The following is a 57,671-nucleotide window of genomic DNA, read 5'->3' on the forward strand; positions in this document are numbered from 1 at the left end:
CACCCCGGTGCCGATCAGCCAGCGCCCGTCGCGCCGGGCTCGCGGTGTCGGATCCCGGTCGGCCCAGCCCAACCGCTGGGCGCCCTCGCGCAGGCAGGCGACCAGGTTGCGGCTGGTGAACGGCCGTCCCAGCTCGGGGTCGACCTCCGGGTCGTTGCGGATCCGCAGCTCCACCGGGTCGATGCCGACGGCAATGGCCAGCTCGTCCATCGCCGATTCCAGCGCGTACGCGCCGGGGCACTCTCCCGGGGCGCGCATCCAGAACGGCGTGGGCACGTCGAGGCGCACCAGCCGGTGCGTGGTGCGTCGGTGCGGTGCGGCGTACATGCTGCGGGTGTAGACGGCGGTCTGTTCGGCGAACTCGCGGAGGGTCGAGGTCTGGCTGATCGCGTCGTGGCAGATCGCGGTGAGCCGTCCGTCGGTGTCGGCGGCGAGCCGGACCCGCTGGATGGTGGGGGTGCGGTAGCCGATCGGGCCGAACAGCTGCTGCCGGGTCAGCGCCAGCCGGACCGGCCGGTCCACGTGCCGGGCCGCCAGCGCGGCCAGCACCACCGCCGCCTTGGCGTACCCCTTGCTGCCGAAGCCGCCGCCGACGTGCTCGGTGATCACCCGGATCGCCTCCCGGGGCATCTCGAACAGCTCGGCCAGGGCGGCCTGCACCGGCGCGGCGCCCTGGTTGGAATCGTGTACGAGCAACCGTTCCCCAAGCCACTGCGCGGTGGTGGCGTGCGGCTCCATCGGGTTGTTGTGGTAGGCCGGCGTCCGGTACGTGGCGTCCACCCGGACCGGAGCGGCCGCGTACCCGGCGTCGAAGTCACCCTCGGCGGTGTCCGTCGGGTAGCTGGGGTTGACGTGGTCCGGCCGGTACAGGCCGGGATGGTCGGCGGTGAGCACGGTGCTGTGCGGCCCGGCGTCGTAGTCGATCCGGACCAGCCGGGCGCCCTCCCGGGCCGCCTCCAGGCTGGTGGCCACCACCACCGCGATCAGTTGCCCCCGGTAGCTCACCACCGGCTCCTGCAACAGCCAGAGGTCCGGCTCGGGCCCGGGCGCGAGCCGTGGCGCGTTGCCGTGATGCAGCACGGCCAGCACGCCGGGCAGCGCGAGCGCCGGCTCGGCGTCGACCCGGGTGATCCGACCCCGGACCACCGCCGCCGGTACCGCCCAGCCGTAGGTGACTCCGTCCACCGGGTACTCCACCGCGTACCGCGCCGTGCCGGTGACCTTCTCCGGACCCTCCATCCGGGGGTACGCCCGACCGACCGCGCCGGCGCTCACGGCGGCGTCCCCTCGGCCAGTTCAGTGAGCGCCCGTACCGTGATCGCCCGGGTCAACGGCAGCTTGAAGCCGTTGTGCCGCAACGGGCGCGCCTCGGCCAGCTCGGCGTCGGCGGCCCGCGCCGCCAGCTCCGGGCTGAACGGCTGACCCCGCAGCTCCTCCTCGGCCCGGTAGGCCCGCCACGGCCGGTGCGCCACCGCCCCGTACGCCAGTCGGACGTCGCGGACCACGTCGCCGTCGAGGTCCAGCGCCGCGGCCACCGAGCCAGCGGCGAAGGCGAACGAGGCCCGGTCCCGCACCTTGAGGTACGTCGAGCGGCGGGCCATCGGCAGCGCCGGCAGCCGGACGGCGGTGATCAACGCACCCCTGGCCAGCGTGGTCTCCCGCTCCGGATGCTCCCCGGGCAGGCGGTGCAGCGCGGCGAGCGGAATGTCGCGGGCGCCGCCGGCCTCGTGCACCTCCACCACCGCGTCCAGCGCGGCCAGCGCGACCGCCAGGTCCGACGGGTGGGTGGCCACGCACTCATCGGACCAGCCCAGCACGGCCAGGTCGCGATTCTGGCCGTGCCGGGCGGCACAACCGCTTCCCGGTTCGCGCTTGTTGCACGCCTTGCCGGTGTCCTGGAAGTAGACGCAGCGGGTGTGCTGCAACAGGTTGCCGCCGGTGGTGGCGAGGTTGCGCAACTGCCCGGAGGCCGCGGCGAGCAGGGCGCGGGCCAGCACCGGGTAGTCCCGACGGACCACCGGGTGGGCGGCCAGGTCGCTGTTGCGCACCGTCGCGCCGATCCGGAGCCCGCCGTCGGGCAGCTCCTCGACCGCGTCCAGCGGCAGCCGGTTCACGTCCACCAGCAGGTCGGGCCGCTGCACACCGAGCTTCATCAGGTCCACCAGGTTGGTCCCGCCGGCCAGGTACGCCGCCTGCGGCTCGGCGGCCAGCACGGCGACCGCCTCGGCCACGTCGGCCGGCCGGTGGTAGCGGAACGGCCTCACGTCGTCACCGCCGTCTCACGGACGGCCGCGACGATGTGCGGGTACGCGGCGCAGCGGCACAGGTTGCCGGCCATCCGCTCGCGGATCTCCGTGTCGGTCAGCTCGGCCGGTGCGGTGAGGTCGTCGGTGACCGCACTGGGCCAGCCCTGGGCGACCTCGTCGAGCATGCCGCGGGCGGAGCAGAGTTGGCCGGGGGTGCAGTAGCCGCACTGGAACGCGTCGTGCGCGACGAAGGCAGCCTGGAGTGGGGACAGCTCGTCCGGCCCGGCCAGTCCCTCCACGGTGAGCACGGACCGGCCGTCCAGGGTGACCGCGAGGACCAGGCAGCTCTTCACCCGGCGGCCGTCCAGCAGCACGGTGCAGGAGCCGCACTGGCCGTGGTCGCAGCCCTTCTTCGCCCCGGTCAGGCCGAGCCGCTCGCGCAGGGTGTCCAGCAGCGTGGTGCGGTTGTCCAGGGTCAGCTCCCGTGGCGCGTCGTTGACCTCGAACGTGACCCGGGACGAGTGCCGCTCGTCGGTGGTTGTCTCGCTGTCCGGTCTGCCCTGCACCGGCCCAGACTAGCTTTACTGGTACATATGCGGGCGAATAACCCATGGAGCTGCGTGCGGGAGGTGATCGGAGTGCCGGACCCGCCGATCACCGCCGGGCTGTTGCTGGCCGCCGGTGCAGCCCCTCGCTGGTGAACGCGTGATACATGACCATGACGATGACGCCGATCAGGCCCAGCAGGGGGTTGACGAACCAGCCGAGCAGGCCGCTGAGCCCGTAGAGGACCAGGCCGGTGACCGGTCGCAGCCGCTGCGTCCGCACGTACTCCGGACTGACCTCGCGCTGGAGCAGCGCCGGGTGGCGGCGCAGGTAGCCGAAGAACACCAGCCAGGGGGCCGACATCAGGGCAGCGGCCAGCGCGTACAGGGCGACGGCGGCGCGGCGGTCGGCGGTGTCACCGTGGGTGAACGCGGACGCCAGCACGGCGGTGGGGAACGGGATGATCACCGCGCCGAAGAGAATGCCGAGGTTGATCCAGCTCAGCGCGAGGGTGGTGCCGCGGATCAGCCGGACCAGCGCGTGGTGGTTGAGCCAGAGCACCCCGATATAGATGAAGGACACCACGAAGGCCAGGTAGGACGCTCCCTCGTCGAGCAGCCCCGTCAGCAACTCACCCTCGTGGTATTCCGGCACCCGCAGCTCGATGACCAGCAGCGTGATGACGATGGCGAAGACGCCGTCGCTGAACGCGGTCAGCCGGTCCGTCTCGGACATCCGTAGCCCGGCGTCGGGTTGCCCGACCTCGTCGGCTGCTGCGGCCATTCGGGAAGGCTAACCGTCGGCGCGATCCGCCGACGGCGGTTTGTCCGAACGGGAGGACGACTGTGGACGGTGGTCGGACGGGGGGGTGCCGAGTCGATAATACTGTGTATTATACCGAGTATGCTAACTGAAGGTGATGGTTCGTGAGCATCCGTCATGCCATGCTGGCGCTGCTCACCGAGGCGCCGAAGTACGGTCTCCAGCTCCGTCAGGAGTTCGAGGCGCGCACCGGCGAGGTCTGGCCACTCAACGTCGGGCAGGTCTACACCACGCTGCAACGCCTGGAGCGCGAGGGCCACGTCGAGACCGACGACGCCGGCCGCGACGGCGCACAGAAGCGCTACCGGCTCACCGCCGACGGCGAACGGGAGCTGCACAGCTGGCTGCGTACGCCACCCCAGGCCGGGCCGCCACCCCGCGACGAGCTCGTGATGAAGGTGCAGGTGGCGATGCGCCTGACCCAGGTGGACGTCACCGAGATCCTGCAGGCCCACCGGCGGCGGATCGTCGAGGAGATGCAGCGCTACACCCACCTCAAGGCCGACGCGGCACCGGAGGACATCGGCCTCGGCCTCGTCGTCGACGCCGAGCTGTTCCGACTGGAAGCGGTCGTCCGCTGGCTAGACGCGGCGGACGCCCGCCTTCGCAGCCACCCGACGCAGCCCGCCGCCAGCGCACCGCCCACGGAGCCGTCGCTGGCCGCGGACGACCAGGAGAGTCGCCCGACGCGGCCAGCCCGGGACGACGCGGCAGGAGCCCGGCGATGAGCGTCGTGCTGAGCCTGCGACAGGTGTCCAAGGTGTACGGGGCCGGCGCCGCCGCCGTACACGCCCTGCGCGCGGTCGACCTGGACGTGGTCGCCGGTGAACTGGTCGCGGTCATGGGTCCCAGTGGCTCGGGCAAGAGCACCCTGCTGACCATCGCGGGCACCCTGGAGGAGCCGACGGCCGGTCAGGTGACGGTGTGCGGGTCCGACCTCTCCGCGCTCTCCGCCGACGCCACCGCCCGGCTGCGTCGCCGGTCGCTCGGCTTCGTCTTCCAGGACCTGAACCTGCTCGCCGGCCTCTCCGCCGTCGAGAACGTGGCCCTGCCCCTGGAGCTGGACGGCATGGCCGTACGTCCGGCGCGCGCCGCCGCCCTGCACGTGCTCGACGAGCTGGGGCTGACCGACCGCGCCGGCCATTTCCCCGACGACCTCTCCGGCGGTGAGCGCCAACGGGTCGCCATCGCCCGGGCCGTGGTGGGGGACCGGCGGCTGCTGCTGGCCGACGAGCCGACCGGCGCCCTCGACGCCGCCAACGGCGAAGCCGTCCTGCGGATGCTCCGCTCGGCCTGCAAACGCGGCATCGCCGGAGTGATGGTCACCCACGACGCCCAGCTCGCGTCCTGGGCCGATCGAGTGATCTTCATTCGGGACGGCCGGGTGGTCGACCAGACCGCACCTTCGGCCGGCCCGGATGCCCTGCTCACCCCGGACCCGACGTCGTGACCGCCGACCCGGGCCGCAGCCGGAGGACCGCCCGGCCCGCTGGCGGCGGACTCCCGGCTCGCCGCGCGGTGATCCGCTGGGCGGTACGGCTGTTCCGCCGCGAGTGGCGGCAGCAACTGCTGGCCATCGCGCTGCTCACCGTCGCGGTCACCGGCACCACCTTCGGCCTGGCGGCGACCTGGAACCTGGCCGCGTCGAGCGACGCCACGTTCGGTCGCGCCGACCAGCTCATCCGGATCCCCGGCGACGATCCGGCCGCGCTGGATGCCCGGGTCACCGCCGCTCGGGCGTGGTTCGGCACGATCGACGTCATCGGGCACCGGCACGTGCCGGTGCCGGGGCTGTTCGACCCGGTCGACGTCCGGGCCCAGGACCCCGCCGGCGCGTACGGCGGCCCGATGCTCGCCCTGCGGCAGGGCCGCTACCCAACCGGGCCCGCCGAGGTGGCAGTGACCGACGAGGTGGCGCGAGCCCTGCGCGCCGGGCTCGGCACCCGGGTCCAGCTCGGTGACTCCGACCGCCTGATCGTCGGAGTGGTGGAGAACCCGGCGGACCTGCACGACGAGTTCGCCCTCACCGACCCGGCGCACGCCGACCGACCGCAGTCGGTGACCGTCCTGGTGGCCGGCGACCACGACCGCATGGAGGAGTTCCGGCAGACCATCGACGGCCCGCTGGTGCGCGAGTCCCGGCCGGTGGCCGAGCGCACCGCGCTCACCATCGCCGCGCTGGCGCTGGCCACCGTCGGCCTGCTGCTGGTGTCACTCGTGGCCGCCGCCGGGTTCGTGGTGCTGGCACAACGCCGGCTGCGTCAGCTCGGCATGCTGGCGGCGATGGGCGCCACCCGCCGACACCTGCGGCTGGTGCTGCTGGTCAACGGCGCGGCGGTCGGGTCAGTCGCCGCGGTCTGCGGCACCGCCCTCGGGGTGGCCGCCTGGCTGGTCACCGCAGGGTTCGTCGAGACCGCCGCCGGGCACCGCATCGGCCGGTTCGACCTGCCCTGGCTCACCATCGGCGCGGGCATGCTGCTGGCCGTCGCGACGGCGACCGCCGCCGCCTGGTGGCCGGCCCGCGCGGTCGCCCGTACCCCGATCATGAGCGCGCTGTCGGCCCGGCCGCCGGTCCCACCGCCAGCGCGGCGGACCGCCGTGGCCGCGGCCGTGCTGCTCGCTGCCGGTCTCACGGCGCTGGTGCTCTCCGACGGGTCGAACCCGCTGCTCATCGGGGTGGGCGCCGTCGGCGTCGCGCTCGGCGTGCTGTTCGTCGGTCCGCTGGCCATCCCGGCTCTGGCGGCGGCCCGGGGAGGCCTGCCGGTGGCGGTCCGGCTGGCCCTGGCGGATCTGGCCCGGTACCGCGTCCGGGCCGGGGCCGCACTCGCCGCGATCAGCCTCGCGGTGGGGCTGTCGGCGGCGATCGTCGTGGGCTCCGCCGCGGCGGAGTACCGCAGCCAGGAGGCAGCCGGGCTGGGCAACCTCGCGGCCAGCCAACTGCTGATCCGGATCGGCCAACCGGATCCGGTCATCCCGGAGCGCACGGCGGCCGAGATCGCCGCTCTCCAGGCCCGGACCGACACCATCGCGACCACCGTGGGTGCGGCCACCGTCATTCCGCTGGACATGGCGGTGGTGGCCGCACACCTCGACCCGGGTCGGGAGGGCGGACCGACCGGCCACCCGGCCGTCGAGATCGGCCCCCCGGCGGCGGCCGGCGAGTCCACGACCTCCCATCCGCTCTACGTCGTCAACCCCGGGCTGCTCCGGCTGAACGGCGTGGCCGGGATGACGGTCGAGCCCGACACCGATGTGCTCAGCACCCGCACCGGCGCGCTGGAGCTGATGAACATCCCCGCCCGCGGCGTGCGTCCGATCGTGCGCACCCTTCCCCGGTCCGGCTACACGGGGCTGCCCGACTCGCTGATCACCTCCGCCGCGCTCGGCCGACACGGCTGGCAACCGGCCCGCGTCGGCTGGTTCCTCGCGGCCGACCGGGCCCTCACCGACGCGCAGTTGGCGACGGCCCAGGACCTGGCCGCCGCTGCCGGGCTCACCATCGAGTCCCGTCGGGAGCAGAGCTCGCTGACCGCGCTGCAGACCGGCGCGACCGGCGCTGGCGTGCTGCTCGCGCTCGGCGTGCTGGCGACGACCGTCGGGCTCATCCGGGGTGAGGCCGCAGCGGACCTGCGGACGCTGACCGCGACCGGGGCACCGAGGCGGGTCCGGCGGACGCTCACCGCCACCACCGCCGGAGCGCTCGCCCTGCTCGGTGCCGTACTGGGCGTGGCCGGTGCCTACCTGGCCCTGGCCGGTGCCCTGCACCGCGACCTCGACCCGCTCGGCGCAGTGCCGGTCGTTCACCTCGTCGCGACCGCCGGTGGGCTGCCGTTGCTCGCCGCGGTCGCCGGCTGGCTGCTCGCCGGCCGGCTGCCGCCGTCGCTGTCCCGCCGGCTCCTGGACTGAGCGCGGAACGCCCTGGGCGCCGCTCGACGCGGCGCCCAGGGTGCCCAGCCTCGCCGACCCCCGTTCAGGCCGCCGGTGTGGCGGTCCCGGTCGCACCGGCGACGCGCTGGTGGGCGCGGATCAGCTCGGCGTAGCGCAGGCCGCTCGCCTTCACCGTCCGGCGCTGGGTGGCGTAGTCCACGTGCACCAACCCGAAGCGCTTGTCATAGCCGTACGCCCACTCGAAGTTGTCCAGCAGCGACCAGACGAAGTAGCCGTCCAGCGGTACGCCCTGGGCCACCGCCGAGGCGCACGCCGCCAGGTGCTGCTCCAGGTGGTCGGTGCGCTCCTTGTCCTCCACCGCGCCTTCGGCCGTGACCTCATCCGGCCATGCCGAGCCGCTCTCGGTGACGATGATCCGGCCCGGCCGGTACTCCTCGTTCACCTCGACCAGCAGTCGCTCCAGCCCCGTCGGGTACATCTCCCAGCCCATCGCGGTCTCCACCGAGCCGGGCACCGGCAGTTGCCGGGCGTACGGCGGCGGCCCGGTCGGGTCGTCGGCCACCACCTGGCGGAAGTAGTAGTTCACCCCGAGGAAGTCGGTGGGTGTGGCGATCACCGCCAGATCGTCGCCGCGCACCGGCGGCTCGACTCCGTACGTGGCGATCATGTCGGAGGGGTAGCCGCGCCCGTGGATCGGGTCCAGCCACCAGCGGTTGACGTGCCCGTCGACGCGCCGGGCCGCCGCGACGTCCTCGGGCCGGTCGGTCGCCGGCTCGATCGGGCTGAGGTTGAGCACCAGCCCCACCGAGGCCGGCCGGGCGGCGTTGGCGCGTACCGCCTGGGTGGCCAGGCCGTGCCCGAGCAGCACGTGGTGTGACGCGTGCACCGCGCGGGTCAGGTCCCGCTCGCCCGGGGCCATCCGCCCCTCCAGGTGCCCGATCCAGGACACGCAGAGCGGCTCGTTGACGGTGTTCCAGTCGGTCACCCGGTCGCCGAGGCGGGCGGCGACCACCGCCGCGTAGTCGGCGAACGCCTCGGCGGTGGAGCGCTGCGGCCAGCCGCCCCGGTCCTGCAGCGCCTGCGGCAGGTCCCAGTGGTAGAGCGTGACGAACGGCCGGATCCCGTCGGCGAGCAGCGTGTCGACCAGCCGGTCGTAGAAGTCCAACCCGGCGGGGTTGACCGCGCCGACGCCGTCGGGCATCACCCGGGGCCAGGCCACCGAGAACCGGTACGCGTCGACGCCGAGCCGACGCAGCAGCGCCAGATCCTCCGGCCACCGGTGGTAGTGGTCGCAGGCCACCGCGCCGGTGTCGCCGTTGTCGACGTTGCCGGGGGTCGCCGAGAAGGTGTCCCAGATGGACGGCGCCCGGCCGTCGACGTCGACGGCCCCCTCGATCTGGTACGCCGCCGTGGCGACACCCCAGAGAAAGTCGGGCGGCAGCTTGGACAAATCCGGCACGGGTACGTTCTCCTCTGGGGTTGGATGACTCACTTGACCGCGCCGGCGGTGAGGCCGGCGACGAAGTAGCGCTGGAGGGCGAGGAAGCCGGCGACGACCGGAATGCTGACCACCAGCGAGGCGGCCATCACCTGGTTCCAGTAGACGTTGAACTGGGTGGAGTAGCCCTGCAGGCCGACGGCCAGCGTGCGGCTGCCCTCATCGGTCATCACCGAGGCGAAGAGCACCTCACCCCAGGCGGTCATGAACGCGTACACGGTGACCGCGACCACGCCCGGCACGGCGGCCGGGAGGATGACCTGGAACAGGATGCGCAGCGGCCCGGCCCCGTCGACCTGCGCCGCCTCGTCCAGCCCGCGGGGGATCGAGTCGAAGTAGCCGACCAGCATCCAGATCGAGAACGGCAGCGAGAAGGTCAGGTAGGTGATGATCAGGCCGGTGCGGCTGGCGTACAGCTCGATGCCGGTGGCGTTGCCCAGGTTGACGTAGATGAGGAAGAGCGGCAGCAGGAACAGGATGCCGGGGAACATCTGGGTGGACAGCACCGTCACCGAGAAGACTCCCCGGCCGCGGAACCGGTACCGGCTGACCGCGAACGCGGCGAAGATCGCCACCGCCACCGAGCAGATCGCCGCGATGCTCGACACCACCAGGCTGTTCACCAGGTAGCGGGCCAGCGGCACGGTGCTCCACATGTCGATGAACGGTTGCAGGGTGGGCCGGCTGGGCCACCAGGTGAAGCCGTTCTGCACGTCCTGCAGCGGCTTCGCCGCGGAGGTGACCATCACGTAGAGCGGGATGACGACGAAGAGGGTGAGCAGGGTCAGCACGATGCGCCGACCCCAGCGCTCACCGGCGGTCTCACGCATGGTCGTCCCTCCGGCGGTTGGTGATCAGCAGGTACGCGGCCGAGACGACCAGCAGGAACAGCAGCAGTGCCACCGACATCGCCGAGCCGGACCCGAAGTCCCAGGTCTTGAAGGAGCTGCGGTAGATGTGGATGGAGATCAGGTCGGCCTGTTCCGGCGCGGAGCCGCCGAAGAGCACGTACGGGGTGTTGAAGTCGTTGAAGGTCCACAGGAACAGCACCAGCAGCAGCACCAGGTTCACCGGCCGCAGCATGGGCAGGGTGACCGAGCGCAGCCGGCGCCAGAACCCGGCGCCGTCGATGGCGGCGGCCTCGTACAGCTCGCCGGGGACGTTCTGCAGGCCGGCCATCAGGCAGAGGAACGCGAACGGCCAGTTGCGCCAGACCGACACCACGAGCAGCGACCAGAAGCTGTTGTCGCCGATCAACCAGAACGGCCGGTCGTCGAGGAGCCCGAGCTGGTCGACCAGCACGTGGTTGACCAGGCCGGTGTCGCGCTGCAGCAGGAAGCTCCAGGTGATCACGGCGGTGTAGACCGGCAGCGCGTACGGGGTGAGGAACAGCGCCCGCAGGATGGCCCGCCCCCGGAACGGCCGTTGCAGCACCACCGCCGCCGAGATGCCGAGCAGCCAGGCGAACCCGACCGAGAGCAGGCTGTAGACCAGCGTGACCCAGAACGAGTGCAGCAGTTCCTTGCCGGCGGCGCTGTTCACATCGAGCGTCGCCCGGTAGTTCTCCAGCCCAATGAAGGGTGCGGTGGACCAGTTGCGGATGTGGAACTGGGTCAGCTCCAGCAGGCTCATCCAGACCCCGACCACCATCGGGATCACGTGGATGGCGAGTTCCAGCACGACGGCCGGGGCGAGCAGCAGGTACGGCAGGAGTGAGCGGCGGGGGCCGCGGGGCCGGCGGGCCGGCCCCCGGGCCGGCGCCCCGGCCCGGGGTTCGCGCTGGTCGGCGTCCGGCGCGGTGGTGCTGGTTGCCATCGGGGTCCTCTCGGAGGCGGTGGCCGTGGCCGGGCTCAGCACCCGACCACGGCCACCGGCGACGCCTGGGTCAGCGCATCTTCTGCTGCGCGTCGGTCAGCTTGGCCTTCACCGACTCCTCGGTGACCGGCTTGCCGCTGGCCGCGTCGGCGAACAGCTCCTTCATCGCGGTGCCGACCAGGGTCTCGAAGGTGCTCTCCTCGGGCACCTGCGGCAGCGGGGCCGCGGTGGTGACCAGGGTCTCCTGGATCGTCTTCTGCTCCACGGCGGTGAACGCCGGGTCGGAGCCCGCGGTCTTCACCGCCGGCAGCGACCCGTACGTGCGGTTGAGGATCGTCTGCTCCTCGTCGCTGGTCATGAACTTCACGAAGCTCAGCGCGCCGTCACGGTTCTTGGTGTGCTTGAAGACCGCCATGTTGATACCGGCGACCATGCTGTTGACCTTCTTGCCGCCGGCCGGCGGGCTGGCCAGGAACGGCACCGGGGCCACCCCGTACGCGTCGGCGGGCATGTTCTGCGTCTTCAGGTTCGAGCCGGCGGACTGCCAGAGCAGCATGGCGGCCTTGCCGTTGGCGAAGTCGGAGACCGACTGGTTCTGCGCGTACTCGGCGTTGCTCGGGTTGGTGATCTTGTCGGCGGCCATGAAGTCGATGTAGCGCTTGATCGCCGAGACGTTCTGCGGGGTGTCGAAGGTCGGCTTGCCGGCCGAGTCGAACCACTCGCCGCCGTACTGCTGGCTGAAGGTGAAGGCGTGGTGGGCGTTCTCCGACGGGTTGGCCCCCTCGATCGCCAGGCCCCACTTGCCACCGGTGCTGAGCTTCTTGCCGTACTCGGCAAGCTGCTCCCAGGTGGTCGGCGGTGCGGTGATGCCGGCGTCGGCGAACGACTTCTTGTTGTAGTACAGGCTGTACGCCATGCTGTAGAGCGGCACGGCGGCCGGCGGCTTGCCGGGGGCGCCGGCGGCGGCGAGCGCGGCGGGCACGATCCGGTCCTTGCCGCCGACGGCCTGCAGGGTGGCGTCGTCGAACTCGACCAGGGCGCCGGTGGCCTGCAACGAGGCCGACCAGGTGTTGCCGATGTTCACCACGTCCGGGCCCTTGCCGGAGGCGGCGGCGGCGAGCAGCCGGTTGAGCAGGTCCGACCAGGGGACCACCTCGACGTTGACCTTGATGCCGCTCTGCTTCTCGAACTTGTCCAGCTCCGGCTGGAGGATCGTCTTGTCGGCCTCCAGGCTGGCGCCCTGGTTGCTGGCCCAGTAGGTGAGGGTCTTGCCCGATCCGGCGGAGTCGTCGCCGGAGCCGCCGCAGGCGGTCAGCGAGGCCGCGGCCAGTACGGCGGCGGTGAATATCCCGAGGTGTCGTCTCGACACGGTCAGCCCTTCCGGTACGTGGTGGGGGTCCGCCGACCTCCGTCGTCGATAGGGGTGGGCGACGGACGGCCGGCTGCGGACGGGATTTCGGGGTGCGCCGCCGGGGTCCGGTGGCGTTTCCCGGGAGTTACATCACGGCTTAATGAATGTCGTCATTAAAGTTGCTGTCCAGTGGGTCGTCAAGCACGGGCCGGTTACAGTCGCTCGAACGACCGACGGGATCGAGGTGCCGAGTGGAGCTGGCGCGAGCCACCAACCGGAGCGTCCGGCTGCGCAACAGGTCTGCCCTGCTGACGAAGCTCTTCCTCGACGCCCCGCTCACCCGGCAGGACCTGGTGCGCAGCACCGGGCTGAGCCAGCCGGCGGTAAGCAACGTGGTGGCCGACCTGATCGACGAGGGGCTGGTCGCCGAGGCCGGCGCCGCCGAGTCCGACGGGGGCCGACCCAGCATGCTGCTGCGGGTCGCACCCCGGTTCGCCTTCGTCGTCGGGGTGGACGTGGGTGAGACCCGGGTCCGGGTCGAGCTGTTCGACTTCGCGATGACCCTGCTGGCCAGCGTCGAGTACCCGCTCGACCCGGCGCGCACCGAGCCCGACGTGGTGGCCGGGCACGTGCTGGCCGGCATCGACGCGGTGACCGGCCAGGCCCAGGTGGCCACCAGCGACGTGCTCGGCGTCGGGATCGGCGTCTCCGGGGTGGTCGAGCAGGGCACCCAGGCCGTGGTGCACGCCCAGGCCCTGGGCTGGGACCGGGTGCCGCTGGAGCGCCTGATCGGCGCCGGCACCGACCTGCCGCTGCACATCGACAACGGCGCGAAGACCCTCGGCCAGGCGGAGATGTGGTTCGGTGCCGGCCGGGGCGCGCGGCACGCGGTCTTCGCGCTGGTCGGCTCCGGTGTCGGTGCGGCGGTGGTGACCAATGGCGTCACCTACCGGGGCGCGTCCAGCAGCGCGGGGGAGTGGGGGCACACCACCCTGGTGTACGGCGGCCGGGCCTGCCGGTGCGGCGCGCGCGGCTGCCTGGAGGCGTACGTGGGCGCGGAGGCGATCATCGACCGCTACCGGGAGGCGCGCCGGGGCCGGCCAGTGCCGGGCGAGGATGAGGAGTCCCAGCTCGCCGCCCTGGTCGACGCCGCCGCGACCTCGGCCACCGCCCGACGGGTGCTGGACGACACCGCTGGCTACCTCGGCGCCGGGGTGGCCAACCTGATCAACCTGTTCAACCCGGAGCGGGTGGTGCTCGGCGGTTGGGCGGCGATGGCGCTGGGCGACCTGCTGCCGGCCGTCCGGGAGGCCGCCGGCCGGCAGGCGCTGCGCCAGCCGTACGAGCAGGCGTCGATCGAGCTGTGCCGGCTCGGGGTGGACGCCGTGGCGTTGGGTGCCGCCACGCTGCCGATTGCCCGGTTCCTCACCGAGGGTGGCGTACGCCGCTGAGGGGCAATTCGCCCACAACAAACCTTCGGGATAAATAACAGTGTTATAGATCGATGTCTTGACGCCGTCGCAATCGCGCCGCAACACTCCTACGAGAGCGCTCTCCGCCCCGCGGCGTCCGCATCGGCGGCACCACCCACGGCACCACGGGCGAGCCCGATCCCACCCGCGCGTCGTCCGTAACCCCCTATCGACAGGCGATGTCATGACATCTCGCGCTACATCCGCACGCCCGCGTCCCCGGCGTGCCGTCCGACACCTGCTCCTCGGGCTCACCGTGGCCCTGGTCGCGGCGCTCACCCCGGCCGGCGTCCCGACACCGGCGCAGGCCGCCCCCACCCTGCTGTCGCAGGGCCGCCCGGCCACCGCCTCGTCCACCGAGAACGCCGGCACCCCGGCCGCCGCCGCCTTCGACGGCAACACCGGCACCCGCTGGGCCAGCGCGTTCAGCGACCCCCAGTGGCTCCAGGTCGACCTGGGTGCCCGGGCCACCCTCAGCCAGGTGACCCTGCAGTGGGAGGGTGCCTACGCCCGCGCCTTCCAGCTCCAGACCTCCGACGACGGGGCCACCTGGACCACCATCTACTCGACCACCACCGGCGCCGGCGGCACGCAGACCCTCGCCGTCACCGGCGCCGGCCGGTACGTGCGGATGTACGGCACCGCCCGGGGCACCGGCTACGGCTACTCGCTCTGGGAGTTCCAGGTCTACGGCGAGACCGGCGGCGGCACGCCCACCTGTGGCAGCACCAATGCCGCGCAGGGGCGCCCGGTTACCGCCTCCTCCACCGAGAACGCCGGCACCCCCGCGTCCGCCGCGGTCGACGGCAACGCCGGCACCCGTTGGGCCAGCGCCGCCAGCGATCCCCAGTGGCTGCGCGTCGACCTCGGCAGCACGCAGTCGATCTGCCGGGTGGTGCTCACCTGGGAGGCCGCGTACGCCCGGGCCTTCCAGCTCCAGACCTCGGCTGACGGCAACACCTGGACCACCATCTACTCGACCACCACCGGCGCCGGCGGCACGCAGACCCTCGCCGTCACCGGCAGCGGTCGCTACCTGCGGATGTACGGCACCGCGCGGGGCACCACCTACGGCTACTCGCTGTGGGAGCTGGCGGTGAACACGACCGGTGGGACCAGCGAGCCGCCGGTCGACCCGACCGACCCGCGCAACCCGAACCTTGGTCCGAACACCTTCGTCTTCGACCCGAGCACCCCGACCGCCACCATCCAGAGTCGACTGAACACGCTCTTCACCCAGCAGGAGACCAACCAGTTCGGCCCGCAGCGCTACGCGGTGCTCTTCAAGCCCGGCACCTACACCGCCGACGTCAACCTCGGCTTCTTCACCCAGGTCGCCGGCCTCGGCATGAGCCCGGACGACGTCAACCTCAACGGGCACGTCCGGGTGGAGGCGGCCTGGTTCGGCGGCAACGCCACCCAGAACTTCTGGCGCGCGGCGGAGAACCTCTCGGTCACCCTGCCGGCCGGGGTGAGTGTCGAGCGCTGGGCGGTGTCCCAGGCCGCGCCGTACCGGCGGATGCACCTGCGCGGCGCGCAGAACCAGATCCAGCTCTGGAACGGCGGCGACGGCTGGTCCAGTGGCGGCCTGATGGCCGACACCCGCGTCGACGGCCTGGTCGTCTCCGGCTCGCAGCAGCAGTGGTACTCGCGCAACAGCGAGTTCGGCAACGGCTGGACCGGCTCGGTGTGGAACATGGTCTTCCAGGGCGTCACCGGCGCACCACCGCCGAGCTTCCCCAACCCGTCGCACACCGTCATCCCGCAGACCCCGCAGGTACGGGAGAAGCCGTTCCTGTACGTCGACGGCACCGGCGAGTACCGGGTCTTCGTGCCGGCACTGCGGAACAACTCCACCGGCACCAGCTGGTACGGCAAGACCCCGGCCGGCTCGTCCATCTCGCTGTCGCAGTTCTTCATCGTCCAGCCCGGCACCAGCGCGGCCACCATCAACGCGGCCTGGCCCAGGGCAAGCACCTGCTCTTCACCCCGGGCGTGCACCACGTCACCGAGCCGATCCAGGTCAACCGGGCCGACACGGTGATCCTCGGCCTCGGCCTGGCCACCATCCAGGCCGACAACGGCAGCGTCGGGATGCGGGTGGCCGACGTGGACGGTGTGAAGGTGGCCGGCATCATGTTCGAGGCCGGCACGACGAACTCGCCGGTGCTGATGGAGGTCGGGCCGACGGGCTCGGCGGCGAGCCACGCCGCGAACCCGACCTCGTTGCACGACGTGTTCTTCCGGATCGGTGGACCGCACGTCGGCAGGGCCACCAACACGCTGACCGTCAACAGTGACAACGTGATCGGTGACCACATGTGGCTGTGGCGGGCCGACCACGCGGCCAGCGGCGTACCCACCGGGTGGACGTTGAACACCGCCGACACCGGGCTCACCGTCAACGGCGACAACGTCACCATGTACGGCCTCTTCGTCGAGCACTACCAGAAGTACCAGACGGTCTGGAACGGCAACGGCGGGCGGACGTACTTCTACCAGAACGAGATGCCGTACGACCCGCCCAACCAGGGCGCCTGGATGAACGGCGCGACCCGGGGGTACGCCGCGTACAAGGTGGCCGACTCCGTCACCAGCCACCAGGCGTGGGGGATGGGCAGCTACTGCTACTTCAACGTGAACCCGGCGGTCATCGCCGACCGGGCCATCGAGGCGCCCACCAACCCGAACGTGCGGTTCACCAACATGGTCACCGTCTCGCTCGGTGGCGTCGGCACCATCAACCGGGTGATCAACAACACCGGCGGCACCGCCAACGCGGCCAACCAGCAGGTGTACCTGACCACCTACCCCTGACCGGGGCACCGACCGGCCCGGTCGCGCCGTCGACCGGGCCGTGCGGGTCGCACCGTGGGCCGAGCCGGCCCGGTCCCGCCGAGACCGGGCCGGCCCGGTCGCGCCGCACCCCCGCCGACACCGCGCCGTCGCGCCGGCGGGAATCCGGCCGAATCTTTTCCAGCGGTATGTCGATCCGGGCGAGGGCCGTTCGTGTGGAGGATGAGGGGTCGGCGACGGGCCGGCCGCCCCCGCAAGGAGGAACGATGACGCTGTACCTGCTCAGCATCCACCAGCCCCAGGGTGAGCTGCCGCCGGACCCGGAGTTCCTGGCCGGGGTGATGCGTCAGCTCGGCGAGCTGCACGACGAGTTGGTGGGGGCCGGGTCGTGGGTCTTCGGGCAGGGCCTGCACGGCCCGGAGACCGCCACCGTGCTGCGCCCCCGCGACGGCGAGGTGCTGGTCACCGACGGGCCGTTCGTCGAGGGCAAGGAGCACCTGGGCGGCATCACCATCATCGACGTGCCCGACCTGGACGCCGCCCTGGACTGGGGCCGCCGCTACGCGCTGGCCACCACGCTGCCGATCGAGGTACGCCCGTTCCAGGGTGGAGCCGGGGACTGACCGTGCAGAACGTGGAGGCGGTGTTCCGCGCGGAGTACGGCCGCGCGGTCGCCGTCCTGGTCCGCCTCCTCGGCGACATCGACCTCGCCGAGGAGGCCGTCCAGGAGGCCTTCACCATCGCGGTACGGCGGTGGTCGCAGACCGGTCCACCGCCCAGCCCCGCCGGCTGGATCATCACCACCGCTCGGAACCAGGCCATCGACCGGCTGCGCCGGGAGGCGTCCCGGGCCGACCGGCACGCCCAGGCGGCCCTGTTGTACGCGGCCGACGTACCCGCCGAGGAGGGACCGGTGCGCGATGACCGGCTACGTCTGATCTTCACCTGCTGCCACCCGGCACTCGCACCGGCCTCCCGGGTCGCGCTCACCCTGCGCCTGCTCGGTGGCCTGAGCACCGCCGAGATCGCCCGCGCATTCCTGGTGCCCGAGCCGACCATGGCGCAGCGGCTGGTCCGGGCCAAGTCGAAGATCCGCAACGCCCGGATCCCGTACCGGGTGCCACGCGACGCCGACCTGCCCGACCGGCTGCACGCCGTGCTCGCGGTGCTGTACCTGATCTTCAACGAGGGGTACACGGCCAGCGCCGGGCGGCGACTGGTCCGCGCGGAGCTGTGCACCGAAGCGATCCGGTTGGCCCGGCTGCTGGCCGAGCTGATGCCGGACGAGCCGGAGGCCCTCGGCCTGCTCGCGCTGATGCTGCTCACCGAATCCCGCCGGGACGCGCGGACCACCGCCGACGGCGAGCTGGTGCCACTGCCCCGACAGGATCGGGGCCGCTGGGACGCCGCGCTGGTCGCCGAGGGGCAGGCGCTGGTCCGCCGCTGTCTGCGCCGCGACCGGCCGGGGCCGTACCAGATCCAGGCCGCGATCGCCGCCGTGCACAGTGCCGCTTCGCGCGCCGCCGACACCGACTGGGGCCAGATCCTCCAGTTGTACGACCAGTTGTCGGCGGTCGCTCCCGGCCCGGTGGTGGCGCTGAACCGGGCGGTCGCGCTCGCCGAGGTGGCCGGACCGGCGGTGGCGCTGGCCGAGGTGGACCGCCTCGACCTGGACGGCTACCACGTGCGGTACGCGGTCCGTGCGGACCTGCTCGCCCGGCTCGACCGGGGCGGGGAGGCCGCCGCCGAGTACCGGACGGCCGCCGCGCTGACGGACAACGCGGCCGAGCGGGCCTTCCTCGCCGGGCGTGCAGCGGCCGTGTCACCGGGCTGACCGTGCGTTTGCCGGCGGGGCGGGCCGGGAAACCGAGGCACCCGCCGGCCGGGGCGTCGAGCCGCGGCCGCAGGAGCAGATGGAGGGCGCCATGACGTACCGTCCGGCGGCCGCCGCAACCGTGCCCGACCTGAGCGCCCTCACGCTCGGCGTGGAGGAGGAGTTCCTGCTGCTCGACCCGGACAGCGGGCGGAACCTGCCGGTGGCCGACCAGGTGCTGGCCGCGCTGCGCGGCTCGGCCCGGGAGCAGAGCCGGCAGGAGTTCCGGCACAGCATGGTCGAGATGGTCACCCCGGTCTGTGCCGACCTCACCGATCTGCGCGCGCACCTGGTGGCACTGCGTCGATCGGCCGTCGAGGCGGCCGCGGCGGCGGGTGCCCGGCTGGTGGCGGTCGGGGCCACCCCGGTGGCCGAGCCGCACCGGACGGTGCCCGACAAACCGCGCTACCACGCGATGTCGCGGCGGTACGGGCCGGTGGCGCACGACCCGGCCGTCTGCGGCTGCCACGTGCACGTCGGGCTGTCCGATCGCGAACTGGCCGTGCAGGTCTGCAACCAACTGCGGGTGTGGCTGCCGGTGGTGCAGGCGATCACCACCAACTCGCCGCTGCACGACGGGCACGACACCGGCCACGCCAGCTGGCGGTCGATGCAACTGGAGCGCTGGCCCAGCATCGGCCCGACGCCGTACTTCGACTCCCTCGCCGACTACGACCGGACCGTCGACGAGCTGATCGCCGCCGGCATCATGCTCGACGCCGCGATGGTCTACTGGTACGCCCGGCCGTCGTCGGCGTACCCGACAGTGGAGGTGCGGGTGGGCGACGTCTGCCCGGAAGTGGACGACGCCGTGCTGGTCGCCGCGCTGGTCCGGGCACTGGTCGCCGCCCTCGCCGACGACGTACGCGGCGGTGTGCCCGCCCCCCGTACCCGCGACTGCCTGGTCGCCGCGGCGCACTGGCGGGCCGCCCACGACGGCCTCGACGGCGAGCTGATCGACCTGCGCGCCGGTGGGACCAGGCCGGCCTGGGTGTTGGTCGACGAGCTGATGACGATGATCGCCCCGGCCCTGCTGCGGCACGGGGATCTGGGCTATGTGCTGGGGCAGCTGGCCCGGCTGCGCCGCGAGGGCACCGGCGCGACCCGGCAGCGGCGGGTGCTGGAGCGCACCGGAGACCTGCGGGCGGTCATCGACGACCTGGCCGTCCGCACCGCCGCCGGCTGACCCGACCCCCGGCTCAGCGGATGTCGTGCGACTGGAGCCATAGTTCCAGGAGGCCGAGCTGCCACAGCTTGTTGCTGCCGGCCGCCGCCTCGGCCCGGTCCGGCTCGGCGAGCAGGCGGGCCACGTACTCCGACCGGAACAGGCCCCGCTCGCGCGCGGCCGGCGCCTGCAATGCCTCGGCCACCAGCTCGCGCACCGGCCCGTCCACGTTGCGCAGCGCCGGCACCGGAAAGTAGCCCTTGGGCCGGTCGATCACCTCGGCCGGCAGTACCTCCCGGGCGACCTCCTTCAGCACGCCCTTGCCGCCCTGGGCCACCTTGTGCTCGGGCGGGCAGTGCGCGGCCAGGGTGACCAGGTCCTGGTCGAGGAACGGCGTCCGCACCTCAAGGCCCCACGCCATGCTCATGTTGTCCACCCGCTTGACCGGGTCGTCGGGCAGCATCAGGTGGGTGTCCAGGCGCAGCACCGCGTCCAGCGCGCTCTGTGCCCCGGGCGCGGCGAGGTGCCCGGCGAGCAGGTCGCGGCTGGCGTCGTGGTCCAGCGCGTACGCCGGGCCGACGATCTGGCGCAGCTCGTCGTGGTCGCGGTCGAAGAACGCGGCGGCGAACGTCTCGGCTGCGCCGTGCCGGGGCGCCTCGACGAGCGGCCGGTGGTAGCCGTAGCCGGCGAACACCTCGTCGGCGCCCTGCCCGGACTGTGCCACCTTCACGTGCCGGGCCACCTGCTCGGACAGCAGGTGGAAGGCGACCACGTCGTGGCTGCCCATCGGCTCGGCCATCGCCAGGACGGCGCGTCGCAGGGCGGGCGCCAGGTCGTCGTCGGCCAGCCGGATCCGGTGGTGGTCGGTGTCGTACGCGCGGGCCACCAGGTCGGAGTAGTAGAACTCGTCGCCGGACTCGTCGCCGCGGCTGTCGAAGCCGATGCTGAACGTCCGCAGGTGCTGCTGGCCGGCCTCGGCGAGCAGCGCCACGATGAGGCTGGAGTCCAGCCCTCCGGAGAGCAGCACCCCGACCGGCACGTCGGCGACCAGCCGCCGGCGTACCGCCGTGCGCAGCGCGTCTCCGATGGCGGCCCGCCAGTCGGCGGCGTCCATCCCGGCGTCGGCCGGTTCCCGGACGTAGTCCGGACGCCAGTACACCTCCTCCCGGCTGCGCCCGTCCGCCTCGATGACCCGCAGGGTGGCCGGTGGTAGCTTGCGGACGCCGCGCAGCACGGTCCGCGGCCCGGGCACGATGGAGTGCCACGACAGGTAGTGGTGCAGCGCCACCGGGTCGACGCTGGTGTCCACGTCGCCGGCGCGCAGCAGCGCGGGCAGGGTGGAGGCGAACCGGAGCCGGCCGGGGGTCTCGGCGAGGTACAGCGGTTTGATGCCGAGCCGGTCGCGGGCCAGCACCAGCCGCTGCCGGGCACGGTCGACCAGCCCGATCGCGAACATGCCGACCAGGTGGTCGACGAAGCGTTCACCCCAGTGCGCGTACGCCACCAGGATCACCTCGGTGTCGCTGGTGGAGTGGAACGCGTACCCGGCGTTCCGCAGCTCCTCGCGCAGCTCCGGGTAGTTGTAGATGCAGCCGTTGAAGACCAGCGCCAATCCCAGGTCGTCGCGGACCATCGGCTGTCCGCCCGCGTCGGACAGGTCGATGATGGTCAGCCGGCGATGCCCCAGGGTCACCCAGCCGTCGGTGAACAGCCCCTCGCCGTCCGGGCCGCGCGAACGCATCGCCTCGGTCATCCGGGTGACCGCCGCGGCGTCGGGCTGCCGACCGTCGAACCGTGCCTCCCCGCTGATCCCGCACATCAGGCGGGGCGATGGGTCAGGTGGGACACCAGCGGCACGGCCATCCTCCTGTCGCGTCGCCCGGCCGGTCGGGGCCGGTCCCGTCGACCGGACGGGGCCGCTGGCTACCCGGGCGCGGGGTGGGCAAACCCCGTCACCGCCGAGGCGCCTGCCGTGCTCAGCCGAGCAGGGTACGCAGGATGCGGGCGAACTGGGCGCGGTCGGCGTCGTCCAGGTGGCCGAAGAAGCGATCCGCCTCGGCCCGGCGCGCGGCCCGGATGGCGGCGCTGACCCGGTTGCCCTCGTCGGTGAGCGCGACCAGGGTCGCCCGCCGGTCGGCCGGGTCGGGTCGGCGTTCGACGAGCCCACGGGCCTGGAGGTCGTCGATGACCTCGGTGGCCGAGCGGGGCGCGATGCGCAGGTGCTCGGCGATGCCGCCGGGGCGCAGCTCACCGTGCCGGGCCAGCACCCCGAGCGCCCGGGACTGGCTGGGTGTGACGTCCCACGGCGCCAACGACTCCCGCGCCTGTCGGCGCAGCCGCCCGGCCACCGCCCAGAAGGTCTCCGCCAGGCTCTCGTCGTCGCCGTCCGCCGTGCGCTCCGTCACGGGGAATACGGTAACAGGGGATGCGGTTGTTCCCTCATGATGAGGTAACCTCAGCAATGTCCCCGACGAGAGGCAGTTCCCCCTTGGAACCCACCCCCACCGGCCGCGACCGCGGCCACCGCACCGTCAGTGCCGACGAGAAGGCGCAGGCCCGCCAGGTGTCCCTGCGTCGCATCGGCCGGCTGTTCACCGCCCACCGGCCCGCGTTGGCCACCGTCACCGCGATCATCGTGGCCTCCTCGATCATCGCGATGGCCACCCCGTTCCTGCTGCGTGCCGTCATCGACCGGGCGCTGCCGCAGGGCGACGTGACCCTGCTGGTCTGGCTGGTCCTCGGCATGGTCGCGGTGGCCGCCGTGACCGCCGCCCTCGGCGTCGTCCAGACCTGGATCTCCACCCAGGTCGGGCAACAGGTCATGCACCGGCTGCGCACCGACGTCTTCAGCCACCTCCAGCGGCAGTCGCTGGGCTTCTTCACCCGGACCCGCACCGGCGAGGTGCAGTCCCGGATCACCAACGACATCGGCGGCATGCAGTCGGTGGTCACCTCCACCGCCACCGCCGTCGCGTCCAACCTCACCACCGTGATCGCCACCGCGGTCGCGATGGTCGCACTCTCCTGGCAGCTCTCCCTGGTCTCGCTGGTGGTGCTGCCGCCGGCGATCTGGCTGACCCGCCGGGTCGCCCGGATGCGCCGGGAGATCACCGCCCAGCGCCAGCGCGAACTCGCCGACCTCAACGTCACCGTCGAGGAGGGGCTGTCGATCAGCGGCGTGCAACTGGCCAAGACCCTCGGCACCGGGCCCGCGTTGATCGACCGCTTCACGGCCTCGTCGGCCCGGCTGGTCGACCTGGAGCTGCGCAGCGAGCTGGCCGGCCGCTGGCGGATGGCCTCGATGAGCATCATCTTCGCTGCCGTACCGGCGGTAATCTACCTCGCCGCTGGCCTGCCCGGCACCGCCGGCACGCTGAGCATCGGCACCCTGGTCGCCTTCACCGCCCTGCAGGGCGGCCTGTTCCGGCCGCTGATGGGGCTGCTCAACGTGGGCGTCTCACTGACCGCCTCGCTGGCGCTGTTCGCCCGGATCTTCGAATACCTGGACCTGCCGGTCGACGTGGCCGACCCCACCGAGCCGGTCCGCCTCGACCCCACCCGGGTACGGGGGCACCTGCGCCTGGAGGACGTCACCTTCGGCTACCCGGGCAGCGACACCGCCGCGCTCGCCGGGATCACCCTGGACGTGCCCGCCGGCACCAGCCTCGCCCTGGTCGGCGAGACCGGCTCCGGCAAGAGCACCCTCGCCGGGCTGGTCAGCCGGCTGCACGACCCGACCGCCGGCCGGGTCACCGTCGACGGCGTCGACCTGCGGGACCTGCGACTGGCCGACCTGGCCGCGATCGTCGGCGTGGTCAGCCAGGAGACCTACCTGCTGCACACCACCGTTCGGGAGAACCTGCGCTACGCCCGGCCGGACGCCACCGACGCGGAGATCGAGGACGCCGCCCGCGCCGCACAGATCCACGACCTGATCGCCGGCCTCCCCGACGGGTACGACACCGTGGTCGGCTCGCGCGGCCACCGGTTCTCCGGTGGCGAGAAGCAGCGGCTGGCCATCGCCCGCACGCTGCTGCGCGACCCGCGCATCCTGGTCCTCGACGAGGCCACCAGCGCGCTGGACACCGAGACCGAACGGGCCGTGCAGCGGGCGTTCGACGTGCTCGCCGAGGGGCGTACCACGATCACCATCGCGCACCGGCTCTCCACCGTCCGCGACGCCGACCAGATCGCGGTGCTCGACCACGGCCGGATCGTCGAGGCCGGCACCCACGACAGCCTGCTGCACCACAACGGCCGCTACGCCACCCTGGCGGCCTGACCGATCGGGAGGCGGTTCACAACCGTCTCGAAACAGTCGCTAAACCGTCTCATTACTGTCGTCCAGGTGTCGGTAGACGGTGGCCCGCGAGACACCCAGAGTGGTGGCGATGGCGTTCACCGAGTGGGTGCCCGCCGCGTGCATCCGCCGAGCAGCCTCGACCTGCTCCCGGCCCAGTGCCCGCGGCCGCCCCGGTTGCCGTCGGCGGGGAGTCGCCCCGGCGCCCGGTGCTGCGATGGCCGGGGCTGCCGCTACCAGGGGTGCGGCGTCCGGGGGTGCGGGCGGCATGGCCAGCAGGCGGCGTACGCCGTCGAGCATGTCGGCGCGCAGCACCTCGTCCGGCACGTCGGTGAAGAAGACGATCGGGTCGCTGCACGCGGCGACCGCCTGCACCGCCCGGACCCGTTCGCGGCGTCCAGCGTCCGGCCCGGCGATGAGGTCGTTGGCCCGCATCGCGATCCCCATCAGGCGGTGGTACGTGTCTCCCCGGCCGACCAGCGCGATGTCGTGGAAGAGCATGCCGAGCGGCCGGCGGTGGGCGAGCATGGTGTCCACCCAGCCCTCCAGCACCGTCCACCGGGCCTGCTCGGTCGGCTGCCCCTGCGCGACGTCGAGCAGCGCCTCCAGGTCGGCCACCAGCGGCTCGACCAGTGCGGCGAGCAGGTGCTCCTTGGCCGGGAAGTGGTACAGGATTGCGGCCTTGGTCAGCCGCAGCCGCTCGCCGATCTGGCGCAGTGAGGTGCGCTGGTAGCCGTGCTCCGCGAAGAGGTCGAGCGCGGCGCGCAGGATCCGGGTGCGGGTGTCGTCCGCGGGATCGGCGGTCATGCCCGCCAGCCTAGCCGGCCCTGACCGGTGGCAGACCTCACCGTTGATTCGACTGACCGACGGTCAGTACAGTGAGGACGGTCGACGCATCCGATGGCAGGAGGGGCGATGCCCGTCATTTCGATCGGCAACCTGGTCAAGACGTTCGGCGGCATCCGGGCACTCGACGGGCTCGACCTGCGGGTCGAACCGGGGGAGGTGCACGGCTTCCTCGGGCCCAACGGAGCCGGGAAGTCCACCACCATCCGGATCCTGCTCGGGCTGCTCCGCCGCGACTCCGGCGACGCGCGGGTACTCGGCGCCGACCCGTGGCGCGACGCGGTGCGCCTGCATCGCCGCCTGGCGTACGTGCCGGGCGACGTCAGCCTCTGGCCGAACCTCTCCGGCGGGGAGGCGATCGATCTCCTGGGTGACCTGCGCGGCGGCCTCGACCGGCGTCGCCGTGACGAGTTGCTGCAGCGCTTCGACCTGGACCCGACCCGCGCGTGCCGCACGTACTCCAAGGGCAATCGGCAGAAGGTCGCCATCGTCGCCGCCTTCTCCTCCAACGTGGAGCTGTACGTGCTCGACGAGCCGACCTCCGGCCTCGACCCCCTGATGGAGGCGGTGTTCCAGGACGAGATCCGGCGGATCAAGCAGGCCGGCGCCACCGTGCTGCTCTCCAGCCACGTGCTCGCCGAGGTCGAGGCGCTCTGCGACCGGGTCAGCATCATCCGCGAGGGTCGTACCGTCGAGTCCGGCAGCCTTGCCGAGCTGCGCCACCTCACCCGCACCACGGTGATCGTCGAGACGGCCCGGCCGGTGACCGGCCTGGACGCGCTGCCCGGCGTGCACGGCGTGCACGAGGTCGACGGGCGTACCCACCTGGAGGTCGACCCGGCGCACTTCGACGAGTTGCTCGGCCAGCTCATCCGCTTCGGCGTCCGCGCGCTGACCAGCACCCCACCCACCCTGGAGCAGCTGTTCCTGCGCCATTACGGCGAGGAGCAACCCGCCGCCGACGATCACCAACCGGCCGAAGCCCCGCAGGCCGGTGCCCGATGACCGCCCTCACCGGCACCCGCCGGCTGGCCCGTCTCGTGCTGCGCCGCGACCGGATCCGCCTCGCGCTCTGGGTCCTCGGCACGCCCCTGCTCGGCTACGCCCTCGCCGGCAGCGTCGCCGGCGTCTACCCGGACGAGGCGGCCCGCCACGGCTACGCCGCCACCTCGGCGTCCAGCCTGGTCGCCCGAGCCTTCAACGGCCCCATCGCCAGCGCCGACCTCGGCGCCGTGGTGGTCGCGGAGACGTACGTGACGTTGGCCCTGATCGTCGCCCTGCTGAGCACCTTCACGGTGGCCCGGCACACCCGGCAGAACGAGGAGACCGGCCGGGCGGAGTTGCTCGGCGCTTCCGTGGTCGGCCGGTACGCGCCGCTCACCGCCGCGCTGCTGGTCGTCGTCGCGGCGAACGTGCTGGCCGCGGCCCTGCTCACGCTCGCTCTGGCCGGCGCCGGCCTGCCGCTGGCCGGCTCCGTCGCGGCGGCCGGCGCGGTCGGAGGTGTCGGGGTGGCCTTCACCGGCGTCGCCGCGGTCACCGCGCAACTCTCGGTCACCTCCCGGGGCGCCAACGCGCTCGCCGCTGCCGTCGTCGGGCTCTCCTTCGTGCTGCGTGCCGCCGGCGACGTGCTCGGCGACTCCAGCGCCGACGGCACCCGGGTGGAGAGTGCCTGGCCGTCCTGGCTCTCGCCGCTCGGCTGGGGCAACCAGGTGCGGGCCTTCGCCGGAGAACGCTGGTGGGTGCTCGCCCTGCCCGTCGTACTGCTGCTCGCCGGGGTGGCGCTGGCGTACGCCCTCGCGGAGCGACGGGACCAGGGCGCCGGGCTGGTCGCCCCTCGGCGCGGGCCAGCGACCGCTGCGGCGCGGCTGCTCAGCCCTGCCGGGCTGGCCTGGCGGATGCAGCGCGGCACGCTGCTCGGCTGGGCGGTCGGGGTGGCCGTGCTCGGCCTCTCGATGGGCGTCGCCGCCGACGAGTTCAACGCGATGATCGACCAGAACCCGGCCGCCGCCGAGGCGATCAACGCGATGGGCGGTGGCACCGACCTGGTCGACGCGTATCTGGCCGCGATGCTCGGGCTGTTCGCGTTGACGATCGGGGCGTACGTGGTGCAGGCCATGCTGCGGGTACGCGGCGACGAAGCCGACGGGGTGCTGGAGGCCGCCCTCGCCACCGCGGTGAGCCGTACCCGATGGCTCGGCACCCAGGTGCTCGCCGCGGCGCTCGGCGCGGTCGCCCTGCTGCTGCTCGCCGGCCTGACCACCGGGCTCGGCTACGGCCTGGTCACCGGCGACCCGCTCGGCGCGGCCATCGAGTTGGGAGGGGCCGCACTGCTGCGGCTGCCGGCCCTGCTCGTGGTGGCCGGGGTGGTGACCGCGCTCTTCGGACTGCTGCCCCGCCGGTCGGTGGTGCTCTCCTGGACGGCGCTGCTGGTCTTCCTGCTCCTCGGGCAACTCGGCGCGGTGCTGGAGCTGCCGCAGGCCGCGCTCAACCTCTCGCCGTACACCCATGTGCCGTCCGTGCCCGCGGTCGACCTGGCGGTGCTGCCGCTGGTGGTGCTGGCTGGCGTGGCGGCGGCGCTGCTAGCCGTCGGCGTCGCGGCCTTCCGCCACCGCGACGTCCCGAGCTGAGTTGCTTTCGTGATCGTTGGCAGCTGAGCAACTCGACACGCCGACGCCTGCCCTGCTGACCTGCCACCGATCGGTCCGGCTAGCAGAAATCGAGCGGCGGTGGGCGCTGTCCACAGGTTGGTGGGTGTGCACAGGGGCGAGGTGTAGGGGGTTGCGGGGGATTGGGGTGGGGCGACACGGTCGGTGGCGTGAATCCGGTGCTGCGGGAGTTGGTAGCGCTTGGCGCGGGGCTGGTGACCCGTGAGACTGCCAGGCAGGTGGTGCCGCGGTGGGCGTTGCAGCAGGCTTGCCGTAGCGGCGATCTGGTGCGGGTGCTGCCCGAGGTATTCGTAGCGGCGCACCTGGTTGCTGCTCGGCCCGGCACCCCTGCCCTGAGTCGACTCGACCTGTTCTGGGTCAGCGTGCGGCTCTCGCCTGGGCTGAGGGTTGCGGCGCACTCAGTCACCTCAGTGCGCTCAGCGCATGGGGGCTGCGCCAGCAGGCGGTCGGCGAGCTGGTGCATCTGAGTGCACCGGCGGGCTCCGGCCTGCGCACCCGACCCGGTGTGGTGGTGCACCGACGCCAGGGCCTCATCCTCGAACCGCCACACGTGGTGGTCCGGCGGGGGCTGACGGTGACCCGCGTTGAGCAGGCCCTCGTCGACTCGTGGCCGACGTTGCCGCCAACCGAGCGGCGGGCGCCGGTGATCCGAGCGGTCAACGATCGGCTGACCACGCCCGAGCGACTAGCCATCGCCCTGGCAAATGTGCCGAAGTTGATCGGCCGGGCGGCGCTCCGAACGCTGCTGACCAGGCTCGCCGACGGCTGCCGCAGCCCGCTGGAGATCTGGGGGCACGAGCACGTCTTCACCGGCCCGGGGATGCCGGCGTTCCGCCGGCAGGTCCCGATACGCGTTGGGCGGCGCACCATGTACCTCGACATGCTCGCCGAGTGTGAGCAGGTCAACATCGAGCTCGACGGCGCCGCCACGCACGGCGACCCACGCCAGCGGGAGATTGACCTGCGCCGCGACGCGCTGTTGGCGACCATCGGGATCCTGGTGGTCCGCTTCGCCCACCGCCGGCTGGTTCACGAGGCCGACGCGGTACGCCGCGAAACCTTGGCCATCCTCGCGACCCGTCGGGCGGGCGCGATCGCCTGAGCTGGTGCGATGCTGACGGGGAGAGTAAAGACGATGGGGCTTCCCGAGCTGGACGTCGAGCAGGTGCGGAGCTGGTGCGACGAGCGCGTGCCGGAAGCGGCACGAGACCAGGTGCGGGTGGAATGCGAGGGCGCTCCCCGGCATCTCACGATCGTCGAGCGGCGGCCGCCGTCTGGTGCCAACACTGGCCCGGAGTGGACGAGTTTCCCCATCGCACGGCTGCGATAGACGAAGACCACCGGCACTTGGGCCCCGCACTACCCGGACCGGGATGTGCGGTTTCACCGCTACGACCCTGCCCGGCCGTCCGTCGACGTCAGCATCCTGCTCGACGAGATCGGCCGTGACCCCACCGGCATCTTCTGGGGCTGATGGCTCGGGCGTCCGCACCGGCCAGCGGTGGGCCTATCACTTGCACATGTGGAAAGTGTTCATTAAGCTTTCCGACGTGGAAAGTACTGATCTGGAGGAACAGCTCAAAGCGGCCGAGCGCGGTGCCGCCGCGCCCTACGTCACCTATCCGCCCACCCCGTGGTGGTACGCGCCTTCCGTCGGCGCCTGGGCCGCTGCCATGATCGGCACGTTCACCTGGTGGCGCGAGAACGCGGCCCTGTTCATGGCGTCGCTCGCCGTCCTGATCGCCGTCGAGGCCCTGTTCGTTGTATGGATGCAGCGTCGGCACGGCGCGCTCCCGATGCCGGGCAAGGGAACGCCGCCCGTCGAGATCGCCGGAGTGTGGCGCGGATACCTGGCTGGCCTGGCCGTGGTCATTCTCATCGTCGGGCTCATCTGGTGGCTGGTCGGCGTACCGGCTGCCGCCGGGATGGCGTTCGTCCTCGTGACGGTTGGCCTGGCGGTCTACGAGCGGCGTTACGCCGTGGCTGCCGCCACGACCCGGGCACGCCTTCGATGATCGATGGACTGGACCCGATCATCCACGTGCCCAAGCGCCTGGCGGCCATGGCCGTCCTGGCCAACGCCTCCTCGGTCTCGTTTCGGTTTCTGAGGGACCACCTGCAGATCAGCGAGTCAGATCTGTCAAAGCAGATGTCCACACTGGAAGCGGCTGGCTACGTCAGCTCGACGAAAACCGGTCGTGGCCGTGGGGGTAGTACCACCTATCGGATAGCTCCGGCTGGGCAGAGAGCGTACGAGCAGCACTGCGCGGCGTTGAGGGCACTAATCGGCGGCGCGTAGCGCTGGTGTGCACCGGTATGCCCCGCCGGGTAGCGGCTGGCGGGGCTTGCCCGGTGCTGGCAGCCTCTGCTCGTGGGCACCCTTCTGACGCAGCTTCCGGCACTCCTCGGCGTACTGGTCGGCACCCTGGGCACGATCCTCGCCACCTCGCTGGCCGACCGGGCAAGGTGGCGGCGCAGCCAGAGCATCCGGTGGGACGAGCGGCGGCTCGACGCGTACGTCGAGTACGCGCACGCCATCAAGGAGAGTCACGCGGTGGCGCTGCGGATGACGGCCGATCACCGGCCGGGATCGCACAGCCACCCCATCGACCGGGAGGACGGGCTGGCCCGGTTGGCCGAGGCGGACGCCAGGCGCACCATCGTCTGGGAGAACCTCCTGCTGCTCGGCGACGAGCCGACGGTCGCCGCCGCCGCTGTTTGGCGGGACGCGGTCTGGCAGGTCGAACGGCTCGCTCGCGGGATCGTCGACCCGCCGCCGGACATCGCCGTCATGCTCACCCGGGTCAACGAAGCCCGTGATGCCTACTACCGGATGGCCCGGCGCAGCCTCGGCGTCCGGGGTGGATCGGTGGAACAGTCGTCCGCCTTGCAGCAGCGCTTCTCGACCGATCAACCGTGACATCCGACGTGACAGCACGCTGACGTCCTCCGCTCGCCCCTGATCGTCGCCGACCAGCGAACGTGGAGTGGTGCTGGTCCGGATGATCCTGCTCGATCCTCGATGTAGTGGTATCGGGTCGCTGCGAAAGCCACTCGTTCCAGGATCGAGCACGATCTTGCTCCAGCACCTGTGGCGTCACGACGCAAGCGCACGTGACCGTTCAGATGGTGGCGTTCAGATCAACTTTCACGCACCCTGTTCGATGTGAAGGCCTTCGTAGGTGTGACGGACGAGAGGTGGTACCGATTCCTCGCGGAGCGTCCCGAGCTGAATGAGGTCAACTTCTGGCGGCCCTCTGGCGGTGCCTTCCGCGCGCTCACCCCAGGCGAGCCCTTCCTCTTCAAGGCGCACTTTCCACTGAACCGGGTGGTTGGTGGAGGCTTCTTCAGCGGCTTCACCCAGCTTCGAATCTCGGAGGCCTGGGAGCTCTTCGGCGAGGCCAATGGTGCTGCGAGCATCGATGAGATGCGTTACAGCGTCGGGCGTTACCGCAAGCAGGCGATTGGTTCCGGAGAGGATCCGACCATCGGCTGCATATTCGTTCGTGACGTCACCTTCTTTCACGATGCGTCGACCGTCGACCCACCGCCAGCATTCGCGTCGAACGTCGTGCAGGGCAAGACCTACAACCTGGCTGATGCCGAGGTAGCGGGATACTTCGATCTGCTGATGCACCGGTTGATCGGGACGTCAGCCGAGGTGGATCTGAACGGACCCTGGCATCGTCCTGGTCCCGTCTATGGGGATCCCCGATTGGTGCCCCAGCGGCTGGGGCGGCAGTCATTCAAGGCGGTGGTTCTGGGGGCCTACGGCCGGCGCTGCGCCATCACCGGCAACAAGGTCCAGCCTGTGCTGCAGGCCGCGCACATCCGTCCGCTTCCGATGGGTGGCGAGCATCGGCTTGACAACGGCCTGCTACTCAAGTCGGACGTGCACATCCTTTTCGACCGGGGCTATCTGGGCGTCGATCCGAAACATCGGCTCATGGTCAGTCCTCGGCTTCGGAGCGAGTTCGGCAATGGCGAGCAGTTCTATGCGAAGGCGGGCGAGCAGATCGCCCTTCCGGAGCGGCGCAGCGATCGACCGCGTGCCGAATTCCTGGAATGGCATCTCGACACTGTGTACAAAGCGGCTTGATCGCAGTGCCCCTGTTCGCAAACCCTGACCATCCTCGCCGTCAGTCACCCCGCCCATGATCATTTTCTGGTGAGTGGTCGTCAGGGTGCCGAACTGCCGAGCACCGAGTGATCATGGACTGGGATGGGAGGGCGGCGGGGCGGGGCTGGGGCGGCTTTGCTGGGGTGGGATCGGGGGCGGGGCCGGCGGGTCGGTGGGGTGTTGAGAGTGGTGGTGGAGGAGTTCGCTGATCCAGCGGGCTGCCTCCCTCTGTGCGGTGAGCATGTGTTGGCGGGCGTCGGCGACGTCCTCGTCTTCGGCGTCGACGTGTTCGCCGAGGATCGCGGCCCAGCGCCGGCTCAGCTCCTGGGCGTAGGTGGCTTTTCGCAGCTGCTCGTCGAACTGGTACTCCAGCTTCATCAGCCGGTCGACGTGCGGCTGGAACGTCGGCATGATCCGCTCGTCGAGCCGTACGGTGGCATCGGGTTGGCAGGTGATGACGATGTCGCCCCGCTGATAGTCCCACGTGGGGTCGTCGGCGAGCGCCCGCTGCAAGGCCAACTCCAGGTCCGCTGCCCGGTGCGGAGGTAGGTCTCGGGCGGCGTCTGCGGCGAGCCGGGTCAGCCGCTGGACCGCGTTCGGCTGGAAGTACTGCACGTACCAGCTCAACACCTCGGACCGGAGGCTCGACGGCGACGACCAGGCGAACGTGGCGCGGATGTAGAACGAGTACACGTAGCCGCGGGCAGGGACCACGATCAGCCGGGGCACGTCGCGCTGTTCGACGAGCGGACCGGACGGAGACGGGTCGGCGCCCAGCCCCACGGGTGCCTCATCCTGGAGCGCCGCGACCAGTCGATCCCAGGTCCGTGCCCACCAACGCCAACTGCGGACACTCACGTCCCGGGTGATGGTCAGCCCGCGGATGCCCCGATGCCTCCACCGATCCGCCGGCCTCGGCCGCCCATCGGGGGTGTCTGTCATGGCACCCCTCCATGGTCACGGATCCGCGTTTCACGCTAACAACCCGTGACCGATATGCCCGCCGCCACGCCGTTGAGAGCGCACGCCGACGGATCACCACCGAGCCGCTCGTGGAGGAACAGGACCGGCTGGCCCTGGCCGCCGGGGTGACCAGCGACGTGGCCACCCTGGGCGCGGCTGCCGCCACCCTGCTGGCCGGCGGGTCACCGGTGGGTACCGGTCCCGGCGTGCCAGCGTTGGCGACCGGCGAGCTGCTGCCCGGCTGGTACGACGACTGGGTGCTGACCGAACGGGAGCGGCTGCGCCAGACGCAGCTGTACGCGCTGGAGGCCCTCGCCGAGCGGCTCACCGCCCAGGGCCGGTTCAGCGAGGCCGTGCAGGTCGCGTTGACCGCCGTGCAGTTGGAGCCGCTACAGGAGAGCGCCACTCGGACGCTGATCGCCGTGCACCTGGCGGAGCGCAACATCAACGAGGCGATGCGCCGGTTCGAGCTGTTCCGCGCCGACCTGAGCCGGGAGCTGGGGGTAGCGCCGACGCCGTGGCTGGAGCACCTGGTGCGGGCCGGCATGGCCGGTGGCTAGCGGGCTCTTTCGTCCCATCTGGAGCAAACCCACCGTAATGCGAGAGGTTTCTTCGGAGATCTGAGATCTTGTCGCGGAACCCGGTCGGGTGATGCCCCCGGCCTGGTCAGTTCGGGTGGACGGGTTGGTCCAGGATCGCGCTGAACCGCTCCTCGGCCAGGTCGAGCTGGCCGAAGATGTGCCGCTTCACCGCCGGCGACAGCGGCGTGTCCGGTCGGGCGATCAGCTCCCGGAAGAGCGGCACCAGCGGCCGGTACTTGCGGGCCGATGAGACGACCTTCGGCCCGACCGTGTGGATCACCCCGACGCCGTTGTCGGTGAAGTCGGAAACCTTGATCACCCGGGCCCACGGCTCCCGGTCCAGGCTGACCGCCAGGTGCTCGCGGTACTGCACGTTCCGGTCGCGCTGCGGGTCGTACGCCGGGTTGGTGACGGCGGCGACCAGGGTGGCCACCCGCGGCCCGAACCGGCTGGCCAAAGCGGCCAGCGCGGCGCTGGTCGGGTCGGTGCCCACGTCACCGCCGGCCAGGTCGGCCGGGTGGTCCTCGACGGCGTCGTGCAGCAGGCCGGCGACGATCACGTCCACATCGCGTACCTGGTAGTGGTGCATCAACCGGATGGCCACCCGCAGCAGGTGGTTGAGGTACGGCTCGCGGACCCGCCGGTCGTCACGGTGCAGGTCGGCGGCCAGGTCGAGCGCAGCGGTCAGCCGGGCCCGGGCGTGGTCGTCGAACTGCAGGACCTCCAACCGGAAGCGCTCCAGCAGGCCCGGTTCGCCGTGGATCTCGGTGATCGCGTGCATCGGCATGCTGCCCAGGTGCGGCGGGAAGTCCATGCGTCACTTATAGCCGATCTTCACCATGTCGATGGCCCCGTGCGTCGCCGACCCGACCGCACGGGACCGGGCCGAACGCCGTCACGGCGTTCGGCCCGGTCGTGGGAACGATGGTGGGCCGGTTGCTCAGATCGGCAGCCGATCGGCGCCGGCGAGCGGCCCGACCAGGAGCGGGACCAGCGGTGCCGGCAGGACCGGGTCGCGGCGCAGGGTCGGCGTCCAGCCGGCGTCGGCCCCCAGGTCGGGCTCGTGCACCGCGTTGTACGCCGCCAGCAGGTCGACCGGTCGCGCCGGACCGCCGCCCCGGCGGACCCAGGTGCCCCGCTCGGTGAGCGCGGTGCCGCCCCAGTCGTAGAGCAGGTCGGCCGGGTCGACCGCCGCGTCCAGGGTGAAGAAGTTGTTCTGCGCGTACAACGCGGACTGCACGCCGACGCCGAGCGCGTACTGGAAGTCGGCGCCGCCGAGTCGGTAGTGGTTGTTGTAGACGTCGACCTGGCCGAAGCGCACCCGGGGCAGCCGTTGCAGGACACCGTCGAAGAGGTTGTGGTGCAGGGTGACCTTCAGCCGCCCCACGTCCGGGCCGACGGTGTTGGACGAGCCGATCAGCATCAGCTTGTCGCGTCCGGTGAAGCGGTTCCAGGAGGCGGTGACCAGGCTGGCGGTGTGCGTGACGTCCAGCGACCCGTCGTGCACCTGGTACGGCCGTCCGAAGTAGGTCGGTTGGGCGCTGTCCGGGTTGTCGCCGTCGGTGAAGGTGTTGTGGTCGACCCAGACGTGCTCGCTGCGGCGTACCGAGATCTGGTCGTACTGGCTGTTCCAGTTGCCGGCCTCGCCGTCGGTCGGGGACCAGGCGGGGAAGCAGTCCCGGGTGTCGACGAAGATCACGTTGCGGACGATGACGTTCGACGCTCGGTCGATCATGAGGGTGAGCCCGCTCAGCCGGGCGCCGGGTAGCCCGACGATGGTGGTGTTGGGGCCGACGTTGATCTGGGTCTGCCGGGTCTGGTTGGCCACCGAGCGCACCCGGGCCTCCTCCAGCGGCCCGGCCGGCGCCACCCGACCCCACACCGCCGGGTCGTACGCGGCCAGGTAGGCGTCCAGCCGGTACGCCGGGTCGGCCAGGTCGCCGCAGCTCAGCGGCGTGCCGTCCGGTCCCTCGAAGCCGTCGACGGCACCGTCCACGTAGATCAGCTTCGGGGTGGCGTCGGTCGCGTTGCTGGCGTTGTCGCCGCCCAGCGCGGCGACCAGTTCGGCCCGGCTGCGGACCACCCGGGTCCGCTCGGGGGTCGCCGCCGATCCGCCGCTGGTCCCGGCGCCCTCGGCCGCCCAGCCGTCCCTCCCGGGCAGCGCCTGCCGACCGAGGTGGCGGGCCGACCAGGAGAGCCGGTCGGCGGCCGGCGAGTCCGGGCCGGTGACAGCGGCGGCCGGTGAGTCTGGGCGGGGCGCGGCGCCGGCCGGTGCGGCAACAAGCAGGAGGGCGATCACCGTAGCGCCGGTGAGGATTCTGCGCATCGATTCTTCCCGTTCGCTGGTGGTGATTCGGCAGTCACCAGGAACGGTAGGTTCGATGTTTTATGAGAGTCAATATGTATTGTGTGCAGGAATGTTGCAGTTGTCCGGCTCGACCGGCATTGCCCCGACCTCACCGGTCGAGGAATCGGGGGATCTGTCCGATGTGGCCCGCAGGAGTCCGGGCGGTGTTTGCACTCCGGTTGCCGTCGCCCCCTAATCCGAAAACTGAGGGTGGGTGGGCGCGCGGCAGCGTCCGGCGGAGCCGGACTCGGTGTGGTGGTGCGGTCAGGCTGCGGTGGGTAGGTGGGTGCGTTCGGCGGTGACGGTGTAGCCGAGGGCTTCGAGTTGTCGGATGTGGTTGCGGGCGCGTCGTTCGGGGTTGACGCGGGTGTCGTAGAAGTCGGCGCCGAGGTCGTGGAATGTGGCCTCGGGGTCGTGGAGAAGGTGCCAGATGATGATGAGGGTGGATCGGCCGACTGCGACGATGGCGCGTTTGGCGCCGCGTCGGCGGGCGATGCGGCGATAGCGCTCGCCGAGGAAGGTGGGGGTGCGGGCGGCGCTGACGGCGATCTGGCCGAGGACGCGGGCCAGGTAGGGGTTGCCGTGGCTGGTGGAGCCGCTGCCTTTCTTGCGGCCTGCGGATTCTTTCACGGTGGGTGAGAACCGGGCCCATGAGGTCAGGTGGGCCGGGGTTGGGAAACGGCTCATGTCCACGCCGATTTCCGCGATGATCGCCCGCGCGGCCACCGGTCCCACGCCGGGGATGTGCTCAAGCCGGCTGGCCGCCTGCGCGAAAGGGGCGATGCAGACCTCGATCTGCGTGTCGACGTCGGCGATGTCGGCCTCGATCGCGTCGACGCGGGTGAGCATCTTGCTCAGCAGGAACGCGTGATGGTCGGTGAACCGACCGACGAACGCCTCTTCCAACATGCTGATCTTGCGGCGGAGGCTGGACCGGGCCAGTTGCGCGAGCTGGCGCGGGTCGCGTTCACCGGCGATCAACGCCGCCATCATGGCCCGCCCGGAAGTGCCGAAGATGTCGGAGGCGACCACGGACAGCTTGATCTGCGCGTCTTCGAGGAGCTTCTCGGCCCGGTTCTTCTCCGCTGTCTGCGCGGCGACGAGATCGACTCGATAGCGGGTCAGGTCGCGCAGCATCCGAATCTGCGGCGGCGGCACGAAACTCGGCCGCAGCATCTGCCGCTCGGCGACCTTACACAGCCACACCGCGTCCAACCGATCGGTCTTGGGTCGTCCCGGCAGGTGTTTGACATCGCGGGCGTTGACCAGCCACGTCTCGAACCCGGCTGCTTCCAGCAGATAGAACGCCGGCTTCCAGTAGTCGCTGGTCGCCTCCATCACCACCCGGGTCACACCCAAGCTGCGCAGCCGCTCGGCCATCCGCCCCAGCGACCGGGTCATCGTCGAGAAGGTCTCGACCTCCTGCACCCGCCGACCCGGTCTGTCCGGGTGGGGCAGCCGCACACAACACACGAGCGAGGACTTACCGATATCCAGCGCGGCGATCCGCTCGATGATCTCCTCGCGCTCCTGAGTCTCCTCCAACACGTGACCCTCCCTGCCCGCGCCGAACCCGCCAACGGCGTCGCCCGCGGTGACCACAGAGGGACAGCGAATCTAATCCTCGTGCTCGAAGCAACAGTGAAGGGCCCATCAGCGTGGCCACCAGCATCCGACTAACCCACGGCCTGAACCGAACCAAGGAGGCGACGACGTCAGCGGGCGACCCCACCACGGCACCACCAACCACCGGCACAGCGCAACAGGCGAGAACAGTTTTCAGCCCGGAACGGGCCACCCAACAGGGAGACGGAGACTAACCCGCCAGCTCCGCGCGGTACACCGGGGTCGCCCACGGCACCGCCAGCTCGCTCGGCAGCGCCCCCCGTTCGGCCGTCCGGCGCAGTACATCGGCGATTCCCCGCAGGTGGCGTACCCGATCTCCGCCCTCGCCCACGTCGGCGACCAGGTCGCCGTCGAGCAACCGGGGCTCCGGCGCGGCCCGCAACGCGTCCAGCAGCGCGGTGAACGGCGCGGTACAGGCCAGCGGGGCGATCAGCGGCACCCCGTCCGGGTCGGCCCGGTGCGCGAGCAGGTTCTCCAGCAGGCCCCGCCGCCCCGGGACCCGGCGGGTCACCACGTCCCCAGGCAGCCGCAGCCGGTCCGTCGGATACTCCAGCACCGCCCGCCCCGTTGTGCCGGTCACCACCACCTCGCCCGCCACGAACTCCTCGGCGGCCAGGGTCACCGCCGCCAGCACCGGCGGACCGGCGCGGAACCGGACCCGCAGCACCGCGGTGTCCTCCACCTCGATCGGTCGGACCCGGTAGCGCTCCACCTCGATCGCCGTCGGCCACGGCGACGCACCGCCCAGCACCTCGGCGACCGCCAGGCACTGCATCACCGCGTGCGCGAGCGGGTTGGCCAGCGCGCCGTCCAGTACCGGTCGGCCGTCCAGGGTCCGTTTACCGGCCCACGGGGACCGGACGTAGTAGGCGTCCGGCCGTTGCCAGGCGGCGACCGTCGCGATGCCGGTGACCGTGCCCACCCGGCCGGCGGCCAGCGCGTCGGTCAGCGCGGTCAACGCCGCCGAACCGAGCGCCTGGAAGCCGACCTGGGCCACCCGGCCGGTGGCCGCCAACGCCCGGGTCAGCTCCTCGTGCTCGGCCAGCGACAGCACCGGCGGCTTCTCCAGCAGCAGGTCCGCGCCAGCGGCCAGGGCGTCCCGGGCGATCGGCAGGTGGGTGTGCGGCGGGGTGCAGATCACCACCACCTCCGGCTGCGCGGCGGCGAGCATCGCCTGGTGCTCGGTGAACACCCCGACTCCGGGCGGCACCGGCGCCGCCGGCTCGTCCTCCACCGGCCGGACGTCGACCAGGGCCACCAGCCGCAGCCGTCCGGCGGCGTGCAGTGGCGCGATCACCCGCCGGTGCCACCGGCCGTGCCCGTTCGCTCCGATCACCGCCACCCGGGTCGGCGGCGTGTGCCCGTTCACCGGGCACCAACCAACGTCGCCCCGTTGACCGGGGCACCAACCCGCGTCGGCGCGTTGGCCGGGCCGCAAGCCAGCGTCGGCCCGTTCACCGGGCACCGGCCAGCGTCGCCTCGACGCCGTGTCGCTCCAGCGCGGTCAGCCAGGCGGTCACCTCGGCCCGAACCTCGTCGTCCCCGGCCACCTCGGCAGGGATGACCTCGCGCAGCGCGAAGACCGCGTCGACCACGCCGGCCGGGCTCTGCGTGCCGGCGTCCAGCGCGGCCCGGATCGCCCCAGCGAGGGGATCCTGCAACGGCAGCGGCCGGCCGTCGTCGGCCTGGCCCAGCACGAAGCGCAACCAGGCGGCCACCACCAGCGCGCCCCAGCGGGCGGACCTGCCGGACGCACGCAGGTCGGCGATGGTGTGCAGGATCCGTTGCGGCAGCTTCTGTGAGCCGTCCATCGCCACCTGCAGGGTGCGGTGCCGGATCGCCGGGTTGCCGAACCGAGCGAGGACCTGCTCGCCGTAGTCGACCACCCGTACCCCGTCCGGCGGGGTGAAGCTTGCCGCCACGTCCTCGGCGATCAGCCGGCGCAGTACATCGGTCAGGTGCGGGATCTCCAGCGCGTCGGCGATTGTCTCACGCCCGGCCAGCGCGCCCAGGTACGCCGCGGCCGAGTGCACGCCGTTGAGGGTGCGCAGCTTCAACCGCTCCCAGGGACCGGCGTCGTCGGTGAGCACCGCCCCGGCGTGCTCCCAGCCCGGCCGGCCGCCGGGGAAGTCGTCCTCGATCACCCACTGCGCGTACGGCTCGGCGGCCACCGCGGCCAGGTCGGTCACGCCGAGCGCCCGGCGTGCCGCCTCGATCGTCTCCGGGGTGCTGGCCGGCACGATCCGGTCCACCATGGTGCCGGGGCAGGTGACGTTGCCGGTCACCCAGTCGAGCAGCCCGGCGTGTACCCCGGCGGCCCGGCCGACGGCCTGGTCGACCAGGCCGCGTAACCGCCGGCCGTTGGCCGGCAAGTTGTCGCAGCTGACCAGCGCCACCGGCCCGGCGTCCGCCGCGGCCCGGGCGGCCAGCCCGCGCAGCAGCAGCCCCGGCACGGTGGTCGGGGGCCGGCCGCCGGCCAGGTCCGCGGCGAGCGCCGAATCGGGGCACAACTGGCCGGTCACCGGGTCGAGCTGGTACGCCTTCTCGGTGACGGTCAGCGTCACCACCCGCACCGCCGGATCGGCGAGCAGCGCCACCACGGCGTCCGGGTCGCTGGCCGCGTGCCGTACCCCGCTCAGCGCGCCCACCACCCGGGTGGCGCTACCGGCGGCGGAGAGGGTGCTGACGCTGAACAGGTTGTCCTGCGCGGCGAGCGCCTCGACGAGGGCGGTGCTGCGCGGGGCGACCGCCACGATGCCCCAGTCGCCGCCGGCCGCACCGACCGCGGCCTCGGTGTAGACGGCCTGGTGCGCCCGGTGGAACGCACCGAGCCCGAGGTGGACGATGCCGGCCTGCACGGTGCCCGGCCGGACCAGCGGTCGAGCCTCGGCGGGCAGTTGACGCAGCATGCCCAGGCCGAGTCGGGAGGCGCCGACGGTCACCGCCATGCCGGGCCGTCCGGGAAGCGGAACTCGGCGATCGACGCGGGCTTCATGGTGGCGCTGTAGCCGGGCCGCTCGGGCAGCAGGTAACGGCCGCCCCGGGTACGTACCGGGTCGACGAAGTGCTCGTGCAGGTGGTCGACGTACTCGACCATCCGCCCGTCCAGGCCGGTGCCGACCCGCAGGTAGTCGAAGATCGCCAGATGCTGGACGTACTCGCAGAGGCCGACGCCGCCGGCGTGCGGGCAGACCGGCACCCCGAACTTGGCCGCCAGCAGCAGCTCCGCGAGGACCTCGTTGACGCCGCCGACCCGGCACGCGTCGATCTGCATCACGCCGATCGCCTCGGCCTGGAGCAGTTGCTTGAAGATCACCCGGTTGGCGGCCACCTCACCGGTGGCCACCCGGCACCGCCCGTCGGTCAGCTCGGTGACCGCGCGGGCGATCCGGGCGTGCCCGAGGATGTCGTCGGCGTGCGTCGGCTCCTCGATCCAGTACGGGTCCACCTCGGCCAGCTCGGTCATCGCGGTGATCGCCTCGTCGACGTCCCAGACCTGGTTGGCGTCCATCATGAGTAGCGCGTCCGGGCCGATCTCGGCCCGGATGATCCGGGCCCGGCGCAGGTCGTCGGCGAGTGGGCCGCCGACCTTCATCTTCATCGCCCGCCAGCCGTCGTCGTACGCCTGCCGGGTCAACGCCCGCACCTTGTCGTCGGGGTAGCCGAGCCACCCGACCGAGGTGGTGTACGAAGGGAAACCACTTTCCGTGAGCTCCGCGAGCCTGCCATCCCCTCCGATCAATCCCTTGTCCAGGATGGCGGCGGCCTCGTCCGGGGTGAGCGCGTCGGTGATGTGCCGGAAGTCGATGCTGGCGACCAGCTCGTCGGTGGGCAGTTCGGCGAGGAACCGCCACATCGGCTTGCCGGCCAGGGTGGCCCGTAGGTCCCAGACCGCGTTGACCAGCGCGCCGGTCGCCATGTGGATGACGCCCTTCTCGGGGCCCAACCAACGCAGCTGCACGTCGGCGCTGAGCGATCGCCAGAACGCCACCGGCTCGGCAGCGATCTCCTCGACCGTGCGGCCCTGCACGTGATGGGCCAGTGCACGGACCGCCGCGCAGGTGATCTCGTTGCCCCGGCCGTTGGTGAAGGTGAACCCGGCGCCGGTCGGCCCGGCATCGGTGCCCAGCTCCACGTATGTCGCCGAGTAGTCGCCCCGGTTGATCGCGTCGGAGCCGTCGCCCCGAGCGGCGGTCGGGAACCGCACGTCGTGCACCTCGACGGAGGTGATGGTGACCGTCACCGCTGTTGTTCCTTCCCAAAGTTGAAGACCCGCTTCGGCAGCCGGTACGCCAGGTCGACGATGGTCTCGGCCGCCTCGTCCATGGGCAGCCGGTGCTCGGCGACCAGCCGGGCCAGGAAGCCGGCGTCCACCCGACGGGCCACGTCGTGGCGGACCGGGATGGAGCAGAACGCCCGGGTGTCGTCGACGAACCCGGTGGTGTTGTAGAAGCCGGCGCTCTCGGTGACCGTCTCCCGGAATCGGCGCAGCACCTCGGGGGAGTCCAGGAACCACCAGGGCGCGCCGAGCAGCAGCGCGGCGTAACCGCCGGCCAGCGGCGCCAGCTCGCGGGTGAAGGTGTCCTCGTCGAGGGTGTAGAGCACCACCCGCAGCCGGGGGTCGTTGCCGTAACGGTCGAGCAGCGGGGCGAGCGCGTGCACGTACTCGGTGGCCTGCGGGATATCGCCGCCGACGTCGCGGCCGTGCCGGGCGTGCAGCCAGCGGTTGTGGTTGCGCACCGCGCCGGGGTGCAACTGCATGACCAGGCCGTCGTCGAGTGACATCCGGGCGAACTCCACCAGCATGTGCGCCCGGAACGCCTCCGCGTCGGCCGGGTCTGCCTCGCCGCGCCGGCCCCGGTCGTACAGCCGCGCGGCCTCCTCCGGAGCCAGGTCCAGGGTGCGCGCGGTGGGGTGACCGTGGTCGGAGGAGGTCGCCCCGGCGGCGATGAACGCGGCCCGGCGGGCCCGCAGCGCGGCCAGGTAGCCGGTATACGTGCCGGTGTCCTCGCCGGCCAGCTCGCCCAGTCGCTCCACATTGGTCGACCAGCCCTCGAACTCCATGTCCACCACGTCGTCCGGACGGAAGGTGGTGACCACCCGGCCGCCCGGCCCACCCCAGCCGTCGGCGGCGAGCTTGGCGTGCTGACCGAGGTCGTCCAGCGGCGACTCGGTGGTGGCCAGCACCTCGATGCCGAACCGTTCGAACAGCGCCCGGGGCCGGAAGTCCGGCTCGGCGAGCCGGGCAGACAGTTCGTCGTAGAGGGTGTCGGCGGTGGCCGGGCTCAGCGGGGTGTGCGCCCCGAACACGGTGCGGAACGTCTGCTCCAGCCAGAGCCGCGACGGGGTGCCCCGGAACAGGTGCCAGTGCGCGGCGAAGCGCCGCCAGATGACCCGGCCGTCGGTCTCCACCGGGCTGCCGTCGCGGGTGGGAACGCCCAGCTCCGCCGGGGGTACGCCCTGGCTGAGCAGCATCCGGGTCAGGTAGTGGTCAGGCACGATGAGCAGTTGCGCCGGGTCCGGAAAGGGCTGGTCCTCGGCGAGCAGGGCCGGGTCGACGTGCCCGTGCGGCGAGATGATGGGTTGCTCGGCGGCCAGCGCGTACAGCTCCCGGGCCAGCGCGCGCTGGCCGGGCTCGGGTGGCAGGAGCAGGTCGGTGTGGTCGAACGTCGACACGGGGCTGGGCTCCTCGTCGGGTGGGTCAGCGGGGGGTGAGCAGGTCGGCGACCCGGACCGGTTGGCCGGTCTCGAAGGACCGGTTGGCGGCCAGGCCGGTGAGCAGGGCCAGGGCGCCGTCGTCGGCGGTCGCGGCGCGGTCCAGCGGGTCGGGGTGGCCACCGAAGAGCACGTCGGTCATCCGGGCGTCCGCGCCGCCGTGACCGTGCCGGGTGCGACCCTCGACCGGGATCTGCCGGGGCGGGGCCCAGAACGGGCGCAGAGTGAGCGTCGCGCCGCCGCCCTCGGCGGGCGCCTCGGTGCCGTGCAGCGCGGCGCCCTTGACCGCGCCGGCGGTGCCTCGGTCGACGAAGTCGTTCTCGGTGACCTCCAGCTCCAGCCGGCCCCGGCTGCCGTTGACCATCACCCGGTAGCCCTCCCAGGGGGCGTACGCGGTGAGGTGGTAGGTCATCGTGGCGCCGGTGGAGTAGCGGGCGAGCACCGCCATGTCGTCCTCGATGCTCACTCCCGGGGCGAAGACGTTGCGGTCGCGCTGGTAGCCGTCCTCGGCCTCGCCGTCGAGGTACAACTCGCGCAGCCGGGGGTGCGCGTCGAGTCGCAGCGCGAACGGGTCGTCGACGGCGGCGGGGGAGCCGTGCGCCCGTTCGTAGTCGCGGGCGTAGCCGTGCCGGCGGCCGGTGTCGCCGTAGAAGAACAGCCGCCCGGCCGCGTACACCTCGACCGGGGTGGCGGCCAGCCACCAGTTGACCAGGTCGAAGTGGTGGCTGGCCTTGTGCACCATCAGCCCGCCGGAGGTGGCCTTGTCCCGGTGCCAGCGCCGGAAGTAGTCGGCGCCGTGCCGCACGTCGAGCAGCCACTCGAAGTGCACCGAGCCGATCTCGCCGACCGCGCCTTCGGCGAGCAGCCGGCGGACCTGCTCGTGCAGGGGGTTGTAGCGGTAGTTGAAGGCGACCGTCACCCGGCCGCCGATCTCCGTCACGGCGTCCAGGATCCGCCGGCAGCGCGGCGCGTCCACGGTCATCGGCTTCTCGGTGACGACCTCCCGGCCGGCGCGCAGCGCGGCCACCACGTACTCGTCGTGGGTGACGTCGACGCTGGTCACCAGGACGACGTCGACGCGCTCCTTGTCCAGCATCGCCAGGAAGTCGCCGGCCGGGTAGGTGGCCACCGGCCGGTGCCCCAGCTCGGTCAGCCAGCGGTTGTGCGCGTCCATCCTGGCCTGGTTGACGTCGGCGAAGGCGACCAGCTCGGTGGAGTTGGCGTGGTCGAGCACCAGTGCCCGGACGAACATCTCTGCCCGCGCGCCGGCGCCCACGACGGCGTACCGGACCCGGCCGTCGGCACTCGGTGACATTCGGTCGCCTCCCCGGGTGATCCTGCAAAGGTTTGCAGTGAAGTAATCATGCTCGATCTGATCGCGTCAACGAGGGCGGCACAATCGGCGGTAAATGTCAGTGTTTGCGGAGCTGCGGGTCGCCAGTAGGAGCGCTGACGCAACAGAACCGTAATCGTCCACCGTTGACACTGGCGCAACCGTTTGCATTAATTGGCCCCACCCACGTGACCGCCGCCACATCGGACGAAGGGGCCGCCGTGCCAGTCACCATCCGGGACGTCGCCCGTGCCTCCGGGGTGCACATCTCGACCGTGTCCCGCACCTTCTCCGCTCCGCACCTGGTCAACCCGGAGACCCGGGTACGGGTGCTGGCCTGCGCGGAGGACCTGGGCTACCGGCCGAACCGGGCCGCTCGGGCCCTGATCACCGGGCGGACGCACAACATCGGGCTGATCATCGCGGACATCGCGAACCCGTTCTTCCCGCCGCTGATCAAGGCGGCGGAGAGCCAGGCACGGCACCGCGACTACCACGTCTTCGTGGCCGACACCAACGAGGACCCGACCACCGAGGAGGAGTTGGTCCACGCGCTGGCCAAGCAGGTGGACGGGGTGCTGCTGTGCAGCCCGCGGATGAGCAACAGCCTGATCGAGCAGCTCAGCCGCGAGGTCCCGCTGGTGGTGGTGAACCGCCAGGTGACCGGCCTGCCCTGCGTGCTGATGGACGTCGGGCAGGGCGCCCGGGCGGCGATCGAGCACCTGATCGGCCTGGGCCACAGCCGCATCGCGCTCCTCGGCGGGCCACGCAGTTCGTGGACCAACCGGGAGATGCGCCGGGCCGCCGCCACGGCCGCCCGGGCTGGCGGCGCGGAGTTGACCCTGCTCGGCCCGAACGCGCCCACCGAGACGGGTGGGTCCGCCGTCGCCGAGCAGGTGCGCCGCAGCGGGGTGTCGGCCGTGCTCGCCTACAACGACCTGATGGCGATCGGCCTCATCGAGGGGCTGGACGCGCTCGGGGTCCGGGTGCCGCAGGAGGTGAGTGTCGTCGGGGTCGACGACATCGCCCTGAGCCGGCTCACCCGCCCCAAACTGACGACGGTGGCCACACCCACCGCGGCCGCCGGCCGGACGGCCGTCGACATGCTGCTGCAACAGGACACCGAGTCACCGCGCGGCGCGCGGGGGCTCGGTGCCGGCACGGCGCTCGGCGTCCGTCGTACCACCGCACAGGTAATGCTCCAGACCGAACTGGTCATCCGCGACTCGACCGGCCCGGGCCCGCAGGCCCGACCGGTACGTCCCCTGGCCGCGCCGCAGAGCCCGGACCCGCATTGCCCTGCGGGCCCGGGCACCCCGACCGCGGCCACCGGTGACGCCGTCGCCTCCTAATGCCGAGGAGTGAGCGCACATGCACCCCGCAACGCCCCCCACCGCCAGCGCGTCCGTCGGGCGCACCCACCGTACCCCGCTGCCCCGGCGGCGGCTGCTGCGCGGCCTGCTCGCCGCGACGGTCGCCGCACCGCTCCTGTTCGGCGCCGCCGCCTGCGGCGGAGACGACGAATCCGCCGATCCCAACGCCCCGGTCAAGCTGTCCATCTTCTGGTGGGGCGGCGACGCCCGGGCCAAGTTGACCGAGGACGCCCTGGCCCTCTACACCAAGAAGCACCCGAACGTGACCTTCGAGAAGACCTGGCAGGCCAACCAGGGCTACTTCGACAAGCTGGCCACGCTCACCGCCGGCGGCAACCCGCCAGACCTTTTCCAGATCGACGACAACTACCTGGCCGAGTACGCGGCCCGCAGCACCACGCTGGACCTCACCTCCTACCAGGAGTCCGGCAAGCTGGACACGTCCAAGTTCCCCAAGAGCCTCTGGCAGTACGGCGTGGTCGACGGCAAGCTCGCCGGCCTGGCCGCCGGGGAGAACACCCAGGGCCTGGTCTACAACAAGACGCTGCTGGCCAAGCACAGCCTGCCCGAGCCGACCACCGGGATGACCTGGGAGCAGCACATCGCCTGGGCCGAGGAGGTGTCGAAGAAGGCCGGCGTGCCCGGCACCCAGGACCCGAGCGCCGACTACAAGGCGTTCTGGGTCTGGCTGCGCCAGCAGGGCAAGGACCTCTACAAGGGCAAGGAACTGGGCTTCACCGCCGAGGACGTGACCAAGTGGTTCGAGCTGTGGAAGGGCGCCCGGGACCGTAAGGCGACGCCGACCGCCGACGTCATCCACGAGGGCAACTCCAGCGACATCACCAAGCAGTTGGTGGTCACCGGCAAGTCGGCGACCTCCTGGGTCTGGGCCAACCAGATGCCGGACCTGAAGAAGAACACCAAGGACGATCTGGGCGTGGTCGCCTACCCCGGTGACCCGAGCGCGCAGTGGGCCCGGGCCTCGATGTACTGGTCGGTGTTCAAGGGCACCAAGCACAAGGACGTCGCCGTCGACGTGATCAACTTCCTGAACAACGACCAGGAGGCGGTCAAGCTGCTCGGCACCGACCGGGGCCTGCCGTCCAACCAGGACCTGCGCCGGGTGGTCAGCGACGACACCACCGACCCGGCGATGAAGCAGTCCATCGCCGTCGAGGCGGAGCTGACCCAGAAGTTCGGCGAGTCCCCGCAGGTGCCGATCAAGGGGCACAGCAAGGTCCGCTCGGAGCTGATCAAGGCCGCCGAGAACGCCCAGTACGGCCGGGGCACCCCCGCCGCGGCAGCCGCCCAGTTCATCGAGGCGTGCAAGTCCGCCATCGCCTGACCGCCCCACCAGGCGAGGAGAGGAGCTGTTCGTGGCGTTGACCACGGCACCCGACCCGACCCGACCTGGCCCCGGATCCGTCCGGGCCCACGCCGACCGGCGCGGGCCCGGACGCCTCCGGCACAGCGAAGGTCTGGCGGGGTACGTCTTCCTGTCGCCGTGGCTCATCGGTCTGATGGGTGTCACGGCGATCCCCATGCTGTTGTCGCTCTACCTGAGCTTCACCGACTACGACATCCTCACCCCCTTCTCCGAGGTGCAGTGGGTGGGGCTGGCCAACTACGAGCGGATGTTCACCGCCGACCCGTCGTACTGGCACTCGGTGCGCGTCACCCTGACCTTCGCGCTGGTCGCCGTGCCGCTGAAGTTGGCCGCGGCACTCGGCGTGGCGCTGCTGCTCAACCGCGCCTGGCGCGGGGTCGGGTTGTTCCGCGGGCTGTTCTACCTGCCGTCGCTGCTCGGCGGCAGCGTCGCGCTGGCCATCGTCTGGGTCAACATGTTCAACCGCGACGGCGCGTTCAACTCGCTGCTGAGCCTCTTCGGCATCCAGGGCAAGCCGTGGGTCAACGACCCGGACTGGGCCCTGGAGACGCTGATGGTGCTGGCCATCTGGCAGTTCGGCGCACCGATGGTGATCTTCCTGGCCGGCCTGAAGCAGGTGCCCACCGAGCTGTACGAGGCCGCGTCGGTCGACGGTGCCGGGCGCTTCCGCCAGTTCCGCAACGTCACCCTGCCGATGCTCTCCCCGATCATCTTCTTCAACCTGGTGCTGGAGACGATCAACGGCTTCCAGGGCTTCACCGCCGCGTTCGTGCTCAGCAACGGCACCGGCGGTCCGGTCGACTCCACCCTGATGTACACGCTGAACCTCTACATCACCGGCTTCACCGACCTCGAGATGGGCTACGCGTCGGCCATGGCCTGGGTGTTCCTGCTCGCCATCGCGGTGATCACCGCGATCTTCTTCAGCACCGGGCGGTTCTGGGTGCACTACTCCGACGGGGAGGACCGGTGATGGTGGCGGTGACCCCGACGGCCAGCGTACCGACCGGGCCGGCGCCGACAGGGCGTCGGCGCACCGGCGGACGGTCGGCACTGCGACTGCTGATCCTGGTGGCGATCGTCGCCGTGGTGCTCTACCCGCTGATCTGGATGCTGGGCACCTCGGTGAAGTCCCAGGAGGAGATCGTCAACAACGTCGGGCTGCTGCCGGAGCGGTTCCCCCGGGCAACTACACCGCCGGGTGGTCCAACTTCGACGTCAGCTTCGGCCGGTTCTTCCTCAACAGCACGATCGTCAGCCTCCTCACCGTCGTCGGCAACGGGCTCTCCTGCCTGCTGGCCGCGTACGCCTTCGCCCGGCTGCGGTTCCGCCTGCGGGGCATGTGGTTCGCCGTCATGATCGGCACGCTGCTGCTGCCCCAACACGTGCTGATCGTGCCGCAGTACATCCTGTTCCGGACCCTCGGACTGGTCGGCGGGGACTGGCCCTACCTCCCGCTGCTCATCCCGCAGTTCCTGGCCACCGAGGCGTTCTTCGTCTTCCTGATGGTGCAGTTCATGCGGGGCGTCCCACGCGAGCTGGACGAGGCGGCCCGGATCGACGGCGCCGGCCCGTTCGGCATCTTCCGGCACATCATCCTGCCGCTGAGCCGACCCGCGCTGGTCACCACGGCGATCTTCTCGTTCATCTGGACCTGGAACGACTTCTTCCGGCAGCTGGTCTTCCTGTCCCAACTGGAGGACTACACCGTGCCGGTCGCGTTGACCCTGTTCATCGACTCGACCAGCCAGAGCGCGGTCGGGCCGATGTTCGCCATGTCGGTGCTGTCGCTGCTGCCGGTCTTCCTGTTCTTCGTCGCGTTCCAGCGGATGCTCGTCGAGGGGATCAACACCAGTGGTATCAAGGGCTGAGCCGCAGGACACCGGCGTTCGGCGGGACTGGCGCGACGTCGCCCGGGACGCGGCCGACCTGGCGCTGCTCGGCATCCTGCTGGTGCTGGCGGCGGCACCGCTGGTCACCGCCGCTGCAGCGGTCGGCACGGCCAGCGCGGCGGTGCACGACTGGACCCGTACCGGCAGTTGGCCGCCGGCGCGGGCCACCGTGGGTCGGTTCGGTCGCTCGGTGCTGCCCGGCGTGCCGGTCAGCCTGCTGGCGGTCGCCGTGGCCGGGCTGCTCGCCGCCGACCTGGCGGCCCTGGCCACCGGCCGGGTGCCGGGCGGCCCGCCCGCGCTGCTGCTGACCGCGCTGGTCACGGCCGGCCTGGCCGGGTGGGCCGGGCTGGTCGTCGTCGAGGTGGGCGGGAACGGGGGCGGGCGGTGGCGGGCGGCGGCCCGGTCCGCCGCCCGCGCCTGCCTCGACCAGCCCGCCCGCTGGGCCGCCCTCAGCGGGGTGACCGCGCTGGCCGGGCTGCTCGGCGTCCTGGTCACGCCGGTGGCGGTGCCGATCCTCGCCGGCTACACGGTGGCCGCCCTGTACGCCGTCGCCGGTCGCCGGTCGCTCCCTGCCCACCCGGAGCTGCCATGACCACCGAGCGTCCGTCCGGCCACAGCGCCACCGACCCCGGCCCAGCCACCACGACCGAGGAGCCGGCACGGCTGCTGGTCAACGGGACGGAGGTGGCCCGGTACGTGCTCGACCCGGAGCTGGACGTGCGGCACGGTCCCCGGCCGTACCTGCACCCGGTACGCACCCTGGGCGGCACGGTCGTCACCGACGCCCTGCCCGCCGACCACGTGTGGCACCTCGGCGCCTCCCTCGCCGTGCAGGACGTGAACGGCGCCAACCTCTGGGGCGGACGCACCTACGTCCGCGACGTCGGATACACCTGGCGCGACGACCACGGGGTCATCGCGCACGCCGGTCACGTCGAGCGGGCCTCGGACCGGTACGCGCACGACCTCCAGTGGCGTGACCGTGCCGGCCGGACGCTGCTGACCGAGCGGCGTCGGCTCGCCGCGTCGGCGGTGGCACCGGACGCCTGGCGGCTCGACCTGGACTCCGCCCTCACCGCCCCGGGCGATCGGGAGGTGCGCCTGGGCAGCCCGGCCACCAACGGTCGGCCTGGTGGGGCCGGCTACGGCGGGTTCTTCTGGCGGGCCGCCGCCGACGGCGACCCGGCGGTGTTCACCGCCGACGCCGAAGGGGAGGAGGCGGTCAACGGCAGTGCGGCGCCGTGGCTCGCGCTGACCGGCGTCGGGCCGGGCGGCGGGGCGTACACCCTGGTCTTCGCCGGTCTCGGGCGCGGCGACCGGTGGTTCGTGCGGACCGCGATGTACCCGGGGGTCTGCGTGGCGTTCGCGTTCGACCGGCCGGCCGTGGTCGTGGCCGGCGAGACCCGGCACGGCCGGTACCGGGTGTGGGTGGCCGACGGGACGCTCGACCGGAACCGGGCTGCGGCCCTGGTCGGGGCGGTGCCCTGAGGCCGATGTGCACGCCCGGGGCGCTGACGCCGAGTGGTCAGCGGGAGCGATCGGTCAGCTCGCGGACCGCCGCCTGATACGCGGCCTGGGTGTGGTAGGGCCAGTGCCGCTCGAGCGGGGGCGGCACGGTATCCGCCGGGTCGATGGTCAGGCTGCGGGGATCGCGGAGCCGGAGGTCGACGTCGTCTGCTGCCGGGTCGGCGCAGGACGGCGGTGCGTCCGAGGCCCCGGGGAAGATCGGCCCGCTGATCGGATCGGTGTCTCGCCACAGGTTCCGCCACCGCCACCCGATCCGCTCGCCCAGGTCGCAGAGCGTCTGCGGCCCCAGGTACGCCGGATAGAGCCGGGCGTAGGTGCGGCGTAGCGGCGAGCCGTAGGTCAGCAGCGAGACCCGGGACAGCACGGACGGCGGTAGTTGCAGGATGGTGGCGGCGGCGAGGACCGAGCCGTGACTGTGCCCGGAGAGGATCACCGGCCCGCGCGCGGCGAGCCCGGTGACCCGTTTCGCCAACTCCGGAACGGTGCGGGCGGCGTAGCTGGGCGGCGCGAACGGGTGGACCGTGCGGGGCCAGAAGGTGCCGAGGTCCCACAGCACCGCTACCACCCGGCGGGTCTGGGAAGACCGGTACGCGCGGAAACCGAGGACCATGAGGCAGATCACCAGCAGGCTGATCACCCACACACCCGCGTCGGTGACGTAGGCGGCGACCACCGCCGGCGCGCCACCGTGTCCGCCGAGCCGGGCCGCGAGCTGGGTGGGACCGATCCCGATCAGGTCCAGGGCGACGGTGACCAGCCCGAGCGACGCGATCACCAGGAACGCGATGAGTACCGGTCCCAGCTCCTCGGTGAACCGGGACCGGGCGATGGTCTCCCGGACCAGGCGTAGCCGGTTCTGCTCCTGCGCCGGCGCGTTCGGGTAGTCCCGCTCCACGACGCGTGCCGCCAGCCGGCGTCGTCGCTGCCGGCTCAGCAGGAGCGTGGCCGAGGCAGCCGCCGCGCCTACCAGCAGCGCGGTGAGCCCGGCGAGTGCGGCCCACCAGTAGGCGACCGGCGGCTCCAGCGGGCCGAGGCTCGACGCGTTGGGCCGGATCGGATCGGGAATGTCGCCGTGGTCGAGGGCGTCGGCGGTCCGGTAGACCAGGGTGGCGGTGAAGGCGGCACCGACGCTCACCGCCGACGCCGCCATGATCGGGGTGCCGAGCCCGCGCAGGAAGTGGCGGGCGTGGGCGCCGGCAGTGCGCTGGCGGGCGTACGTCACGACGGTGAGCACGACGAGCAGGACGCCCTGGGCCGCGACCACGCCAGCTGCCGCGCCCTCGTACCCGGGCAGCTTGCCGGACCCGGACGGTGCCGCGCCCGCGAGGGCGGCAGAGCCGAGGCACAGCACACTCACCCCCGCGGTGGCCGTCCACACCGATCGCAGTAACCGCCGGGTTCGCGCGGTGGTGGCGGGCACGGGCAGGCAGAGCAGGACCACGCAGAACACGAGCAGCCCGACGGCCGCCACGAACTGCACGATGTGCCCGGATACGCCGACGCCGCCGGGCGAGATGCCCGCCAGCAGGCTGACGTTCAGTGTGCCGACGCCGAGCGCCACGTGGACCTGGCGCAGCCAACCGATCGTCCGCTCGTCGTGCCAGAAACCGGCGTCTTTGAGGCCCTCGGTCTGACCGGGGGCGGGCGGCTGCGCGGACGACGGGCCGAAGCCCTCGAACGCCCGCGCGGACCGGACGCCGATCGCCCAGACGACCCGCAGCGCGAGCAGTGGGACGAGCGCGAGCAGAGCCAGCCGGGGGCCGGACGGCAGCGTGTAGAGCCAGGCCAGGTAGGGGCGGCTGGCCCGGCACCCGGGGTAGGGCACGCACTGCCAGCCGATCAGATCCAGCGTGACGCCCACGATCGCCAGCACGAAGGTGGCGGTGAGGGTGCCGGCGAGCAGCCGGCAGAGCACGCCGAGCAACCCCCACCGGTCCTGCCCCGGCGGCCGCAGCCAGATGGCCAGGTTGCCCAGCATGAAGGGCAGCAGCAACAGCATCGAGGCCGACCGGACCGCGGCGCCGGCGGTCAGGGATCCCCAGTGGTACGCCTCGACGGTGACTCCGGGGGTGGCCCCACCGGCGACGCCGCTCCCCGGACGGGGTCGGAAGAAGCCCGCGTGGGTGTCCCCGGCGACCCGGACCACGATCGGGTGATCGAGGATCCGTTCCGCGGTCACCCCGGAGACGCCGTGCACGCGCAGCTCCACTGCGTCGCACGCCGGCGTCCCGTCCACGCCGCCAGGATCACAGACGATCCACCGGGGCGGTGCCGATCGCCGAAACGTCAACGGGTGGGCAGCGTGGCGGTCACCCGGACGGCCTTGACGATCGCCGGGATCGAACCGATCAGCAGCACCAGCCCCCAGATGATGGCGATCACCGCGAAGACCAGCGCCGCCACGTCGTCGACGATGCTGACCAGGATCACCGGCACCAGGTTGTGCAGGAACTCCAGCACGACCGTGCACAGCAGGGTGGTGAGGATCAGCAGCACGAGGCCCTTGTTCTGCAGGAAGCGCGGTTGGGCCAGCACCAGCAGCCCGGCCCAGACCAGCTTGAGCAGCAGTACCAGCCCGAGCAGCACCGCCGCCTCGCCGACCGGGAAGAACCCCCACAGGGCCAGATAGGCCAGCGTGCCGAACGGAACGGCCAGGAACAACGACACCATGATCATCAGTTCCACGAACGCCACGATCAGCGCGATCAGCCCGACGATGATCAGGATGATCGAGAAGATCAGGCTGGCGACGCCCTGCACCCGGCCCTGGATCCGTTCGGGCAGCAGCAGGCCCAGGCAGAACAGCCCGGTGCTCCAGACCGCCACCGCGTCGATCAACGCCAGGTAGCCGGTGCCCCGGCCGGACGGCTCGCTGACCCCGGACACGTCGTCGAGCTCCACGTCGAGGTCGCCGGCACTGTCGACCAGTGCCGTGCCGGCGTCAGCGCCGCCGAGCAGCAGCCCGGCGCCCAACTCCACCCCGATCGCCAGGACGACGGCGAGCATCGCCAGCAGCAGGAACGGCTTGCGCAGGTCACCCACGGCGGCACCGCCTTCTCGGTCAGGACGTGGCCACGGTGACCGTGCAGCCACCGAGACCGGGACAGGTCACCGCCACCTCGGTCGCTTGGTCGACGGCGACCTTCGCCACCGCGCCCGTGCCGTCCGCCGCCGGCTCGACCTCGTCGCGGATGGTGAGCTCGGCGTCGCCGGGCGCCGGCGCGACGACCGTGAACCGTGCCCCGCTGCGCAGCACCAGGGTGCGCAGCCCGCCCGGGTCGGCGACCCGCAGCACGCAGCTACCGGAGAAGACCAGCACGCCGGTCTCGTCGGCGCAGTCGGCGCTGACCGTGGCCGGGTCGACGGCCGAGCGCTCGCCGCCCAGCGCGCCCAACCGCTCGACCAGCCCGTGCCGGGCCCCCGGATCACCCTGGTCGTCGCGGCCCGCGCCGACCGCGACCACGAACAGCGCCACCAGCAGGACGGCGAGCAGCCCCAGCAGCGCTTTCTGCCGGCCACTCATCGCGCGACGGCCTGCGCCACGAGCTCGGTGAACCGGATCTCGTCAACGCCCGCGAAGTAGCGGTTGGTGCCCTGCGTCTTGCCCACCACCAGCAGGGTGACCCGGTGCGGACCCTTGGTCAGCCGAACCGTGCCGACGTCCAGGAACTCCGTCTTCTGCACCGTCGGGGTGAAGCCGAGGAACGCCCCGCCGACCTGGTTGCCGTCGATGGCGAACACGGTGTTGGCGTAGTCGAGCGAGGTGGTGCGCACGGCGGCGAAGCGCCACGTGCCGTCGGCCGGGATCTGCACCGTCACGGTGACCTGGTCGCCGATGGCCAGCCCCTGGAAGAACAGCTGCTTGTCCCCGGACCAGGTCACCCCGCAGCAGTTGGGTTGCGCCACCACGACCGCCCCGCTGGTCCGCGGTGACTCCACCACGGCGGCGTCCACGAGGCTCTCCGCCTCAAGGGTGACCACCCGTGGCTCGCCGGGGTCCGGATCGCCGCCGCGGGTCAGCAGCACCACCCCCACGGTCACCACCACCAGCACCAGCGCCGCTGCGGCGGCGATCCACGGCCACGGGGTACGCCGTGGCGGGGCGACCGCCCGTACCTCGTAGGTGACCCGGCCGCTGGAGCGGGAGCTCTCCTCCGGCGCGGTGTTCGCCGAGTACGCGAACCCGGTCATGTCGTAGCGCCGGGGCGGGGTGCCGGCCGGCACGGCGAGCTTGACCAGGAACGAGACCGAGCCCTGCCCGGGCACGACCCGCTGCGGCTCGGTGACGGTGAACCAGGCCCGCTGGGAGCCGTCGCCGGGCGCCACGTCGAACACCACCGTGTCCGGCGCGTTGCCCGGGTTGGAGACGGTGAAGGTCAACTCGCCGCTGTTGCGCGGGTCGAGGGTGAACTGTTCGGCGGCGGCGACGACCGCCCACTCGGTGGTCATGACGACTCCTCTGCGACGACGATCTCGACGGTGGTCGAGGCGGGCTTCTCCGCCTCGACGATTCGGGTGATCACGGCGAGCTGGCCGGCGGCGGCCGCCGGTACCCGCACCACGACGTGAAACGGCTGCTCGGCCGGTTCGTCCAAGGCGAAACCACTCAACCCGGTAGCCACCTCGAGAGCTCTTCGCATCCCGTACGGGGTGCCACGCCAACGAGCCAGCAGCGCCCCGTTGGCCACCAGGTCGCGCAGCCGGCCCACCGGCAACGGCAGCGGCGCGTCCGGGCGGGGCGAGGCCACGACGTGGTCCATCGCCACCCAGCGGGTCAGCTGGGCGACCAGCCCGTCCGGCGCCCGGTACGGGTCGAACAGGGCGTCCACCTCGGCGAGGATGGCCTCGTCCGGGGCGTGCAGCTCCTCCATGACCTTCAGCAGCGCCCAGAGCACGCTGCCCGGCACGCAGGCCCGCTGGTAGGCGGCGGGCAGCAGCCGTTCAATCGCCGAGCGTCGCATCCTGCCGCACCACCTCGATGTTGTGCTCGCCGGAGCAGAGCAGCCAGGTGTCCGGGACGGTCACCACGTCGGCGGTGGCCTGGTTGGCGGTGGCGGTCCAGTCCACCGCGCTGGCGCTGCGGTACACCCCGCGCTCGCCGCCGGCCAGGATCAGCCGCTCCACCGCCTGGCCACCGGCGCCGGTGGTGGCGCTGCCGCTCACGGCGATCGCGTCCACCGGTACGAACCGGGTCCGGTCGCGCAGCGGCAGCCCGCAGTTGACCATCACCGGTTGCCACTGCGGCTGCGCGGCCAGGGTGTCCAGTCGCAGCACTCCGCCGCTCTGCGTGGCCGCCACCGCCAGCGGGCCGGCGAACGCGAGGTCCCGGCAGGTGCCGCCGATCCAGCCGCCCTGCACGGTCTGCCACTGCACGTCGGACTCGAACAACCGGGTGCGGTGGCAGCCCTGGCCGGGCTTCTTCGGATCCGGCTCACCGGCACCGCTCCACAGCAGCGTGGCCGGGCCGTCGTACTGCACCGCCAGCACCCGGTTGTCCACGTTGGAGAGACCGACGTGGGCGAAGCTGCCCGGCCGGCCGCCGGCGGTCGACAGGTACACCCCGAAGCCCGCCTGCGCGGCCACCGCGACGCCGGGCGCACCCCGCTCGGAGACGAACGCGCGCACCGCGTAGAACCCCCGGTCGGCGTCGGACGGGTCGACCAGGATCTGCAACGGCACCGCGCCGGGCAGCAGCGACACCTCGTACAGGCCGGTGTCGGTGGCCACCAGCAGCGCGCCCGCGCCGTCCCGGTCCAGCCAGGCCACGTCGGAGATCCGCGAATCCAGGTCGGTCAGCAGCGACCAGGTCTCGCCCAGGTCGGTGCTCAGGTGCACCCGGGACCCGCCGGAGGCGCGCAGCGTCACCACGGCCACCGAGCCGGGACGTGGCACGATGCCCGGCCGTACCGGCGCAGGCGCGGGCGCCACCCGCAGCACCGTCTCGCCGTCGAACCGGCCCGCCGGCTCCCAGCCCGCGCCGGCGTTGCTGGAGCGGAACAGCACCGCGCCCCGCCCGGCGTACCAGGTGCGAGGTTGGTACTGGTCGACGGCGAGGGCGCGCACCTCGGCGTCGGGCGCCTCGTCGACCACGAACCGGACCGACTCGACGTAGCGCACGCCCGGCTCGGCGTGCTCCAGCAGCCGGTACACGTTGGACGCACGCAGCGGCTCGCCGAACGGCCAGCCGGTCGGGTTGAGCGCGGTGGGCAGCGGGCTCAGCGTCTGGTGCAGCCGGTCGTGGATCCGCCGGCGGACCGCGTCCACGTCCTCCTCCCGCCGGACCACCACCCGGGCCTGCACCGAGACCGCCTTGAACCGGGCCCAGGTCGCCCGGGACCGGATGCCGACCATCCGGCGCTGTTCCAGGTCCGCCTCCACCCGGCGCCGCGCCTCGGGCACCTCGTGCTCGCGCAGCACCGCCACCGGCAACCGGCCACCCGGGCGGGCCGTCGACGGCACGTACGGCACCAGCACCACCTCGACCTCGCCCGGCCGGGCGAAGCTGTACACCGCGGCGCGGGTGAACGCGCGGGCCCGCGCCACCGCGCCGGAGCTGGTGGCCAGCACCTCGAAGTCCCGGGCGGTGACCGCGCGCTGCTGGGCAAAGAACTCGTACGGGCCGCGCAGCAGCACCGACTCCAGCGCCTCCATCTCGCGCCCGCCGGCCGCTGGCGCGGGGTTGTCCACCCGTACGCCGGGCAGCGGGTCGCGCAGGTTGGTCAGGGTGCCCGCGGCCACGTTGCCGGTCGGCCCGCCGCCGGCCCGGTACCAGAGCCGCACCTGCCGCCCTGCCGGCGGCACCGCCGCCACGGTCACCGGCAACCGCGCCAGATCACTTGCCGCGAGATCCGCGGGCGGGGCCGGATCGGTCGGCGTGGGCTCGCCGGGGGTGTCGGGGTGGGCCGGCCCGGCGGGCGGCCGCAGGTCGAGGGCGGGAGCGAAGGTGACCGTGCCCGAGCAGCGGTCCACCAGGTACACCTTGGCCTGCGGGCCGAGCCCGGCGAAGCTGTCCACCGGCCGCCAGATCTCGAAGGTGCGGCCGTCGTGCTCGCGGGCCGCCGCGCCCAGCTCCACCGTGCCGGCCGGCACCTCGACCCCGAGCAGCAGGTCCAGCGCCTCGGCGGTGTGCGCCAGCGGGGCGTGGGCCGCCCGCAGCACCTGGCCCGGCTGGCCGGTGCCGGTGCCGAGCAGCTCCGCCTCGACCGGCTCGCAGTGGTGCATCCGCACGGTCACCGACGCCTCGCCGGCGGGCAGCAGCGCCGGCTCGGTGGTGACGAACACGACCGGGCGGGGATCGGCGCCGCGGGCCGCCGCGACCCGCAGGCCGGCCGGGATCCGCACGCTGCCCCGGTCGGTGCCGCTGCGGGTGAACCGGACGTCCGCCCACGCCGCGGTGGGCGCGTGCCGGGCCACCCCGAGCAGGTTCAGGAACGAGACGTACGCCTTTTCCGGCAGCTGGTTCAGCCGGTAGATCATCACCTCGGTGAGGTGCGCGAACGCCTCCACCAGTGCCATGCCCGGGT

The 57,671-nt window shown here is 72.2% G+C and carries 49 protein-coding genes and 2 pseudogenes (2 of these 51 running past the window's edge); 25 read left to right on the top strand and 26 right to left on the bottom strand.

The window, feature by feature from the left end; all coding sequences use genetic code 11:
* The 4 genes from OG470_RS25600 to OG470_RS25615 form a co-directional block, all read right to left on the bottom strand.
* Window positions 1-1,275: the 5' portion of a xanthine dehydrogenase family protein molybdopterin-binding subunit gene (locus tag OG470_RS25600; RefSeq protein ID WP_328416175.1), read on the bottom strand. It extends 825 nt beyond the left edge of the window; the window shows 1,275 of its 2,100 coding nt (coding positions 1-1,275); its start codon is at window positions 1,273-1,275; its stop codon lies off the left edge, out of view.
* Entirely contained in the window at window positions 1,272-2,264 is a 993-nt protein-coding gene (locus OG470_RS25605; protein WP_328416177.1) for an FAD binding domain-containing protein, read from the bottom strand. The genes OG470_RS25600 and OG470_RS25605 overlap by 4 nt, the downstream gene beginning before the upstream one ends.
* Window positions 2,261-2,725 (bottom strand): 2Fe-2S iron-sulfur cluster-binding protein, encoded by a 465-nt coding sequence (locus OG470_RS25610; RefSeq protein ID WP_442931214.1) that lies wholly within the window; start codon window positions 2,723-2,725, stop codon window positions 2,261-2,263. Before OG470_RS25610 ends, OG470_RS25605 begins: the two co-directional genes overlap by 4 nt.
* A 175-nt stretch (window positions 2,726-2,900) precedes the next feature.
* The gene (locus OG470_RS25615) at window positions 2,901-3,575 is read right to left on the bottom strand and encodes a TMEM175 family protein (RefSeq protein ID WP_328416180.1); all 675 of its coding nucleotides are present in this window, start codon (window positions 3,573-3,575) and stop codon (window positions 2,901-2,903) included.
* A gap of 143 nt (window positions 3,576-3,718) precedes the next feature.
* Here OG470_RS25615 and OG470_RS25620 point away from each other — a divergent pair, with 143 nt between their 5' ends.
* Genes OG470_RS25620 through OG470_RS25630 form a run of 3 tightly spaced genes read left to right on the top strand, consistent with a single transcriptional unit; the run spans window position 3,719 to window position 7,520 of the window.
* The gene (locus tag OG470_RS25620; protein ID WP_328416182.1) at window positions 3,719-4,342 is read left to right on the top strand and encodes a PadR family transcriptional regulator; all 624 of its coding nucleotides are present in this window, start codon (window positions 3,719-3,721) and stop codon (window positions 4,340-4,342) included.
* On the top strand, window positions 4,339-5,064 hold the full coding sequence (locus OG470_RS25625; RefSeq protein WP_328416184.1) for an ABC transporter ATP-binding protein: 726 nt from the start codon (window positions 4,339-4,341) through the stop codon (window positions 5,062-5,064). The genes OG470_RS25620 and OG470_RS25625 overlap by 4 nt, the downstream gene beginning before the upstream one ends.
* Window positions 5,061-7,520: an FtsX-like permease family protein gene (locus OG470_RS25630; RefSeq protein WP_328416186.1), complete on the top strand. Its 2,460-nt coding sequence runs from the start codon at window positions 5,061-5,063 to the stop codon at window positions 7,518-7,520. Before OG470_RS25625 ends, OG470_RS25630 begins: the two co-directional genes overlap by 4 nt.
* A gap of 64 nt (window positions 7,521-7,584) precedes the next feature.
* On the opposite strand, the gene OG470_RS25635 is transcribed toward OG470_RS25630, so the two are convergent.
* The 4 genes from OG470_RS25635 to OG470_RS25650 form a co-directional block, all read right to left on the bottom strand.
* A complete protein-coding gene (locus tag OG470_RS25635) occupies window positions 7,585-8,961 on the bottom strand; it encodes a GH1 family beta-glucosidase (protein WP_328416188.1) in 1,377 nt (458 codons plus the stop codon).
* Window positions 8,962-8,990: 29 nt separating this feature from the next.
* Window positions 8,991-9,830, bottom strand: coding sequence for a carbohydrate ABC transporter permease (locus OG470_RS25640; protein WP_328416190.1), 840 nt, complete (start codon window positions 9,828-9,830; stop codon window positions 8,991-8,993).
* Entirely contained in the window at window positions 9,823-10,815 is a 993-nt protein-coding gene (locus tag OG470_RS25645) for a carbohydrate ABC transporter permease (protein WP_328416192.1), read from the bottom strand. Before OG470_RS25645 ends, OG470_RS25640 begins: the two co-directional genes overlap by 8 nt.
* Before the next feature lie 70 nt (window positions 10,816-10,885).
* Entirely contained in the window at window positions 10,886-12,184 is a 1,299-nt protein-coding gene (locus OG470_RS25650; protein WP_328416193.1) for an ABC transporter substrate-binding protein, read from the bottom strand.
* A 233-nt stretch (window positions 12,185-12,417) separates the two neighbouring features.
* Here OG470_RS25650 and OG470_RS25655 point away from each other — a divergent pair, with 233 nt between their 5' ends.
* The 6 genes from OG470_RS25655 (at window position 12,418) to OG470_RS25680 (ending at window position 19,493) form a co-directional block, all read left to right on the top strand.
* The gene (locus OG470_RS25655) at window positions 12,418-13,617 is read left to right on the top strand and encodes an ROK family transcriptional regulator (RefSeq protein ID WP_328416195.1); all 1,200 of its coding nucleotides are present in this window, start codon (window positions 12,418-12,420) and stop codon (window positions 13,615-13,617) included.
* Window positions 13,618-13,822: 205 nt separating this feature from the next.
* The gene (locus tag OG470_RS25660; RefSeq protein ID WP_328416197.1) at window positions 13,823-15,682 is read left to right on the top strand and encodes a discoidin domain-containing protein; all 1,860 of its coding nucleotides are present in this window, start codon (window positions 13,823-13,825) and stop codon (window positions 15,680-15,682) included.
* Window positions 15,634-16,455 (top strand): hypothetical protein, encoded by an 822-nt coding sequence (locus OG470_RS25665; protein WP_328416198.1) that lies wholly within the window; start codon window positions 15,634-15,636, stop codon window positions 16,453-16,455. The genes OG470_RS25660 and OG470_RS25665 overlap by 49 nt, the downstream gene beginning before the upstream one ends.
* A 245-nt stretch (window positions 16,456-16,700) precedes the next feature.
* Window positions 16,701-17,057: a YciI family protein gene (locus tag OG470_RS25670; protein WP_328416200.1), complete on the top strand. Its 357-nt coding sequence runs from the start codon at window positions 16,701-16,703 to the stop codon at window positions 17,055-17,057.
* 2 nt (window positions 17,058-17,059) lie between these two features.
* Window positions 17,060-18,268, top strand: coding sequence for an RNA polymerase sigma factor (locus tag OG470_RS25675; RefSeq protein ID WP_328416202.1), 1,209 nt, complete (start codon window positions 17,060-17,062; stop codon window positions 18,266-18,268).
* Between the two features lie 91 nt (window positions 18,269-18,359).
* The gene (locus tag OG470_RS25680) at window positions 18,360-19,493 is read left to right on the top strand and encodes a carboxylate-amine ligase (RefSeq protein WP_328416204.1); all 1,134 of its coding nucleotides are present in this window, start codon (window positions 18,360-18,362) and stop codon (window positions 19,491-19,493) included.
* Between the two features lie 13 nt (window positions 19,494-19,506).
* Here the strand turns inward: OG470_RS25680 and OG470_RS25685 are convergent, their stop codons facing one another.
* Together OG470_RS25685 and OG470_RS25690 are read right to left on the bottom strand one after the other, a co-directional pair.
* Window positions 19,507-21,291 carry an N-acetylglutaminylglutamine amidotransferase gene (locus OG470_RS25685; protein WP_328416206.1) on the bottom strand — a complete coding sequence of 595 codons (1,785 nt, stop codon included), beginning with the start codon at window positions 21,289-21,291 and terminating at the stop codon, window positions 19,507-19,509.
* A 157-nt stretch (window positions 21,292-21,448) separates the two neighbouring features.
* Window positions 21,449-21,877 (bottom strand): MarR family winged helix-turn-helix transcriptional regulator, encoded by a 429-nt coding sequence (locus tag OG470_RS25690; RefSeq protein WP_328416208.1) that lies wholly within the window; start codon window positions 21,875-21,877, stop codon window positions 21,449-21,451.
* 56 nt (window positions 21,878-21,933) lie between these two features.
* On the opposite strand from OG470_RS25690, the gene OG470_RS25695 reads away from it, so the two are divergent.
* Complete coding sequence (locus OG470_RS25695; RefSeq protein WP_442930979.1) at window positions 21,934-23,754, top strand: ABC transporter ATP-binding protein; 1,821 nt, start codon at window positions 21,934-21,936, stop codon at window positions 23,752-23,754.
* Window positions 23,755-23,793: 39 nt separating this feature from the next.
* On the opposite strand, the gene OG470_RS25700 is transcribed toward OG470_RS25695, so the two are convergent.
* Window positions 23,794-24,579 carry a TetR family transcriptional regulator gene (locus tag OG470_RS25700; RefSeq protein ID WP_328416210.1) on the bottom strand — a complete coding sequence of 262 codons (786 nt, stop codon included), beginning with the start codon at window positions 24,577-24,579 and terminating at the stop codon, window positions 23,794-23,796.
* A 108-nt stretch (window positions 24,580-24,687) separates the two neighbouring features.
* Here OG470_RS25700 and OG470_RS25705 point away from each other — a divergent pair, with 108 nt between their 5' ends.
* The 8 genes and pseudogenes from OG470_RS25705 (at window position 24,688) to OG470_RS25740 (ending at window position 31,383) form a co-directional block, all read left to right on the top strand.
* Entirely contained in the window at window positions 24,688-25,623 is a 936-nt protein-coding gene (locus OG470_RS25705) for an ABC transporter ATP-binding protein (protein WP_328416211.1), read from the top strand.
* Window positions 25,620-27,245, top strand: a complete 1,626-nt coding sequence (locus OG470_RS25710; protein ID WP_328416213.1) for an ABC transporter permease — start codon at window positions 25,620-25,622, stop codon at window positions 27,243-27,245. Before OG470_RS25705 ends, OG470_RS25710 begins: the two co-directional genes overlap by 4 nt.
* A gap of 496 nt (window positions 27,246-27,741) precedes the next feature.
* Entirely contained in the window at window positions 27,742-28,386 is a 645-nt protein-coding gene (locus tag OG470_RS25715) for a DUF559 domain-containing protein (RefSeq protein ID WP_328416215.1), read from the top strand.
* 33 nt (window positions 28,387-28,419) lie between these two features.
* A pseudogene (locus tag OG470_RS37380) lies at window positions 28,420-28,758 on the top strand (DUF3024 domain-containing protein).
* A gap of 46 nt (window positions 28,759-28,804) precedes the next feature.
* On the top strand, window positions 28,805-29,299 hold the full coding sequence (locus OG470_RS25725; protein ID WP_328416217.1) for a hypothetical protein: 495 nt from the start codon (window positions 28,805-28,807) through the stop codon (window positions 29,297-29,299).
* A 47-nt stretch (window positions 29,300-29,346) separates the two neighbouring features.
* Window positions 29,347-29,583: a transcriptional regulator gene (locus OG470_RS25730; protein ID WP_328426600.1), complete on the top strand. Its 237-nt coding sequence runs from the start codon at window positions 29,347-29,349 to the stop codon at window positions 29,581-29,583.
* A gap of 72 nt (window positions 29,584-29,655) precedes the next feature.
* Window positions 29,656-30,204 carry a hypothetical protein gene (locus tag OG470_RS25735; RefSeq protein WP_328416219.1) on the top strand — a complete coding sequence of 183 codons (549 nt, stop codon included), beginning with the start codon at window positions 29,656-29,658 and terminating at the stop codon, window positions 30,202-30,204.
* 246 nt (window positions 30,205-30,450) lie between these two features.
* Window positions 30,451-31,383: an HNH endonuclease gene (locus tag OG470_RS25740; protein WP_328416221.1), complete on the top strand. Its 933-nt coding sequence runs from the start codon at window positions 30,451-30,453 to the stop codon at window positions 31,381-31,383.
* Between the two features lie 111 nt (window positions 31,384-31,494).
* Here OG470_RS25740 and OG470_RS25745 read toward each other — a convergent pair whose 3' ends face one another.
* Window positions 31,495-32,262 (bottom strand): hypothetical protein, encoded by a 768-nt coding sequence (locus OG470_RS25745; RefSeq protein ID WP_328416223.1) that lies wholly within the window; start codon window positions 32,260-32,262, stop codon window positions 31,495-31,497.
* A gap of 194 nt (window positions 32,263-32,456) precedes the next feature.
* Between OG470_RS25745 and OG470_RS25750 the strand changes: the two genes are divergently transcribed.
* Window positions 32,457-32,927, top strand: a complete 471-nt coding sequence (locus OG470_RS25750; RefSeq protein ID WP_328416225.1) for an AfsR/SARP family transcriptional regulator — start codon at window positions 32,457-32,459, stop codon at window positions 32,925-32,927.
* Between the two features lie 106 nt (window positions 32,928-33,033).
* On the opposite strand, the gene OG470_RS25755 is transcribed toward OG470_RS25750, so the two are convergent.
* From OG470_RS25755 to OG470_RS25790, 8 genes are all read right to left on the bottom strand, one after another.
* Window positions 33,034-33,762: an HD domain-containing protein gene (locus tag OG470_RS25755; RefSeq protein WP_328416227.1), complete on the bottom strand. Its 729-nt coding sequence runs from the start codon at window positions 33,760-33,762 to the stop codon at window positions 33,034-33,036.
* A gap of 126 nt (window positions 33,763-33,888) precedes the next feature.
* Window positions 33,889-35,274, bottom strand: coding sequence for a pectate lyase family protein (locus OG470_RS25760; RefSeq protein ID WP_328416229.1), 1,386 nt, complete (start codon window positions 35,272-35,274; stop codon window positions 33,889-33,891).
* Between the two features lie 285 nt (window positions 35,275-35,559).
* Complete coding sequence (locus tag OG470_RS25765; protein WP_328416230.1) at window positions 35,560-36,843, bottom strand: IS110 family transposase; 1,284 nt, start codon at window positions 36,841-36,843, stop codon at window positions 35,560-35,562.
* A 268-nt stretch (window positions 36,844-37,111) separates the two neighbouring features.
* The gene (locus OG470_RS25770) at window positions 37,112-38,290 is read right to left on the bottom strand and encodes a Gfo/Idh/MocA family protein (protein ID WP_328416231.1); all 1,179 of its coding nucleotides are present in this window, start codon (window positions 38,288-38,290) and stop codon (window positions 37,112-37,114) included.
* An 85-nt stretch (window positions 38,291-38,375) separates the two neighbouring features.
* Window positions 38,376-39,869 carry a mannitol dehydrogenase family protein gene (locus OG470_RS25775; RefSeq protein WP_328416233.1) on the bottom strand — a complete coding sequence of 498 codons (1,494 nt, stop codon included), beginning with the start codon at window positions 39,867-39,869 and terminating at the stop codon, window positions 38,376-38,378.
* On the bottom strand, window positions 39,860-41,164 hold the full coding sequence (locus OG470_RS25780) for an enolase C-terminal domain-like protein (protein WP_328416235.1): 1,305 nt from the start codon (window positions 41,162-41,164) through the stop codon (window positions 39,860-39,862). Before OG470_RS25780 ends, OG470_RS25775 begins: the two co-directional genes overlap by 10 nt.
* Window positions 41,161-42,597 (bottom strand): glucuronate isomerase, encoded by a 1,437-nt coding sequence (uxaC, locus tag OG470_RS25785; protein WP_328416237.1) that lies wholly within the window; start codon window positions 42,595-42,597, stop codon window positions 41,161-41,163. Before uxaC ends, OG470_RS25780 begins: the two co-directional genes overlap by 4 nt.
* Before the next feature lie 25 nt (window positions 42,598-42,622).
* Entirely contained in the window at window positions 42,623-43,951 is a 1,329-nt protein-coding gene (locus OG470_RS25790; RefSeq protein WP_328416239.1) for a Gfo/Idh/MocA family protein, read from the bottom strand.
* A gap of 239 nt (window positions 43,952-44,190) precedes the next feature.
* On the opposite strand from OG470_RS25790, the gene OG470_RS25795 reads away from it, so the two are divergent.
* From OG470_RS25795 to OG470_RS25820, 6 genes and pseudogenes are all read left to right on the top strand, one after another.
* A complete protein-coding gene (locus OG470_RS25795) occupies window positions 44,191-45,321 on the top strand; it encodes a LacI family DNA-binding transcriptional regulator (RefSeq protein ID WP_328416240.1) in 1,131 nt (376 codons plus the stop codon).
* 19 nt (window positions 45,322-45,340) lie between these two features.
* A complete protein-coding gene (locus OG470_RS25800) occupies window positions 45,341-46,687 on the top strand; it encodes an ABC transporter substrate-binding protein (RefSeq protein WP_328416241.1) in 1,347 nt (448 codons plus the stop codon).
* A 31-nt stretch (window positions 46,688-46,718) separates the two neighbouring features.
* Window positions 46,719-47,702 carry a carbohydrate ABC transporter permease gene (locus OG470_RS25805; RefSeq protein ID WP_328416243.1) on the top strand — a complete coding sequence of 328 codons (984 nt, stop codon included), beginning with the start codon at window positions 46,719-46,721 and terminating at the stop codon, window positions 47,700-47,702.
* Window positions 47,702-48,600 (top strand): annotated as a pseudogene (locus OG470_RS25810) (carbohydrate ABC transporter permease). The gene OG470_RS25805 and the pseudogene OG470_RS25810 overlap by 1 nt, the downstream one beginning before the upstream one ends.
* On the top strand, window positions 48,584-49,213 hold the full coding sequence (locus OG470_RS25815; RefSeq protein ID WP_328416245.1) for a hypothetical protein: 630 nt from the start codon (window positions 48,584-48,586) through the stop codon (window positions 49,211-49,213). The pseudogene OG470_RS25810 and the gene OG470_RS25815 overlap by 17 nt, the downstream one beginning before the upstream one ends.
* The gene (locus OG470_RS25820; RefSeq protein ID WP_328416247.1) at window positions 49,210-50,109 is read left to right on the top strand and encodes a PmoA family protein; all 900 of its coding nucleotides are present in this window, start codon (window positions 49,210-49,212) and stop codon (window positions 50,107-50,109) included. Before OG470_RS25815 ends, OG470_RS25820 begins: the two co-directional genes overlap by 4 nt.
* Before the next feature lie 37 nt (window positions 50,110-50,146).
* Here OG470_RS25820 and OG470_RS25825 read toward each other — a convergent pair whose 3' ends face one another.
* The 6 genes in view from OG470_RS25825 to OG470_RS25850 are tightly spaced (at most 50 nt apart) and all read right to left on the bottom strand, a layout consistent with a single transcriptional unit that may run on beyond the window.
* The gene (locus OG470_RS25825; RefSeq protein ID WP_328416249.1) at window positions 50,147-52,384 is read right to left on the bottom strand and encodes a hypothetical protein; all 2,238 of its coding nucleotides are present in this window, start codon (window positions 52,382-52,384) and stop codon (window positions 50,147-50,149) included.
* Between the two features lie 50 nt (window positions 52,385-52,434).
* A complete protein-coding gene (locus OG470_RS25830; protein ID WP_328416250.1) occupies window positions 52,435-53,190 on the bottom strand; it encodes a hypothetical protein in 756 nt (251 codons plus the stop codon).
* Between the two features lie 19 nt (window positions 53,191-53,209).
* Window positions 53,210-53,671 carry a hypothetical protein gene (locus tag OG470_RS25835; RefSeq protein WP_328416252.1) on the bottom strand — a complete coding sequence of 154 codons (462 nt, stop codon included), beginning with the start codon at window positions 53,669-53,671 and terminating at the stop codon, window positions 53,210-53,212.
* A complete protein-coding gene (locus tag OG470_RS25840) occupies window positions 53,668-54,597 on the bottom strand; it encodes a hypothetical protein (protein ID WP_328416254.1) in 930 nt (309 codons plus the stop codon). The genes OG470_RS25835 and OG470_RS25840 overlap by 4 nt, the downstream gene beginning before the upstream one ends.
* On the bottom strand, window positions 54,594-55,109 hold the full coding sequence (locus tag OG470_RS25845; RefSeq protein ID WP_328416256.1) for a phage tail protein: 516 nt from the start codon (window positions 55,107-55,109) through the stop codon (window positions 54,594-54,596). Before OG470_RS25845 ends, OG470_RS25840 begins: the two co-directional genes overlap by 4 nt.
* Window positions 55,090-57,671, bottom strand: the 3' portion of a protein-coding gene (locus OG470_RS25850) for a putative baseplate assembly protein (protein ID WP_328416258.1). 112 nt of this gene lie beyond the right edge of the window; 2,582 of the gene's 2,694 nt are visible here — the last part of the coding sequence; the start codon falls outside the window, past its right edge; the stop codon is at window positions 55,090-55,092. The genes OG470_RS25845 and OG470_RS25850 overlap by 20 nt, the downstream gene beginning before the upstream one ends.

The sequence above is a fragment of the Micromonospora sp. NBC_00389 genome (assembly GCF_036059255.1).
Taxonomy (GTDB): Bacteria; Actinomycetota; Actinomycetes; order Mycobacteriales; family Micromonosporaceae; genus Micromonospora.

What these genes read in the sequence shown, in the direction of transcription:
- OG470_RS25615 (WP_328416180.1), bottom strand. Translation starts at nt 3,575, where the DNA reads ATGGCCGCAGCAGCCGACGAGGTCGGGCAACCCGACGCCGGGCTACGG.
- OG470_RS25625 (WP_328416184.1), top strand. Translation starts at nt 4,339, where the DNA reads ATGAGCGTCGTGCTGAGCCTGCGACAGGTGTCCAAGGTGTACGGGGCC.
- OG470_RS25640 (WP_328416190.1), bottom strand. Translation starts at nt 9,830, where the DNA reads ATGCGTGAGACCGCCGGTGAGCGCTGGGGTCGGCGCATCGTGCTGACC.
- OG470_RS25645 (WP_328416192.1), bottom strand. Translation starts at nt 10,815, where the DNA reads ATGGCAACCAGCACCACCGCGCCGGACGCCGACCAGCGCGAACCCCGG.
- OG470_RS25660 (WP_328416197.1), top strand. Translation starts at nt 13,823, where the DNA reads ATGACATCTCGCGCTACATCCGCACGCCCGCGTCCCCGGCGTGCCGTC.
- OG470_RS25670 (WP_328416200.1), top strand. Translation starts at nt 16,701, where the DNA reads ATGACGCTGTACCTGCTCAGCATCCACCAGCCCCAGGGTGAGCTGCCG.
- OG470_RS25680 (WP_328416204.1), top strand. Translation starts at nt 18,360, where the DNA reads ATGACGTACCGTCCGGCGGCCGCCGCAACCGTGCCCGACCTGAGCGCC.
- OG470_RS25685 (WP_328416206.1), bottom strand. Translation starts at nt 21,291, where the DNA reads ATGTGCGGGATCAGCGGGGAGGCACGGTTCGACGGTCGGCAGCCCGAC.
- OG470_RS25695 (WP_442930979.1), top strand. Translation starts at nt 21,934, where the DNA reads ATGTCCCCGACGAGAGGCAGTTCCCCCTTGGAACCCACCCCCACCGGC.
- OG470_RS25700 (WP_328416210.1), bottom strand. Translation starts at nt 24,579, where the DNA reads ATGACCGCCGATCCCGCGGACGACACCCGCACCCGGATCCTGCGCGCC.
- OG470_RS25705 (WP_328416211.1), top strand. Translation starts at nt 24,688, where the DNA reads ATGCCCGTCATTTCGATCGGCAACCTGGTCAAGACGTTCGGCGGCATC.
- OG470_RS25710 (WP_328416213.1), top strand. Translation starts at nt 25,620, where the DNA reads ATGACCGCCCTCACCGGCACCCGCCGGCTGGCCCGTCTCGTGCTGCGC.
- OG470_RS25725 (WP_328416217.1), top strand. Translation starts at nt 28,805, where the DNA reads ATGTGGAAAGTGTTCATTAAGCTTTCCGACGTGGAAAGTACTGATCTG.
- OG470_RS25730 (WP_328426600.1), top strand. Translation starts at nt 29,347, where the DNA reads ATGGCCGTCCTGGCCAACGCCTCCTCGGTCTCGTTTCGGTTTCTGAGG.
- OG470_RS25755 (WP_328416227.1), bottom strand. Translation starts at nt 33,762, where the DNA reads ATGGACTTCCCGCCGCACCTGGGCAGCATGCCGATGCACGCGATCACC.
- OG470_RS25760 (WP_328416229.1), bottom strand. Translation starts at nt 35,274, where the DNA reads ATGCGCAGAATCCTCACCGGCGCTACGGTGATCGCCCTCCTGCTTGTT.
- OG470_RS25775 (WP_328416233.1), bottom strand. Translation starts at nt 39,869, where the DNA reads ATGGCGGTGACCGTCGGCGCCTCCCGACTCGGCCTGGGCATGCTGCGT.
- OG470_RS25790 (WP_328416239.1), bottom strand. Translation starts at nt 43,951, where the DNA reads ATGTCACCGAGTGCCGACGGCCGGGTCCGGTACGCCGTCGTGGGCGCC.
- OG470_RS25800 (WP_328416241.1), top strand. Translation starts at nt 45,341, where the DNA reads ATGCACCCCGCAACGCCCCCCACCGCCAGCGCGTCCGTCGGGCGCACC.
- OG470_RS25820 (WP_328416247.1), top strand. Translation starts at nt 49,210, where the DNA reads ATGACCACCGAGCGTCCGTCCGGCCACAGCGCCACCGACCCCGGCCCA.
- OG470_RS25835 (WP_328416252.1), bottom strand. Translation starts at nt 53,671, where the DNA reads ATGAGTGGCCGGCAGAAAGCGCTGCTGGGGCTGCTCGCCGTCCTGCTG.
- OG470_RS25840 (WP_328416254.1), bottom strand. Translation starts at nt 54,597, where the DNA reads ATGACCACCGAGTGGGCGGTCGTCGCCGCCGCCGAACAGTTCACCCTC.
- OG470_RS25845 (WP_328416256.1), bottom strand. Translation starts at nt 55,109, where the DNA reads ATGCGACGCTCGGCGATTGAACGGCTGCTGCCCGCCGCCTACCAGCGG.